Origin of the sequence: Mesorhizobium sp. M0701, from assembly GCF_040320365.1 — a bacterium.
In the GTDB taxonomy this organism is placed as follows: Bacteria; Pseudomonadota; Alphaproteobacteria; order Rhizobiales; family Rhizobiaceae; genus Mesorhizobium.
Window position 1 is genome coordinate 1 of sequence record NZ_JAMYPO010000004.1, and the last position, 57,309, is coordinate 57,309.

Consider the following 57,309-nt stretch of genomic DNA (forward strand, 5'->3'; position numbering starts at 1 on the left):
AGCCGGGCAACCCGCAACAGAACGGCCGCCACGAGCGCATGCATCTGACCTTAAAGAAAGAGACGACCAGGCCGCCCGGCATGAACATCCTCCAGCAGCAGGCGAGGTTCGACGCTTTCATCAGCGAATTCAATGAGGAAAGGCCACACGAGGCGCTCGCCATGCGCACCCCGGCCGAGCTCTACACGCCGTCCTCAAGAGCCTATGACGGCCTGCCGGAACTGGAATACCCCTTCCACGACCGCGACATCCTGGTTACCGCTTGCGGCCGCATCTGCATGCACAGGAAGAAGATCAACGTCTCGACCGTGCTCGCCGGTCAGAGGCTGGGAATCAAGGAGATCGACGACGGCATTTGGCTCGTCAGCTTCATGCATTACGATCTCGGGTATATCGACTTGGAACAGAGGACCTTGCAGACCATCGACAACCCGTTCGGCACGAGGTTGTCACCCATGTCTTAAGTACAATCTGTTACCCATGTCTCCGGGTTGGACACGGAGAGAACTGGTGGAGCCAATCGGAATCGAACCGACGACCTCTTGAATGCCATTCAAGCGCTCTCCCAACTGAGCTATGGCCCCACTCCGGCAGTTCACCGGCGCCGTTTCCGGCGAAGAGATCCGGCGCGGGTTCTAGACCGCGCCGTTAGTGAAGGCGGCTTCTAACCCCGCCTTCAGTCAATATCAAGCCTTCAAGAACCGCTTTTTCTAGGCAGCGCCGCGAAAGCCGGCGAATGCGGTTCGCTCAGACTTCGTCGTCGTCTTCGCCGACGCCGATCATGTCGGCAACGTCGTCGTCTTCTTCCTCCTCGTCGGCGAGGAACGTGTCATCCTCGTCATCGCCAAGGTCAACGTCGTCTTCGTCATCGCCGAGATCGGGAAGCTCGTCGGCCTTCGCGTCCTCGTCCGCCTCTTCGAGCGAGACGACCTCGACGCCCTCTTCCTCCTCGGCGTCCACTTCCTTCTCGGCAACTTCCTCTTCCTCCTCGAGGGCGGCGATCTTGCCTTCTTCGAAATAGGAGCGCGGATAGCTCTTGCCCGTGTAAGGCGAGACGATCGGGTCCTTGTTCAAGTCATAGAATTTTCGACCCGTCTCCGGGTCGATGCGTTTGGTGCCAAGTTCGGGTTTTGCCACAGCAAGCCTCGTCGATGAAAGTTTGGTCCCCTTAACCAGAGTTTACGGCGCTGTCAAAGCGAAAAGCCGGCGTCCCAAAAAGCTTGAATTCGAAGGCCTTCATACCAAGGGGATGACCATTTCGGTACGCCATGATAGGAGACCCCGCAAACCAGCAGAAAATGGCCGGCCGCCGGCGTTTCCAGGAAAGAACCATGTCGCACACTGCCGCCCCGAAGCAGGCCACCGCCCGCAAATCATCTGGCCTTTCAGGCGCGGCACGGGTGCCGGGCGACAAGTCGATCTCGCACCGCTCGTTCATGTTCGGTGGCCTGGCCTCCGGCGAAACCCGTATCACCGGGCTGCTGGAAGGCGAGGACGTGATGCGTACGGGCGCTGCCATGAAGGCCATGGGAGCCCATATCGAGAAGCATGGCGCTGAGTGGGTGATCCGCGGTACCGGCAACGGCGCGCTGCTGCAGCCGGAAGGCCCGCTCGATTTCGGCAATGCCGGCACGGGCTCACGCCTCACCATGGGCCTGGTCGGCACCTATGACATGGAAACCACCTTCATCGGCGACGCCTCGCTGTCGGGCCGGCCGATGGGCCGGGTGCTCGAACCGCTCCGCCAGATGGGCGTGCAGGTGCTGAAGGCGACGCCCGGCGACCGCATGCCGATCACGCTGCACGGGCCCAAGCACGCCGCGCCGATCACCTACCGCGTGCCGATGGCATCGGCGCAGGTCAAGTCGGCGGTGCTGCTGGCCGGGCTGAACACGCCGGGCATCACCACCGTAATCGAGCCGGTTATGACGCGCGACCATACCGAAAAAATGCTCAAGGGGTTCGGCGCCAATTTGTCGGTCGAGACCGACGAGCGCGGCGTGCGCCACATTTTCATCGAAGGCCAGGGCAAGCTCATGGGGCAGACGATCGCGGTGCCTGGCGACCCCTCCTCGGCCGGCTTTCCGCTGGTGGCGGCGCTGATCGTGCCGGGTTCGGACATTACCATCGAAAACGTGCTGATGAACCCGACCCGCATTGGACTTCTGTTGACGCTGCAGGAAATGGGCGCCTGGATCGACATAATCGATCCGCGCAACGAAGGTGGCGAGGACGTCGCCGACCTGCGCGTACGCTATTCCGAGCTGAAAGGCGTCACCGTACCGCCGGAACGGGCGCCGACGATGATCGACGAGTATCCGGTGCTTGCCGTGGCGGCCAGCTTTGCCGAGGGCGAAACGCTGATGCTTGGCCTGGAAGAGCTGCGCGTGAAGGAATCCGACCGGCTGTCGGCAGTGGCCGAAGGGCTGAAGCTCAACGGCGTCGATTGCAGCGAAGGCGGGGCCTCGCTTGTCGTGCGCGGAAAACCCGGCGGCAAGGGCCTCGGCCAACACCCCAACGGACAGGGCACCATCGTCCAGACCCATCTCGACCACCGCATCGCCATGAGTTTTCTGGTTATGGGGCTGGCAACGGAAAAGCCGGTGACCATCGACGACCAGGCGATGATCGCGACGAGTTTTCCGGAGTTCATGGGCCTGATGAAGGGGCTCGGCGCGAAGATCGAGTAGCTTGATGGCAATCAATAGCCTTGGGGGTTGGGGCCAAACTGGAACGTCGGCGGGACAGCGCCCCCCTCTGTCCTGCCGGACATCTCCCCCACAAGGAGAGAGATTGGCAGCTTCGGCGCTCCGCTTAATCCTGCGACGTAGACAATTGGCGAAAGCCGCGATGGCCGCCGATCTCCCCCCAAGTGGGGGAGATGTCCGGCAGGACAGAGGGGGGCGCGAAGGATCGCCACGCCTATCTGGATCATTGCGCTTTTCGATTCCGGTGGGCGGCCAATGACCTCAACTTTCACCATCGCCATCGACGGACCTGCCGGCGCCGGCAAAGGCACCCTCGCTCGGCGACTCGCCGATCACTACCGGCTGAACCTGCTCGACACCGGCCTTACCTATCGCGCGGTGGCGCATGCGCTGCTCCGGCTCGGCCTGCCGCTCGACAATGTTTCGGCCGCTGAAACCGCGGCCCGGCAGGTCGATCTGGCAAAGCTCGACCGGACGGTGCTGGCGGCACACGCCGTCGGAGAGGCTGCCTCGAAAGTGGCTGTCATCCCGTCGGTACGGCGCATCCTGGTCGACAAGCAGCGTGCATTCGCAAGAACACCGCCTGGCGCGGTGCTCGACGGCCGCGACATCGGCACTGTCGTCTGTCCCAATGCCGACGTGAAGCTCTATGTCACGGCCAGTGCCGAAGTGCGGGCAAAGCGGCGGCTGGATGAAATCGAGAGCATCGGCGGCACCGCTAATTTCGATGAAATCCTTGCCGATATCGTGCGCCGCGACGAGCGCGACATGGGCCGCATGGACTCGCCCTTGAAGCCGGCCGCCGATGCGCACTTGCTCGACACGTCGGAAATGGCTATAGAAGCCGCGTTTCTGGCAGCTCAGGCGATCATCGACGATGTCCTGGCCAAGAGAAACGAAGCCTGAGCCGGGTTTTCCTGCCGCCGCCGATTGCCGGCGACAAAAAGACTTCCCATATCGGGTATGAACCAGCCTGCCAGCATTCTTCATGCGCCGGAATTGCCGCTCAAGGGCGGCCAAGGGCTTTTTGCCCGGAACGCTGGCAGGCCAACGCAACGCTAACCCACGGCGCCCGCCCCGCGACAGATTGCGGGGCATTCCAGGAGAAACTATGTCAGTTGCAAATCCCACTCGCGATGATTTCGCGAGCCTGCTCGAAGAATCATTTTCCGCCGGCCATTCCGGCGAAGGCCAGGTCGTCAAGGGCATCATCACCGCCATTGAGAAGGACATGGCCATCATCGACGTCGGCCTCAAGGTCGAAGGCCGCGTGCCGCTGAAGGAATTCGGCGTCAAGGGCAAGGACACGACGCTCAAGGTCGGCGACACGGTCGAGGTCTATGTCGAGCGTATCGAGAACGCGCTTGGCGAAGCCATGCTGTCGCGCGAAAAGGCCCGCCGCGAAGAGAGCTGGGTCCGTCTCGAAGAGAAGTTCACCAAGGGCGAACGCGTCGAAGGCGTCATCTTCAACCAGGTCAAGGGCGGCTTCACCGTCGACCTCGACGGTGCCGTGGCCTTCCTGCCGCGCAGCCAGGTCGACATCCGCCCGATCCGCGACGTCTCGCCGCTGATGCACAACCCGCAGCCCTTCGAGATCCTCAAGATGGATCGCCGCCGCGGCAACATCGTGGTGTCGCGCCGCACCGTGCTCGAGGAAAGCCGCGCCGAACAGCGTTCGGAAATCGTGCAGAACCTCGAAGAAGGCCAGGTGGTCGAAGGCGTCGTCAAGAACATCACCGACTATGGTGCGTTCGTCGACCTCGGCGGCATCGACGGCCTTCTGCACGTCACCGACATGGCATGGCGCCGCGTCAACCATCCGACCGAAATCCTCAATATTGGCCAGACGGTCAAGGTGCAGATCATCCGCATCAACCAGGAAACCCACCGCATCTCGCTCGGCATGAAGCAGCTCGAGAGCGATCCGTGGTCCGAGATCGGCACCAAGTTCCCGATCGGCAAGAAGATCAAGGGTACCGTCACCAACATCACCGACTACGGCGCGTTCGTCGAGCTGGAGCCGGGCATCGAAGGCCTCATCCACGTTTCGGAAATGTCGTGGACCAAGAAGAACGTGCATCCCGGCAAGATCCTGTCGACGACGCAGGAAGTCGACGTGGTGGTGCTCGAAGTCGATCCGGCCAAGCGCCGCATCTCGCTCGGCCTCAAGCAGACGCTGGAGAACCCGTGGGAGGCCTTCGCGCGCAGCCACCCGGTCGGCAGCCAGGTTGAGGGCGAGGTCAAGAACAAGACCGAGTTCGGCCTGTTCATCGGCCTCGAAGGCGACGTCGACGGCATGGTCCACCTTTCCGACCTCGACTGGACCCGTCCGGGCGAGCAGGTGATCGAAGAGTACAATCGCGGCGACATGGTCAAGGCGCAGGTGCTCGACGTCGACATAGACAAGGAGCGCATCTCGCTCGGCATCAAGCAGCTGGCCAAGGACACGGTTGGCGAAGCAGCGACGTCAGGCGAACTGCGCAAGAACGCAGTCGTCACCTGCGAGGTTATCGGCGTGAAGGATGGCGGTCTGGAAGTGCGGCTGGTCGACAGCGGCATCGAGACCTTCATCAAGCGCTCCGATCTCAGCCGTGACCGCGACGAGCAGCGCCCCGAGCGCTTCACCGTCGGCCAGAAAGTCGACGCCCGCGTCATCGCCTTCGACAAGAAGACCCGCAAGCTGCAGGTCTCGATCAAGGCCCTGGAAATCGCCGAAGAGAAGGAAGCGGTCGCCCAATACGGTTCGACCGACTCCGGCGCTTCGCTGGGCGATATTTTGGGTGCCGCGCTGAAGAAGCAGGGCAGCTAAGCCAACACCGCGCCTCGCGCGGGTTATAAACGAAACAAAAGCCCCGCCGGAACGGTCCGGCGGGGCTTTTGCTTGTGACCTTTTGCTTGCGACGGACCGCAGGCTCAGGCCCGGCCGTAGAGTGGCACCAGCGTGCCGCTGATCGCCATGTTGGCCGGCGAGGCGAGATAAGCAATGGCCTCGGCGGCCGCTTCAAGGCTGACCCATCTGCTGAAATCTGCGTTCGGCATGTCAGCCCGGTTGGCCGGCGTGTCGAGCGTCGAGGGCGCCACGGCGTTGACCAGGATGCCGTTGCCCTTCAGCTCTTCGGCTATCGCCACGGTCATCGCGGCGACTGCCGCCTTGGCGGCGGCGTAGGCCACCTTGCCGGAGCCGCGCCGCGGATCGAGCCCGGCTCGCGCGGTGACATTGACGATGCGGCCCGGCACGGAAGATTCCAGCATCGAGCGTATCGCCGCGCGGCAGCACAGGAAGGTGGTGCGGGCATTGGTATCCATCATCTCGGCGAAGGAGGCGGGCTCGATCTTCTCGACCGGCGCGGCGGTGAAGCCGCCGGCCAGATGCACCGATGCCCATAAATTCGGAACGCTGGCATAGAAGGCGTCGACCTTGGCAGGGTCGGCAAGGTCGACATTGTGCGCCAGCCTGACGCGGTCATGCGCCGGAAAGGGAAAATGCGCAGGCGCGGCAGCGTGGGCATTGGGCACATGGCAGATCGCGCCCTGCTCCAGCAGTTTTCCTACGACCGCGCCGCCAAGGGCACCGGTGCCGCCGGTCACCACGATATGTCTGCCGTCCAGTGTTTCCGTCATATTCGACCGCTCCGTCATTGCGCGCCGCCGATGCGGAAGGTCGCGCCTTTCGCGCGATCACTCAACCGAAATCTCGATGACGTAAGGTCGTCCAGTCGCCCGCGCGCGCCCGAGCGCGTCCGCCAAGCCGCCAGTGCCAGAAATCCGCTCGGCGGCAATGCCGTAGGCTTCGGCCAATTTGCAGAAATCCGGCGGTGCCGGGGAGACGCCGACCGGCTCGACGCCGACGTCGAGCATCGAGGTTTCGATCTCGCGGTAGCCACGATTGTTCCAGACGGCGAAGATCACCGGCGCCGCCGCGTCGAGCGCGGCGCCCAGTTCCGGCAGGGTGAACTGGAAGCCGCCGTCGCCGGTGAGGCAAACGACCGGCGCCTCAGGCCTGGCAAGGACGGCACCGATCGCCGCCGGCGGGCCATAGCCGAGCGCGCCGAAGCCGGTGGCCGCGTTGAACCAGCCGCCCGGCCGGTCGTGATCGTAATAGAGGTTGGCGGCGTAGACCGGCTGGGTCGAATCGCCGACGATGATCGCGCCAGGCAGCGCATCGCGGATCGTCTCGACGGCTCGCAATTGCGCCTGCATGGCCGGGCCGATCTCGGCAAAGGCCGCCTGCCGCGTCGCGGCGGCGCGGGCTGAACCATCATCCAATGGCGTCTCGTGCGTGCCGATTTCGGCAAGCAGCGCCTTGAGCGCCGCTCCGCAATCGGCCTGGATCGAAATCCGCGCAGGCCGGCGGGCAAGCTGGTCGGCGCCGATGTCGATGCGGATCAGGTTGGCGGGCAGGACAAAACCGCCGTCGCCATAGCCATCATAGTCGGTCGGACCGAATTCGGTGCCGGCGGCAATGACCAGGTCGGCATCGGCGATCAGCGCACGCACCGCCTTCAGGCTGGGGCTGGCCGGCACGCCAAGTGGATGACGATAGAGCAGGCCGCGCGCATTGGCGGTCTGGACGACCGGCGCTCCCAGCCTCTCGGCCAGGTGCTGCAACGGCGCTTCGGCCGCTTTAGCGCCGCCGCCGGCCAGGATAAGCGGCCGGCGGGCAGACGCGCATAGCCTTGCCGCCTCGGCAATCGCCGCCACATCCGGCTCGGGCGGCGCTGAACTCCGCAGCAGCGGCACGATGCCGTTGGCAGGCAGGCTCATGACATCGGTCGGGATCTCGATGTGCACCGGACCCGGACGCGAGGATGAGAACAGCGCAAAGGCGCGGGCGAGCACGCCGGGCAGTTCGCCGGCCTCGGTGACACGGTGCGAAAACAGCGCCACCTTCTCCATCATGCCGCGCTGGTCCGGCAGTTCATGCAGATGGCCAAGGCCTTTGCCCAGCGTCGGTGTGGCGTTGACGCCCGAGATTACCAGCATCGGCACCGAATCGGCGCGCGCCTGGCCCATGGCGGTGATGGTGTTGGTCAGCCCCGGCCCGGTGATGACGAAGGCGATACCCGGCCTGCCGCTGGCGCGCGCATAGCCGTCAGCCATGAAGCCGGCGCCCTGCTCGTGGCGCGGCGTGATGTGACGGATCTTCGACCGCGCCAGCCCGCGGTAGAGCTCGACCGTGTGCACGCCGGGGATGCCGAAGACGATGTCGACGCCGTGCGCTTCGAGCAAGGTGATGAGCGCTTCGCCAATGGTCGTCATTGTCTTAGCACCGGGCGTGTGAGGCAGGTCGGGCCGCCCTCGCAGGCAATGCACAGCGCATCGGCCTCGAATGTCGAGACCGTACAGCCAGCGGCCTGCATGGCAGCCGCCGTCTTCGGAAAACCGGCAACGGCGATAACCTGGCGCGGCGCGGTCGGCAGGACATTGAGGCTGAGCCCATTCGAGGCGAAGAATTCGTCGGCATCGCCGTCGACCAGCCGAATGCCACGTTCGCGCAGCATCTGATGGAAGGCGACCGGCAGGAGGGGCGCATAGACCAGCGCCAGATCGTCGGCGAGCGGGCTGATCACCGACATCAGGTGCAGGCAGGCCTCCTCGCCCTGCCAGAGCGGCAGGTCGAAGCCATAGACCTGGATGCCCTTGGGCGAAAGCAGGTTGGAGAGCTGCTGGATGCCGTGCTGATTGGTGCGCACGCCGCGGCCGATGGCCAGCGTGTTTGCATCCACCCACACGCAGTCGCCGCCCTCGACCTGGCCGGGAGCCTCGATTCGGCCGAGGACGGGGATGCCCATGCGCCCATAGGCTGCCTCGTGGAGGCTGGGCTCGGGCCGGCGCAGCGCCTTGCCCATGGCAAGGATGACCGCGCCATGGTCGGTCATCAGCGAGGGATCGTGGGTAAAAACCGAATCGGCAAGCCCGTCGTCGGCGTCACTCAGCCATTCGATCTCAGCGCCTGAGGCCGAAATCAGCCTGGCCAGCGCATCATGCTGGACCGCCGCTTTTTGCGGATTGAAGCCGGGGCCATAGTGCCACTCCAGCGCTTCGGCCCGACGCATGGCGCCGGCAGCGGAGCGCATCAGCACGCGCTGCAGCGTCCCGGCCATCGACTGCGACCCGTATGCTTTGCCCACTAAATTCTCCTGAAACGCGCCCCTCCTGCCAATAGCCACTCGGCAGGCGGTGATCAATGGTCCAAAAAACTGCGGTTGACGGAGACAAGCGGAACGGTCCATCTTGAGAATCGGAACGCTGTCCAGTGACGGGTAATGGGTAAAAAATTCCAGCAAGCACTGCCTCGGCTGCTCCGCGGGGCGCCGCGACGATGACAGCGCCGGCCACCGCCCTGAAGCATACGGCGCAGAACGGCGCCGCCGAAGCCATCCACGTCGAGAACCTGCACAAGAATTTCGGCAAGCTGCATGTATTGAAGGGCGTTTCGCTGTCGGCTCGCGACGGCGAGGTGATCGCCATCATCGGCGGCAGCGGCTCGGGCAAATCGACGCTGCTGCGCTGCATCAACTGCCTGGAGAACCCGACCAGCGGCATCATCCGGGTCAATGGCGAAGAGATAAAGCTGAAGGCCGACAGCTACGGCCACACCGTGCCCGCCGACCGCAAGCAGATCGAACGCATCCGCTCCAAGCTCGGCATGGTCTTCCAGAATTTCAATCTGTGGAGCCACATGACGTTGATCGAGAACGTCATCGAGGTTCCCGTGCATGTGCTCGGCGTGAAGCGCGATGTGGCGATCGGCGAGGCGGAAAAATTGCTCGCCCGCGTCGGCCTGGCCGAAAAACGCGACGTCTATCCCGCTTATCTGTCGGGCGGCCAACAGCAGCGCGCCGCGATCGCCAGGGCGCTGGCCATCAATCCGCGCGTCATGCTGTTCGATGAGCCGACCTCGGCGCTCGACCCGGAGCTGGTCGGCGAGGTGCTGAAGGTGATCGGCGACCTGGCGCGGGAAGGCCGCACTATGGTGCTGGTCACCCATGAGATGAAGTTTGCCCGCGAGGTCGCGACGCATGTCGTTTACCTCCATAACGGGCTGGTCGAGGAAGAAGGGTCGCCGGAACAGATCTTCGGCGCACCAAAATCCGAAAGGCTGAAGCAGTTCATCCGCAACATCAGTTAAACCGTGGGCGGACGAAAACCGGGAACAACAACAAACTGGGAGTCATGACGATGAAGATTATTCTCAAGACCTTTGCGGCAGCGCTGCTGCTTGGCGTTGCCGCCGTGGGCGTGGCCAAGGCCGATCCGGTCAAGATCGGTGTCGCTGCCGAGCCCTATCCGCCGTTCACCTCGCCGGATGCTTCCGGCAAATGGGTCGGTTGGGAAATCGAATTCATCGACGCTGTCTGCACCGAAGAGAAGCTCGACTGCGTCATCACGCCGGTCGCCTGGGACGGCATCATCCCGGCGTTGACGACCAAGAAGATCGACGTCATCGCCAGCTCGATGTCGATCACCGACGAACGCAAGAAGACGATCGACTTCTCCGACAAATATTACAACACCCCGACTGCGATCATCGGGCCGAAGGACCAGAAGTTCGGCTCGACACCGGAGGACCTCAAGGGCAAGATCATCGGCGTCCAGGTCTCGACCGTACACGCCGACTACGCCAAGAAGCACTTCGCCGACGCGGCGGAAATCAAGGAATACCAGACCCAGGACGAGGCCAACCAGGATCTTGCCGCCGGCCGGGTCGACGCGGTGCAGGCCGATTCCATCGCCCTCGACGCCTTCCTGAAATCGGACCAGGGCAAGCAATGCTGCGATCTGAAAGGCATGGTCGCGCCGGATCTGGCCATTCTCGGGCCCGGCGTCGGCGCCGGCGTCCGCAAGGAAGACACCGCGTTGAAGGAAAAGATCAACGCCGGTATCAAGGCCATCCGCGCCAACGGCAAATATGACGAGATTTCGAAGAAGTACTTCGACTTTGATATTTACGGCTCCGACACGCAGTCGAACTGACGGCCTCATCCATGAGCGATTAACCACGCGGCCCCGATAGAGCCGCGTGGTTGGTCGAAATCCATCGACGCGAGCTTCCGCGGGCGGAAATCGCCGGCGGTTTTAGCGCCAGCAATTCGAGGGCGACGCTGATCGACGCATTTGTTCCGGCTTGGGCCGCCTCTGCCATCGCGCTTCTCTCGCCCGTGCCGCCGGGCTGGGGTGGAACGCTCATCGTCGGGCTGCTCCATACGATCGAGATTGCGGTCGGCGCCACCTGTCTCGGCCTTTTGATCGGTATCGGCGGCGCCTCCGGCAAGCTGTATGGTGGTCCGGTGGTGCGCGATCTCCTGGCAGTCTATACGACCGTCGTGCGCGCCGTGCCGGAGCTGGTGCTGATCCTTCTGCTCTATTACGCCGGCACCGACCTGATCAATCAGATGCTGACGGCAATGGGCTATCAGCGCATGGACATTAGCGGGCTGGCGGCCGGCATTGCCGTGCTCGGCTTCGTCCAGGGCGCCTATTCGACCGAGGTGATCCGCGGGGCGATCCTCGCCATTCCGCAGGGCCAGATCGAAGCCGCGCGCGCCTATGGCATGTCTCCCGGCCTGCTGCTGCGGCGCATCACGCTGCCGGCGATGCTGCCGTTCGCCATACCCGGCCTTGCCAATCTTTGGCTGATCGCCACCAAGGACACCGCCCTGCTGGCGGTCGTCGGCTTTTTCGAGCTGACATTGGCGACACGGCAGGCGGCCGGCGTCACCAAAGCCTATCTGACATTCTTTGTCGCCGCCGGCGCGATCTACCTTCTGTTGACGCTGGTTTCCAACCTGATCATCGGCCGCATCGAGAGCTGGGCCCGCCGCGGCATGCCCTCGCTCAAGGAGGCCCGTTGATGGCTGGCCCGGTGATGACTGGCGAAGCGGCCGTCGAGATAGCCGCACGCGCTTCGCTGTGGCTGAAGCCGCATCGTATCGTGCTGATCCTGATCGCGCTGGGACTGGTTTTGGCGGCGGCTGTCTTCATGCGCTGGGACTGGCTGCCTAAATATTACGGGATGGGGTTGCTCGGCATCTGGCGCGCGCTGTGGATTCTTGCCGTCACCTGCATACTGGGTTTCCTGCTCGCCGTGCCGCTCGGCCTGGCGCAGGCTGCCGGCCCCGTCTGGTTCGCGGCACCCGCCAAGGTCTTCTGCACCGTCATCAGGGGAACACCGCTGCTGCTGCAGCTCTGGCTGCTCTATTACGGGCTGGGCTCGCTGTTTCCACAATATCCGTGGATTCGCGAGTCCTGGATGTGGCCGTATCTCAGGCAGGCATGGCCCTATGGCGTTCTCGGGCTGACGCTGTCCTTCGCCGGCTATGAGGGCGAGGTGATGCGAGGCGCTTTTGCCGGCGTGCCGAAAGGCCAATTGGAAGCAGCCCGCGCTTTCGGCATGAGCCGTTGGAAGACATTCCAGCGAATCTGGCTGCCGCAGGCCTTCTATCGCGCGCTGCCGACACTGACGGGCGAAACCGTGCTGCAGCTGAAATCGACGCCGCTGGTGGCGACCATCAGCGTGATCGATATATTCGCCGTCTCTTCAAAGGTGCGTCAGGATACCTACCTCACCTATGAACCCTTGCTGCTCCTGGCGTTGATCTATATGGCGATCACCGGCATCCTCGTCTTCGCTCTGGGCAAGATCGAGGCGCGGATTCCGAACAAGATTGGTTAGGTGAATGGTGAATGGTGAATAGTCAGTAGTGAGTAGCCCGTAGTGTTACCGGCTAAATCCCACTCACCATTCACCATTCACCCATTCCCTCAGATATCCATGGCAATCACAATGCAACTCAGTCTCGACCAGGCGACAGGGCTGTGCCGGATGGCCGCACTTGGCGCCGGCGCAAACGAAGAGGCAGCGCAGTCGCTGGCTGCCTCGATCGTCGCGGCCGAGGCGGAAGGACTGTCGACCGTCGGGCTGTCGCATTTCATCGATTATCTCGAAGCGCTGGAAGCCGGCCGTATCGACGGCAATGCCGATCCGGTGATCACCAGGCCGGCGCTCGCAGTCTATCTCTCCGATGCCCGCGGCGGACTGGCGCATACCGGTTTCGACCGCACGATCGATGACCTCGCCAAGGCGGCGCGACTGTTCGGCGTCGCCATCTTTTCACAGAAGAATGCCTATACATGCGGCGCGCTCGGCTATTTCACCGGACGGCTGGCCGCGCAGGGATTGGTATCGTTCGCCGCCACCAACGGCCCGGCCGTGCTTGCCGGCTCGGGCTCGGTCAAGCCGGTCTACTGCACCAACCCGATGTCCTTTGCGGCACCCGCCGCGGACGGGGCGGCGCTGGTCATCGACCAGTCGTCGAGCGCCACCGCCTTCGTCAACATCCGCAAGGCGGCCGAGGACGGCAAGAAGATACCCGAAGGCTGGGCACTGGATGCCAGCGGCAATCCGACCACGGACCCGGCAGCTGCCATGAAGGGCGCCATGCTTGCCTTCGGCGGCCAGCGCGGCGCCAACATCGCGTTGATGGTCGAGGTGCTGGCTGCGGGCCTGTCGGGCGCCAACTGGTCGCTCGATGCGCCATGGTTCAGCGGCGGGCCGGACAGTCCGGGGACCGGCCTGTTCGTGCTTGCCGTCGAGCCCAAGCTGCTCGATCCGGACTTCGAAAAGCGGATGAAGGATCAGCTCGACCGGCTGCGGCGGCGCTATGGCGTGCATGTGCCGGGGCGTGCCCGGGCCGAGGCCGCGGAGAAGGCGGCGGCGCGCGGCATAAGCGCGCCGAAAGCCGTGGTGCAACGCATTTCCGAATTCGCCGCGCGCTATTCGTCCTGAAGAAATTCGTTTGTCCGATGAGCGGCTGACGAGGCCGGCCGATCCGGCAGCGCGAGCCTACTTCCCGCAATAATGATCGTTGATGACGTTCGCCGCATTCGCGTCCGGCCCTACCCTGTTGTAGGAGCAGGGTTCGGCGGCCGTCGTGAACAGGTGGTTGTCATAGTAGCGCGGGCCACCGAACAGAATGTCGATGATGTTGCCGTTGGCCGGAACGTAGCGTTCGGGTTGAGCTTGGTGGTGATGCCGGTTTGCCGCGAATGCCGAGGCACCGACGCTGCAGCCTGTTGCGAACGCCAGAGCGAAGATCGCAACGCGTTTTGTCGTCATCGGCAATATCCTCCATTCGGAATCAAACCATACATCCTAAAATCGCCGGCCGGAACAACGGTTCCTGTCCCGAATGGAGTTACCTAAAGCCGGGCGTCGGCGGGTTTTCTGCCGTTTCCAACTGATACCGGAAATCATGCTTCAACAATGCCGGGCGACCCATGGTCGCCCTTTGCCTTTGGTGCGAAACCGACTATGAAACGGCTTCAAACCAAACCATCTGGATAGCACGCCGGAGCCAGCCATGACCGAAATCCTTCAGACCCCAAAGCTCGTCGTCGTTTTCGGCGGCTCCGGCTTTGTCGGTCGTCATGTCGTGCGGGCGCTGGCCAAGCGCGGCTACCGCATCCGGGTCGCCTGCCGTCGGCCCGATCTCGCCGGCCATTTGCAACCGCTTGGCAATGTCGGGCAGATTCAGCCGGTGCAGGCCAATGTCCGGGTGCGCTGGTCGGTCGACCGCGCCGTGCAAGGCGCCGACCATGTCGTCAATCTGGTGGCGATCGCGCATGAGGCCGGCCGGCAGAAATTTACTGCCGTCCACGAGTTCGGCGCGCGCGCTATTGCCGAAGCGGCGCGCGCCGTCGGCGCCGGCCTCACCCACATTTCGGCTCTGGGAGCGGACCTCCACGCGCAATCGGACTACGCGCGTACCAAGGCGCTCGGCGAAAAGGCCGTTCTTGAGACGGTCCAAGACGCCGTGATCTTGCGGCCATCGATCAATTTCGGGCCGGAGGACGGTTTCTTCAACCGCTTTGCCAACATGGCCCGCTTTTCCCCAGTGCTGCCGCTGATCGGCGGGGGGCAGACGAAATTCCAGCCGGTCTATGTCGGCGACGTCGCCGAAGCGGTGGCGCACTCGGTCGACGGCAAGGTCCAGGGCGGCCGGATCTATGAACTCGGCGGGCCGCAGGTGCTTACCTTCAAGGAATGCATGCAAGAGCTGCTTGTCATCATCGAACGCAAGCGGTTTTTGCTGCCCGTGCCATGGTGGCTGGCGAACCTCCAGGCATCAATTCTCGGGCTGCTGCCCAATCCGTTGTTGACCAAGGACCAGGTCCTGCTGTTGCGCCAGCACAATGTGGTGTCGGAAGCCGCCGTCAAGGACAACAGGACGCTCGCCGGCCTCGGGATCCAGCCACGGTCGATCGGAACCATTCTGCCCAGCTATCTCTGGCGCTACCGCGCCGCCGGCCAGTTCCAACGCAAGTCCGCCGCATAACACGAACGGACGTGCGGTTGCCTACGAGCCGCGCCGGGTGACCTGCATCGGCAGGCCGCCTTGCGGCTGCGTCGTCAGCTTCTGCACCGGCCAGGGGCGGGTTTCCGCGGTGGCGTCGAAACGGTAGCGCGACAGCATGATCGCCAACGCGATGATCGCCTCCTGCATGGCGAAGCTGGCGCCGATGCAGACGCGGGGGCCGGCGCCGAACGGCAAATACTGGAAACGATCGATCTTTTCGCGGTTTCCCGGATGGAAGCGTTCCGGCATGAAAGCGTCGGGCCGGTCCCACAATTTCCGATGGCGGTGGACGACCCACGGCATCACCAGCACCGCGGCACGTCGCGGTATGTAGAGGCCGTTCCAGGTTTCGGGCTCGATCGGTTCGCGGTTGATCGACGGCGCCGGCGGATAGAGCCTGAGCGCCTCGTCGAAGGCGGCGCGGGTGAGCGGCATGGCGTCGAGCCATTTCGTCGGGTCGGGCTCACGCGCCAGCACGGCATCGATCTCGCGCTCGATCTTTTCGCGCTCCCACGGCGCTTCGGCAAGGCAGTAGAGCGTCCAGCCGAGCGCCCTGGCCGTAGTCTCGTGGCCGGCACCGATAAAGGTGATGATGTTGTCCTCGACCTCGGCCCGGGTCAGCCCGCCCGGTCCCTCCGCTTTCAACAGCAGCGTGAGAAAATCCTGCGGCACCGTGTCCGGATCACGCTTCAACCGCGCCTCGCGCATTTGCACCGTGTCGGTGACGATCTTGCGGAAGTAGGCCATGGTCTTGCGGCCGCGGATGCGGGTCAGACGCGGCAGCCAATCGGGTGCCCGCAAAAGGTCGAGTGGATCGACCCGACCCATGGTCTCGAACAGGCGGTCGATCTCCTTGGCAAAGCTGCCCGGCTCGCCTGAAATCTCACCGGAAAACAGCGTCTCGGCCAGGATGTCAAAGGTAAGCAGCGTCATGTCGTGAGCGATGTCGAACGTACCGCCGCCCTCGTAGCGCGTGACGAACTCCCGCGTGCGCCTCAGCATCGGCTCGGCAAAACCGAAGATATGGCGCGGCGTGAACACCGGCGCCATCGCCTTGCGTGAACGCCTCCACACCTCGCCCTCGGCGGTCAGCAAGCCGTCGCGCAGGATCGGCCGCAGGATCAGCTGGCGAACCGTCGCCATCTTGTAGTTCTTGGCGTTATCGACAAGCACGTGGCGAATGAGACCGGGGTCGTTGGCGATGACCAGCGGCCCGCCGATGCCGGTCACCGAAATCCAGGGCTCGTTGTAGGTCGGCTCGCCCCACAGTTCGAGCGGATTGCGGTAGACGATGCGGATCATCTCCAGCGTCGAGGGCGGCGCGGTGCGCGGCTTCGGCGCCGGCGGGACGAAGGGGACGGGCTGACTGTCCATGACTTGCTCCGCTGACACCTCAATGTAGTGGCGGGCAAGGCAGGCGTCCATGTGAGTGGACGACAAGGTGATGCATCCGCTCTCTGGAATGTGACCGGGGCACCGGAAAGTGCCTGCTTGCTGTGTCGGGCTGCGTGTCTTAGGTGGCAGCACCACAGATGCCACTAACCGGCGGGAGCCTGCCTTGAAGCACCAGTTGAACGTCATCATCGGCAGCACGCGGCCGGGCCGCGCCGGGCCGGTTTTCGCAAATTGGCTGGAGAGCTTTGCGCGCGAGCACGGGAAATTCGAGCCGGTGCTCACCGACATCGCCGCCTTCAACTTGCCGGTGCTGGACGAGCCGCATCATCCGAGACTCGCCAAATACGAAAACAGCCACACGAAAGCGTGGTCGAAGGCAATCGACGCCGCCGACGCATTCGTCTTCGTAGCGCCGGAATACAATTATTTCGCAGCCCCCGCGATCGTCAACGCGGTCGACTACCTGCTCAGGGAATGGCGATACAAGCCGGCCGCCATCCTCAGCTACGGCGGTGTCTCCGGTGGCCTGCGAGCGGCGCAGGCGATCAAACCGCTGCTGACCTCCGTCGGCGTCATGCCGATTCCGGAAGGCGTGGCGCTGCCGATGTACCAGAAGCTGCTCGACGAGACCGGCGCCTTCTTCCCCAGCGAGCAGGTGCTCGGCGGGGCCAGGACCATGCTGGACGAGCTGTTCCGCTGGAGCGAAGCGCTGAAGCCGATGCGGGTCGGCTGACAACGCGAACGGCCCAGCTTGCCGATGCCGTAACTTGCTCATGCCATAAAGAGATGGAATGCTCCGGCAAATGACCGAGCCGGGGCGGTTCGATTTGCGTCTTCTGTTTGCCTTGCTGCTGATCCTCTCGACCGGTTCCGCTGCTGCGGCGGAGCGGCGCGTTGCGCTGGTCATCGCCGAGAACGACTATCGGCTGATCCGGCCGCTCGCCAATCCCGTCAATGACGGCGAGGTCATGGAAACGGTGCTGAGGAAGCTCGATTTCGAGGTCTTCCTCGAAACCAACCGCGACCTGCGGCGCATGCGCCGGGCGCTCGACGATTTCCGCGAGGATGCCAAAGGCGCCGACGTGGCGCTGGTGTTCTTCTCCGGCCACGGCGTCGAGATCGCCGGCGAGAACCGGCTCCTGCCGGTCGATGCAGACGCGTCGTCGCTCGCTACGCTGGAAAGGACCAGCCTGCCGCTGGAGGAGATCCGCGCGACCGTCGCCGCCACCAGCAAGGTCGGACTGATCGTGCTCGATGCCTGCCGCAGCGATCCGTTTGCGGCTACGGGCGGCGAAGGCCGCGGCGCAACGGCGCTGGTAAAAGAGGTCAGCGACAAGGTCCGGCCGGGTCTTGGCCGCATCGGGCGGGCAGAAAACATCCTGTTTGCCTTCTCGGCGGCGCCCGGCGAGACCGCCGCGGATGGGACGGACCAGAATTCGCCGTTTACCGCGGCGCTGACGAAATACCTCGGCACCGAAGGTCTCGAGATCCGCTCCGTGCTGACGCTCGTGCAGCAGGAGGTCTACGACCTCTCGCGCGGCAAGCAATTGCCCTATGTCGAGAGCGGCCTGCCGCAGCTGTTCTTTGCCGCCTCGGCCAAGGAGAAATTGCCGGAACGCGAACGCCTGTTGCTGGCCATGGCCGAGGTGACGCCCGCGATGCGCGGCGAAGTGGAGAAGATCGCCAGCGACGCCGACATGCCGCTGGCACCGCTCTATGGCGCGTTGATCAGTTCCGATGCCGGCCACCTCTCCGCGGACAGTCTGAACGCCAGGCTGCGTGAGGCAGCCGACGCCTTCGTCAAGGTGCGGAGCGAAATGCAGACGCTTGGCTCCGACGATCTGCGGGTGGCAGCGTTGCGCCGGCAGGCCGAAGAGCAGCTTTCGCTGGGAGCGTTCGATGCCGCGCGTAAAAAGCTCGCCGAGGCAGCCGAGATCGACAATGTCTCGCGCAACGCGCTGAAGGCCAATTTCGTCAGCCGCACGCTCTCCGAGGCCGCAACGCGCTATCTGTCCGGCGGGGCCGCGCGCGCCGACCTCGACTACGCCACAGCCATCAGGGACTATGAATCCGTGCTCGCGCTTTATGGCGAAGCCGGACAGGTTGTGCTGTCGCTCGACGACGCCGACCGCTTGATCCGCACGCTGGACGAGCTCGGCAAGCTCTATACCACGGTCGGCAATATCGATGCGGCTGGCCGTGCCTTCGAGGCGCTGCAAGCCGATCTCGAGCGGCGGTCGCATCATGAAACCGATCCCAACGTGAAGCGCGACTTCGCCGTCAGCCACGTCAAGCTGGGCAACATGCGGATGGCGCAAGGCAATCTGCCGTCAGCGCTGCAGAATTATGAGACCGCCAAGACCATTCTGCAGGGCCTGACCGAGGCAGAACCGGACGATCTGGAGTGGTTCGGCGACCTCGCCATGGCCGACGACAAGATCGGCAACGTATTGGCGACGCAAGGCGATCTGGCCGGCGCCGCAGAGGTCTACCAGGAAAGCCTGTCCATCAAGAAGCAGCTCGCCGCCGGAGAGCCCGACCGTGCCGAACTGCAGCGCGACCTGACCATCACCTACGATGAGATCGGTCACCTTGCCCATATCGCAGGCCAACTGGAAAACGCACAGGCGGCCTATGAAGAGAGCCTGAAGGTGCGGCTGGCGCTGGCGGCGGACAAACCGGGAGACGCCGACCGGCAGCGTGACGTCTCGGTCAGCCACGATACGATAGGCGACCTGCTGCGCGAACGCGGCGACGCCGCCGGGGCGCTGGCGGCCTACAAGGAAGGTCTGGCGATCGTCAAACAACTGGCGAAACGCGATCCGGACGACACCGAGTTGAAGCGCGACCTGTCGGTCGGCAACGCCAAGATCGGCAATGCGCTGAGCGACCAGCAGAATTGGCCGGCGGCACTTTCGGCTTATCGTGAGGCACTTTCCCAGGCCAGCGCGCTCGCCGCCGGCGACCCGAACAACACCGAATGGCAGCGCGACCTGTCCGTGTGCATCGAGAAAGTCGCCGGCGTCCTGGCGATACAGGGCGACCACAAAGGCGCGCTGAAAGCCTATCTGGACAGCTACGCGATTGCGCAGAGGCTGGCCAAGCTCGATCCCGCCAATTCCGACTGGCAGCGGGACTTATCGATAACGCTGTCCGAAGTCGCCACGCTGCGCCTCAGGCAGCGCGACGTCAGGGGCGCCCGGCAAGCCCTTCAGGACAGCCTGGCCATTCGCGAGAAACTTGCCCGGTCCGATCCGGACAACGCCACCTGGCAGCGCGACCTGGTGGTCGCCTATATCGACTACGCCCAAGTCGCAAAGGACCCGAAGGCTGTGCTTTCCAAGGCGCTCGACATGACGCTCGAGCTCGACCGGAGCGGGCGGTTGGCACCGCGCCACAAGTTCATGATCAAGTTTTTACGTGAGCGGCTGGCCAGGATCGAAGCCAGGCGCCGGTAGCCGGCTCACGCGATGGTCATTCCGTTCCGAAATGCCTGCAAACCTTGGAAAAACCGCCTTTTGCGCCTATATCTACGACATTAGAAATGCGCGATTCGAAGCCGATTTTTCGCGCTCTGCACACGGCATCAATCAGACAGGTTTTCATGAGCGACCAGACCGACATCGCCAACGGCGTTGAAGCCGAATACGGCGCCGATTCCATCAAGGTTTTGAAGGGCTTGGATGCCGTTCGCAAGCGGCCGGGCATGTATATCGGCGATACCGACGACGGCTCGGGCCTGCACCACATGGTCTATGAAGTCGTCGACAACGCCATCGACGAAGCACTGGCCGGCCATGCCGACCTGGTGACGGTGACGCTCAATCCGGACGGATCGGTGACGGTCATCGACAATGGCCGCGGCATCCCGACCGATATCCACACCGGCGAAGGCATTTCGGCGGCCGAAGTGATCATGACGCAGCTGCATGCCGGCGGCAAGTTCGACCAGAACTCCTACAAGGTGTCAGGCGGCCTGCACGGCGTCGGCGTGTCGGTCGTCAACGCCCTGTCGGCCTGGCTGAAACTGAAGATCCGCCGCAACGGCCAGATCTACGAGATGAGCTTCACGCATGGCAATGCCGACGCGCCGCTGCGCATCACCGGCAGTTATGAACAAGACAAGGTCCCCGGCACCTATGAAGGGCGCAGCGGCAGCGAAATCACGTTTTTGCCGTCGTCCGAGACTTTCACCATGGTCGAATTCGACTATGGTACGCTGGAGCATCGGCTGCGCGAGCTCGCCTTCCTGAACTCCGGCGTGCGCATCGTTTTGACCGATGCCCGCCATGCCGACATCGTGCGCCATGAACTGCACTACGATGGCGGGCTGGAAGAGTTCGTCCGATATCTCGACCGGACGAAGAAGCCGTTGCTCGACAAGCCGATTTCGATCCGCGCCGAGCGCGACGGCATCACGGTCGAAGTCGCCATGTGGTGGAACGACAGCTACCACGAGAACGTGCTGGCCTTCACCAACAACATCCCGCAACGCGACGGCGGCACGCATCTGGCAGGCTTCCGCGGCGCGCTGACGCGCCAGATAACCGGCTATGGCGACTCCTCGGGCCTGACCAAGAAGGAAAAAGTGGCGCTAATCGGCGATGATTGCCGCGAAGGGCTGACCGCGGTGCTGTCGGTCAAGGTTCCCGACCCGAAATTCTCCTCGCAGACCAAGGACAAGCTGGTGTCGTCCGAGGTCCGCCCGGTGGTCGAAGGGCTTGTCAACGAAGCGCTCGGCACCTGGCTCGAGGAGCACCCGACCGAGGGCAAGGCGGTCATCGAGAAGGTCATCCAGGCCGCTGCCGCGCGCGAAGCCGCGCGCAAGGCACGCGACATCACCCGCAAGAGTTCGCTCGGCGTTACCTCGCTGCCCGGCAAGCTGGCCGATTGCCAGGAGCGCGATCCGGCGAAATCCGAGATCTTTATCGTCGAGGGCGACAGCGCCGGCGGCTCGGCCAAGGGCGGCCGTTCGCGCCAGAACCAGGCCATTCTTCCGCTGCGCGGCAAGATCCTCAATGTCGAGCGCGCCCGCTTCGACCGCATGCTCGGCTCCGACATGATCGGCACGCTGATCACCGCGCTCGGCACCTCGATCGGCAAGGACGAGTTCAACGCCGACAAGCTGCGCTACCACAAGATCATCCTGATGACCGACGCCGATGTCGACGGCGCCCACATCCGCACCTTGCTGCTGACCTTCTTCTTCCGCCAGATGCCGGAACTGATCGAACGCGGTCATCTCTACATCGCGCAGCCGCCGCTCTACAAGGTGACGCGCGGGAAGAGCTCGCAATACATCAAGGACGAAGCCGCCTTCGAGGAATTCCTGATCGGCTCCGGGCTGGAAGAAGCGTCGCTTGCGCTCAGCACAGGCGAGGTGCGGGCCGGGCAGGACCTGCGCAGTGCCATCGACGACGCCTTGGCTGTCCGCCAGCTCATCAACGGATTGCACACGCGCTATAACAGAGGCGTGGTCGAGCAGGCAGCGATTGCCGGCGCGCTCAACCCGGAGATATTCACCGACCTCCGCCGCGCCAACGAGACGGCCGAGCGTGTTGCCCGTCGTCTCGACATTATCGCCGAGGACACCGAGCGCGGCTGGATCGGCCGCATGTCGACCTCGAACGAGGGCATTGGCGGCTATGTCTTCGAGCGAACGGTGCGCAGCGTCAAGGAGTTCGCGCATCTCGACCTGGCGCTGATCAATTCCGCCGACGCACGCCAGCTCGACCGCTATGCGCCGCGCCTGGCGGAAATCTACGGCGAGCCGCCGGTGCTGCGCCGCAAGGATGTCTCGGAAACCATTTCGGGGCCGCTGGCACTGCTCAATGCCGTGTTTGCCACCGGCCGCAAGGGCCTGACCATGCAGCGCTACAAGGGCCTTGGCGAAATGAACGCCGAGCAGCTCTGGGAAACGACGCTCGACCCGAATGTGCGCTCGCTGTTACAGGTCAAGGTCAATGACGCGACTGATGCGGACAGCTTGTTTTCACGGCTGATGGGCGACGAGGTCGAGCCAAGGCGCGAATTCATCCAGGAAAACGCGCTGTCGGTTGCCAATCTGGACATCTGAGCCGCCATCCAGATACCCAGCCAGCAGGCATGAAGTGTATTGGTGCGCCTTGGCGCACCAATACGACTGCTGCAACGCAACAAAGATCACCAGGACCGCCGGAACGGAAAGGCTTTCAAGGCATTGTAGTTGATCACAATCGCCGCAGGAGGCATCCATGGGACGTGGCATTTTGCTCTGGCTTCTCGGAGTCCCAATTCCGATCATTATTCTGATCATGCTGTTCGCACGGTAGGGAGGCTTCGATGCAGTCCACCGTAACAGCTGTCGACGTTTCCGCCCCGACGGAATCCGCTTCCACTGCTGTCAGTTGGGGGCCAATCGTCGCCGGCGCCTTTGCTGCGTCAACGCTTACCTTCATCTTGATGCTGCTCGGCTCCGGGCTTGGGCTGAGCATGGTGTCGCCATGGTCCGGCTCGGGTGCGTCAGTCACGACTTTCGCCGTTTCCACCGCCGTCTGGCTGATCGTCGTGCAGTGGCTGTCGTCGGCCCTGGGCGGCTACCTCGCCGGACGCCTGCGCACCAAATGGGTCGGCATCCACACCGATGAAGTCTTCTTCCGCGATACCGCTCACGGCTTCCTGGCCTGGGCGCTGGCGACGCTGCTCGTCGCCGGCGTGCTCGGCACGGCGCTTTCGGCCGCGATAGGTACCGGTGTCCAGGCTGCTTCGACTGTGGCATCGGGCGCGGCAATTGGCGCTTCGGCAGGTGCTGCTGCAAACGCGGGTAGCGCCTCGACAGACAACGCCACATCGTATTTCGTCGATACGCTGTTCCGCCCGGCCGATCCGGCAAGGCTCGCTGCCGCCAATCCGGAGAGCGACGCTGCGGCAACGGCGCAGGCATCGCGCATTCTAATCGCGAGTGCCGCAGCAGGCGAAATATCGGCCGACGACAAGACCTATCTGTCGCGGCTGGTGGCCGCCCGCACAGGCCTGTCCGAAGCGGATGCCACCGCTCGCGTCGATGCGGTAATCGCCAGAGCGCAGGACGCCAAGGTCAAGGCCCAGCAGGCGGCCGACACCGCCAGAAAGGCAGGCGCCACCTTCTCGCTGATTGGCGCGCTGTCGCTGGTCGTCGGGGCCTTCATTGCCAGCGCGGCTGCAGCACTTGGCGGCAGGCAGCGCGACGACGAGGAAGCGATTTTCCTGACCAATCGTTGATCGGTGACTAAGCGAACTCGGTCCGCTTCGGGAAGATTGCGTCCGAAGGGGACCTTGCTTTGAACTGCCGCCGCGGCATTGTCGTGCGCTGCTCGCCGCCTACAGCTCAGCTTCCAGTTTGCGGCCGAGATCGACCGCATCGCGCAGCACGGCAAGGTGCGAGCGCGGTTGTACGCCGGCCGGCGCGTTGACCTCGACGCCGCTCGCCGTCAGCGACCAGTAGAGCCTGTGCGTGAAGACGCGGCCGCCCGAGCCGCGCAGCTCGACCTGGATGTTTTCCACGCCGGGACCAAAATTTTCCGTCATCCGCCCTGAAATCGGGTCGCCGGTCAGCCAGCCATTGCCCCTGTCGAAAATATTGGTCCAGCGCGTCGCGGCAAACACCGCGCCATGATGCACCGCCCGCTGCGGCTTGCCGGAATGGCTGCGCCCTTCCTGGTAGAGCATGGTCCCGCCCGCCGCCCTGTCGGCGATCGGCGGGCATGCCGAAAACAGGCGCTCGGCGATGCCGCGCCTGAATTCGGCGAGGTTGTAGGTCACCAGAAACTCGCTGTGGGTCAGCGGACTGCCGAGCGTGACGAAATCGCTGATCTTCCACGGCAGCGGATGATCGGCGTCGCCGACGCGAAGCTGCCGGTAGAGCTCCCATTGGCTGCGCCGGAATGCGGGGAGGTCATCGAGGCTGTCGGGCCAAGCGGAGGCATCGGCGGCCAGCGTCGCCTTGTCGACGACGTGGATCGCCTTCAGCCTCGCTTTGTCGCGAATGGCTTCCAACTTTCTAGGCCTGAAATCGGCCCACAATATCTGCAACAGATCATAGGCGATGATCGACCCGAGGCTGTGCGAGACCAGCACGATGCGGTCATAGGCATCGTCCATCATGAGACGCTTCAGCAGCTTGAGGCCACGCTCGCGGACCAGCGCCCGCTTCTCGACCGTTGCCGCTTCGGCCCGCACATAGGCGGCAACGTCGCCGAAATAAGGCAAGCCAAACTGGTCCACCGACCAGATGACGAACGACGCCAGAACCGTGACAAGCACACCGGTCGTCCAGGAGATGTAGCCTTGCCAGGTCGACGTTGCGAGCGCCAGCGCCGCGCCAAGGACGACGATGGTGGCCAAAAGCGTGACGACATAGAGTTTGAGCACATCGCGCGGAATATCGGCCGGCTTGCGCCAGAGCAGGGTCGTCACCCAGGCAGCAAGGCGGCTTCGGGTCGTGCCCTGGGTGATGTCGGCCCAGTAAAGCTCATAGAAATCGGTGCGGCGGCCATCGACATCATAGGGCGTGGTGATCCGGCGGAGTTCGTGCGAATTGGTCCGGCTGTCGGGCGTGATCCAGCTCTGGTTGATCTTCGCACCCATCGGGTCGGGCGGATCGGGGACATGGGCATAGAACGGTGCACGGGCAGGATCGTGGCTCCATACGGCCTGGACAAACTCCCTTAACGTATCCATGGGCCGCTGCTCGCCCATGCCGTGCACGACCACTACCGCCTGGCTGCGCTTGCGTGGCGCCTTCTCTGCTGCGGTCAGATCGGCGGCCGGCGATGCAGCAGAACCAGGGTCGGGCACCAGCACCTCCACGATGACGCCGTTAGCAAGACGACGGGTCGGCATCGTAGCTTCAGAACCGGTAACAGCCAAGAAAAAGCCCGGCGCGGAGCCGGGCTGTATTCGACGATCGGCAGTGAGTTGGCAGCGACGCCGTTTCAGTGATCCATCGCTTTGACGATCTCCTCGGTCATCTTCTTGGCGTCGCCGAGCAGCATCATGGTGCCGTCCTTGTAGAACAGCGTGTTGTCGATGCCGGCATAGCCGGAGCCGAGCGAGCGCTTGACGAACAAGCAAGTGCGCGCCTTGTCGACGTCGAGGATTGGCATGCCGTAGATAGGTGAGGACTTGTCGTCACGAGCCGAGGGATTGGTGACGTCATTGGCCCCGATGACATAGGCGACGTCGGCCTGCGCGAACTCAGAGTTGATGTCCTCCAGCTCGAACACTTCGTCATAAGGCACATTGGCTTCGGCCAAGAGCACGTTCATGTGGCCGGGCATGCGGCCGGCAACCGGGTGGATGGCGTATTTGACGTCGACGCCGTTGGCCTTGAGCTTGTCGGCCATCTCGCGCAGCGCGTGCTGCGCCTGGGCGACGGCCATGCCGTAGCCCGGCACGATGATGACCTTTTGCGCATTCATCATCAGATAGGCGGCATCCTCGGCCGAGCCCTGCTTGACCGTGCGCTCGATGCCGTCATTGGCAATGGCTGATGTCTCGCCGCCGAAGCCGCCGAGGATGACCGAGATGAAGCTCCGGTTCATGCCTTTGCACATGATGTAAGACAGGATGGCGCCCGACGAGCCGACCAGCGCGCCGGTGATGATCAGCGCCAGATTGCCGAGCGTGAAGCCCAGAGCGGCCGCGGCCCAGCCCGAATAGGAATTCAGCATCGACACGACCACCGGCATATCGGCGCCACCAATCGGGATGATGAGAAGCACACCCAGCACCAGCGAGGCGGCAACGATCAGCCAGAACACCACCTTGGACTCGGCGGTGACGAGCAGCACGATCAGCACGATCAGCGCAATGCCCAGGGCCGCGTTGATGAAGTGGCGGCCACCGATCATGATCGGCTTGCCCGACATGCGGCCGTCGAGCTTCAAAAAGGCGATGACCGAGCCGGTGAAGGTGATGGCACCTATGGCAACGCCGAGGCTCATCTCGATCAGTGCCTGGGCATGAATATCGGCGACGGTGCCGATGCCGAAGCTTTCCGGTGCATAGATGGCGGCGGCCGCCACCATGACCGCGGCAAGACCGACCAGCGAGTGGAAGGCGGCGACCAGCTGCGGCATCGAGGTCATGGCAATGCGCCGTGCCGTGACCGCACCGGCCGAGCCGCCTATCAGCAGCCCGAGCACTATGAGGCCGAAGCGCCCGGCCGAAGGGGTCGCCAGCGACAGCGTCGTGGCGATGGCGATGCCCATGCCGATCATGCCGTACATGTTGCCCTGGCGACTGGTGGTCGGATGCGACAGGCCGCGCAATGCCAGGATGAACAGGATGCCGGAGACCAGATAGAGAAAGGAGGCGAAGTTGGCGTTCATAGCGGCCTACTTTTCCTTCTTCTTGTACATGGCCAGCATGCGCTGGGTGACGAGGAAGCCGCCGAAGATGTTGACCGATACCAGCATCAGCGCAACGAAGCCGAAGCCGGTGGCAAGCCCTGAGGCCGAGATGCCGACGGCCAGCAGCGCGCCGACGACGATGACCGAGGAAATGGCGTTGGTAACCGCCATCAGCGGCGTGTGCAGTGCCGGCGTGACGGACCACACGACGTAGTAGCCGACGAAGATCGCCAGGACAAAGATGGCGAAGCGAAAGACGAAGGGATCGATGGCACCGCCGGACAGCGCGTGAGCGGCGTCACCCGCCGCCTCGGTGCCGGGCGCGGCCGCCAGGTTCTGCACCGCGAGCCGCACGGCAGCTGTCGCCTGGTCGAGCTGGTCGAGGGCTTTCTGCAGAGTCTGATCCATCACGCGATCCCTCCGGTGGTCTTGGGCTTCCTCGAAGCGGCCGTTTTCTTCGCAGCCGGCTTCGCCGAAGCCTCGGCAACCATCGTCCTGGCCGGAATGGCCGGTGGCTCGACATATTGGCCCTTTGGCGGCTCCTGCTCAGCCTTTGCGAAAGCCGGATGCACGATCTTGCCAGCATCGGTCAGCATCGTCGCCTTGACCAGTTCGTCGTCGTGGTTGATGGCAAGCGTCTTCGCCGCCTTGTCGACCAGCGTCTCGAGGAAGGCATAGAGGTTCCTGGCATAGAGAAGCGAGGCCGAGGCGGCGACGCGACCGGGAACGTTGAGATGGCCGACGATCTTTACCCCGTTGGCCGTGGTCACCACCTTGCCGGCTTCGGCGCCCTCGACATTGCCGCCGCGCTCGACCGCGAGGTCGACGATCACAGAGCCGCGTTTCATCGAGGCGACCATTGCTGCCGAGACCAGCTTCGGCGCCGGACGGCCGGGGATCAGCGCGGTGGTGATGACGATGTCCTGCTTGGCGATGTGCTCGGCGGTCAGCGCCGCCTGCTTGGCCTGGTATTCCTTCGACATTTCCTTGGCGTAGCCGCCGGCCGTCTCGGCCGCCTTGAACTCCTCGTCCTCGACGGCCAGGAATTTTGCGCCGAGCGAGGCGACCTGCTCCTTGGCGGCCGGGCGCACGTCGGTGGCGGTGACCACGGCGCCGAGGCGGCGCGCGGTGGCGATGGCCTGCAGACCGGCGACGCCGACGCCCATGACGAACGCCTTCGCTGCCGGTACGGTGCCGGCCGCCGTCATCATCATCGGTAACGCTCGGTCATATTCGGCAGCCGCGTCGATCACCGCCTGATAGCCGGCGAGGTTGGCCTGGCTGGATAGAACGTCCATCGACTGGGCGCGGGTGATGCGCGGCATGAACTCCATGGAGAAGGCAGTAACACCGGCCTTGGCAAGGGCAGCGACGGCAGCGTCGTTGCCGTAGGGATCCATGATCGCGATGACAGCGGCGCCGGACTTGTAGCCCTTCAGCTCGGCGTCCATGGGCCGGCGCACCTTCAGCACGACATCGGCCCTGGCTGCATCGCCGGCCTTGCCGATCGCGGCGCCCACCCGGGCGAACTCCTCGTCGGGAATGCGCGACGCAGTGCCGGCGCCGGTTTCGACAATCACGTCGAAACCCAGTGCCGCCAGCCGCTTCACCGTGTCGGGGGAGGCCCCGACGCGCGGCTCGTTTGCGTCGAGCTCACGAGGGATGAAAACCGTCTGTCCCACCGCATGATCCTTTCGGCCGGAACCCTGTTACCGCAAGACACCGACCGACCCCGGCGGCGCCTTCGACAAAGGTTGGAGGAGTTATCGGAGAAAAAAGGCGCCGATGGCCAGGATCAGCACGAACAGGATAGTCCCCGAGAAGAAGCCGCCCACAAAGAAGCCGAACGCCATGGCAAGAAGCACGGCGGCGCAAAATAGCGACCCATATTTGGCCAGCATCACAAAGCCGGCATAGGTGCGGTCGTGCTCGGCATAGTCCATCTTCGCGCCTAGTTCGACAGGACCGGTCGGCGTGTGTTCAGCCATTGGAATACCCCTTCGAAGACATCTTTCAGGCACATAGCGAAAAGCCGCGTTAAGGGCAATGGCGCTATTGCCGCATCGCCGCAGCCAACAATCTCAAGCAAAACTTGAAATCGCTGCGCGAAGCGCGGCGATACCAATCACAATGGATGGCAGGTCCGCTATTGCCGATGTCGTTAGCCGGCGAGATGCGGGAACAGACCGAGCAGGCCGACAACGATCAGATAAAGGGCGACGATATAATTGAGCAGCCGCGGCATCACCAGGATCAGCACGCCTGCAATCAGCGAGATAAGCGGGGTAAGGGCGAGCGTGGAAATGGTCATATCGGTTCCTTTGATCGGATCGCTATCGAAGCGATGCTTGGCGGATGCCGGCCGTGCCGACCTACTACCAGCACCCTTGCCCAGAACGCCGAAGCGACCGGAAGGCTCCATGGGCTCGTTCAGGCGGCTTCGCGAAAATACTTGGCGGTGGGCAGGATGGTCAGCGGGGCGAGTTCGCCGGCACCGGGCGTATCGAACAACATGCGCTGCTCCATTGGCGTCGAACGGAAGAACGGAAAGCGAGCGTAGGTTTCATTCTTGATCGCCAGGACATCGGCTTGATAAAGCAGCGCGAAACAGTTGATCACGCCGGCATAGGGCCGCGCATCGCCAATCGGTCGCGCCCGATAGATGCGCTTGTAGAAAGCCGCATGGTCCTCGCGGATCATGGATATGCAATAAGGCGCGCCGAAATGGAAGCAAGCCATGCCCGCAAGGCGCAGCGTCACATACGGGATCTGCGGGTAAAGCCGTGACCATTCGGCGTCCACGGCAAAACGGCTCGGGTCGATAAAGACTTCGCCGGCCGCCAGACGCGGCATCAACAAGTCCTTGTAGACGCTGAGCGCTGGTGATGTGGCGTTATCAGCAGACACGTTATGCAGGCGCATTGTGCTGACCAGCCGCCCCTCGATGTAGATTCCGAACGTATGGCAATTGGGCAGTTCGTCAAACTCGTCATGGACCTGACGGGACGCATTCTCGGGCACCAGATCGTTCATCCGATAGGAATTGTAGCGCAGCCTGTAAATGCTTTCGAAGTCCTCGCCGCTTTCACAGCGTCGGTACTCCGTCCGGTCAAGCAGCGCATAAACATGTTGCGCGAAGCTGGACATGGTCTCGGACGCATCTTTCCCACCAGCGCCCGCCGCATGGCCGAGCGAACTCAACTGGGCACACATGAACTCTATTCCCCGCGATTACCGCCACCAGCCGACACTACGGACGGGTCATGAGATGTAAAGATGAAAATAAGTAGGATCTCGTTTACCGCTCGTTAAGGTTAATAATTAATAAAATTATACTAAAATACGCGGTTTTTCAGCGCGAAGTCAGCGCCGCGGCGCCTTCCTTGCCGTCTGGATGTCCTTGGCGAAGGGCCAGACGGTGCTCGACATCGTCTCGATGCCGGACGCGCTGAGTGCCGACCCGAACAGAAAGCCCTGGACCAGGTCCGGCTTGACCTGCAATGCCAGGATCTTGAGCTGTTCGAAGGTCTCGACACCTTCGACGGTAACCGAAAGTCCCAGCGGCCGTGACAGGTTGACGATGCCCTTGAGCAATTCGAGCGACCGGCTGTTCTGAGTGACATCCATCAGGAACGAGCGGTCGATCTTGATTTTGTCGAGCGGCAGTTTGTGGAGATAGCTGAGGCTCGAATACCCGGTACCGAAATCGTCGAGCGCAATGCGCACGCCGAGCCGCTTCAACTCCTCGATATATTGGCGTGTCAGCGACTTGTCGTCGAGCAGCGCCGTCTCGGTGACTTCGATCTCCAGACGTCCGGCGGAGAGACCGGATTCAGCCAGCGCGTCGCGAACCTTCTGGATGACATCACGGTTGCGGAAATCCTTGGCCGAGAGATTGACCGACACGCTGGTCTGGGCCGGCCATTTGGCGCATTCCGTGCAGGCCGCATGCAGGACGAAGGTGCTGATGTCGGAAATAATCCCCATTTCCTCCGCCAGCGGAATAAAGATACCGGGGGAAATCGGCCCGAGATCGGGATGATCCCAGCGGCACAGCGCTTCGCAACTGGCGATACGCATCGTGCTCATCGCCACGATCGGCTGATAGACCACCCGCAATTCGTTGTTTTCCACGGCGCTGCGCAGGTCCGCCTTCATCAGCTGACGGCTGCGGAAGGCAGCATCCATGGAGGCCTCGAACAGCCGCCAACCGTTCTTGCCAAGCTCCTTGGCCTTGTAGAGTGCAAGGTCGGCTTTGACGATCATGGCGTCAACGTCGGTATCCTTGACCCGCGACAGCACCGCGCCGCCGCTGGCCTGGATGCGTAATCCGTGGCCGGCGACATCGACCTCGCCCTGTAGATTGACAAAGATCTCATCAACCTGGCCGGTCAAGTGGCTTTCATCCTCGATGCGCTCGAAGAAGATCATGAACTCGTCGCCGCCGAAGCGGCTGACGGTGATGCCTGGCCCAGCGACTGCCGCCAGCCGCTCGGCAACGGCGTAGATCAATCCGTCGCCGACCGGATGGCCGAGCGTGTCGTTGACGCTCTTGAAATCGTCGAGATCGAGCACCACCAGCCCGCAGAGACGCTCGGGATCCCCTGAGGCCATGGCTTCCACCACCAACTCGTGGAAGTAGGCGCGGTTGGGCAGGCCGGTGAGACTGTCGTAGCGCGCCATGAAGCGGATCTTGTCTTCCGCCTCGACCCGGGCGGTCACATCCTCGAAAGTGACGACGCCCAGTTCCTGGCTGCCTTCGCGCGCCGAAAATTCATAGTGCTGGCCGTTGGTGAGCGAGACCAGGACCTTGCGGTCGCGGCCCTCGCGCAACGCACGCGTCAGCTGGGCTTCGATGTAACGGCAATCTTTCGGCGCCAGCATGCCGCCTGCAGCGCCGCGCATCAGCAGACCATGGATCGAGCGGCCTAGCAGCGCATCGGCCGATTTGAGCGACATCAGGTGCGCGGCTTCGGCATTGGCCACCGCCACCCGGCCGTCGGGACCAAGCATGACAAGGCCATGCGACATGGTGTTGAGCGCGCGGTTGAAACGCTGCGCGATGCGGTTCGCCTTCTTTTCCTCCGACAGGGCGGTAAACAGGACTTCGCGGACGATGTCGGCGAACCGCTTGATCGCAAACAGAAAAGGGGCCGACATCAGACCGAGGATGATGTGGTAGATATCGCCGCGCAGGATAAAGCCAAGCGATATGGGCCATGTAGTGGTTATGATAAAAATCATGACCATGCGCGGCGACCCATAATTGCGGCCGGCAATCGACGTGACCGATGCCAGAGTGACGCAGACAGAGGCTATTTCGGCATAGTTGTCGTGGCTGTCATTTGCCAGATAGATACTGACGAAACAGAACGCGCCAAGCATGAAACCATGCATCGAACCAAAAATTATGTAATCGTTTTCGCGATCATGGGCTTCTTCCCACGTCGTCGGGGAAGGAAGTCGCCCGTATTTTCGGATGTTGCGAAGGCGCAGGGTACCGACAATGATGAGCCCAGCGGCAACTAGAAGATACGCCAAGTCCATGGTCTTCCAATAGACCAGAATGACGAGGAGTGTCTGCGCAACAAGGCCGATCGACAGCGTGAACCCGTCGCGAAACAGCGTTTCCACGAACGGAATGTAAACGTCGACCGGAATCTCGTTTTTTCGTCTCAGATTCACGCCTGGATCCCAACCCTGGGGAACCCAGCAGTGTCACATTGGCCTTAAGAAAGGTTTAGAGCAGCGGTTCGGGCTCTATTGGCATTCATCGGTGACGCAGCGGAAGCAGGGAAACTACAGTTCAGGTAAACAAGGCGTATCACAGCGCTGAATTATTCGGCGGCTTGAAGTTGCGGCCGCAGCGGCGCCGTTGAGAGGCGGTCGAGCAGTCGCTGGCGTTCGCCGGCGGCTTTTTCGGCACTGGCCTGCTTGACGTAGCCAAAGCCGCGGATGAGCGCCGGTACCGAAACAAGCGCGGCAGCAACCTCGATCTTGCCCGGCGCCAGCGCGCCGGCGACAAGTTCCAGGTCGGCTTCATAGAGGGCAAGAAGCTGCCGCTCCATACGCCTCTCGGCGCTGTAGCCGAACAGGTCGAAAGCGGTGCCGCGCAGGCCCTTCATCGCCGCCAGCAGGCGGAACCCGTTCATCATCCACGGGCCAAAGCTCGATTTCTTCGGCTTCCCGTCACTGCCGCGCCTGCCCATGATCGGCGGTGCGAGATGGAATTCAAGCTTGCCGTAGCTCTGGAACTGCTTTGCGAGCTCTGCGGCAAAGGAGCCGTCCGTATAAAGCCGCGCCACCTCGTATTCGTCCTTGATCGCCATCAGCTTGAACAGGTTCTTTGCGGCAGCCTCGGTCACCACGGTCGACCCGGGCACAGCATTGGTTTCGGCCTTGCGCAGCGCCGCCAGTCTGTCGGCATAGCGCTTGCCATAGGCGGCGTTCTGGTAGGCGGTCAGGAAGGCGACGCGGCGAGCAATGATATCGTCCAGCGTCTCGGCAATGGCGGCATGCTGCGTGGCCTTGCCCGGCTGGGCGAGAAGGCTGCGGACGAAATCCGGCTGGTGGGCGGCGCGGCGGCCCCAGCGAAATGCCGCGACATTCATCGCTACCGCCTCGCCGTTGAGCTCGATCGCCTTCTCGACCGCCTCCGCCGACAGCGGCAAGCCGCCATGCTGGAAGGCGAATCCGAGCATGAACATGTTGGCACCAAGCGAGCTGCCGAACAGCGCAGTGGCGGTGCGGGTAGCGTCGAAGAAATGCGTCCTGTCGTCGCCCGCGGCCGTTCTTATCGCTTTCTTCAGCCGCTCGACGGGCAGCGAGAAATCGGCCGAACGGGCGAACTCGCCCGGCATGATCTCGGCAGTGTTGGCGAGGAAGATGGTATGGCCTTCGCGCACCGCGGCCAACACCTTCTTGGCACCCGAAACGACGAGATCGCAGCCGAGCACGAGATCGGCCTTGCCGGCCGATACCCGAATGGCGTGGATGTCGTCCGGCGTGCGGGCGATGCGGACATGGGTGAACACCGAGCCGCCCTTCTGGGCGAGGCCGGCCATGTCGATCATGCCGCAGCCCTTGCCTTCCAGGTGCGCGGCCATGCCGAGCACCGCGCCTATTGTGACGACGCCGGTGCCGCCGACACCGTCGATGATCGCCGCCCAGCCTTGTTCACCGAGCGTAAATTGCGCCGGCGCCGGCACCCCCGCGAGCGGGTCGGCCGCGCCGGCTATGCCTTCGGCTTTCCTGATTTTGGCGCCATGAACGGTGACGAAGGAGGGGCAGAAGCCGTTGGCGCAAGAGAAGTCCTTGTTGCAACTCGACTGGTCGATCTTGCGCTTGCGGCCGAATTCGGTCTCGACCGGCTGGATCGAGACGCAATTCGACTGCACGCCGCAATCGCCGCAGCCTTCGCAGACCAGTTCGTTGATGAAGATACGCTTGTCCGGATCGGGGAACGTGCCGCGCTTGCGGCGGCGACGCTTCTCGGCGGCGCAGGTCTGGTCGTAGAGCAGCACCGAGACGCCTTTGACCGAACGCAACTCGCGCTGGACGAGATCGAGGTCGTCGCGGTGATGGATGGTGGCGCCGGCGGGAAATTCCACCTTGCCGGTATATTTGTCCGGCTCGTCAGTGACGATGGCGATGCGCTCCACGCCCTCGGCGCGCACCTGTCTTGCGATCATGTCCACCGTCAGGCCGCCCTCGTGCGGCTGCCCGCCGGTCATCGCGACGGCGTCATTGTAGAGGATCTTGTAGGTGATGTTGGCGTCGGTCGACAGCGCGAAGCGGATCGCCAGCACACCCGAGTGGTTGTAAGTGCCATCGCCCAGATTCTGGAAGATGTGCTCGCGCTTCGAGAACGGCGCCTGGCCGACCCACTGCGCGCCCTCGCCGCCCATGGCGGTGAAGCCGACGGTGTTGCGGTCCATCCACAGCGCCATGAAATGACAGCCGATTCCGGCGGCGGCGAGCGAGCCGTCCGGCACCTTGGTCGAGGAATTGTGTGGGCAGCCGGAGCAGAAGAAGGGCGTGCGCGAGGCGATGTCTGACGTGTCGGCCAGCATCGCCTGGAACTGGCGCAACTTCGCCACCCGCGCGGCGATTTCTTCCGACGGGCCGATCGTTCGCAAAATCCTCTCGCCGAGCGCGATGGCAATATCGTTGGGGTCGAGCGCGCCCTTGGCCGGGAACAGCCAGTCGCCGCGCTCGTCCTTCTTGCCGACGATGACCGGCTGCGTCGCGGTGCCGTAAAGGTTCTCGCGCAGTTGCACCTCGATCAGCGAGCGTTTCTCCTCGACGACGACGATGGTATCGAGGCCGCGAGCAAAGTCAGCGATGTGTTGCAGGTCGAGCGGCCACGGGCAACCGACCTTGAACAGCCTGATACCGATACGACTGGCGGCCGCTTCGTCGACGCCGATATCCTCCAGCGCCTGGCGAACATCGAGATAACTCTTGCCGATGGTGACGATGCCAAGCCTGGCGCTGGTGCCGCCCGAATAGACGATCCGATTCAGCCCATTGGCGTGGATGAACGCTGAAGCGGCGGCGCGCTTGTATTCATGCAACCGCTCCTCCTGGCCGAGCATGTCGATCTCGTTACGGATGTTGAGGCCGCCGGGCGGCATGTCGAAGTCCGGGATGACGATATCTAGCCGGTCGAGCGCGGCACCGACAGAGGCTGTCGATTCGATGTTGTCCTTGACGCATTTGATCGCCGCCCAGGTGCCGGCAAAACGCGACATGGCAAAGCCGTAGAGGCCGTAGTCGATGATCTCCTGGACGCCGGCCGGATTAAGGATCGGCACCATGGTGTCGACGAACAGGAACTCGGTGGCATGCGCGTTGGTCGAGGATTCGGCCATGTGGTCGTCACCCATCAGAGCCAGCACGCCGCCATGTTTTGACGACCCGGCGAGATTGGCGTGGCGGAACACGTCGCCGGAGCGGTCGACGCCCGGACCCTTGCCATACCAGACCGAAAAAACGCCGTCATGGGTACCCTCGCCCAGCAATTCGGCCTGCTGCGAGCCCCAGCAGGCGGTGGCGGCAAGCTCCTCGTTGAGACCGGGCTGGAAGACGATGTCCGACTGCGCGAGCTGGTTCCTGGCCTTCCACAGCTGCATGTCGAGGCCGCCGAGCGGCGAGCCGCGATAGCCGGAGACGAAACCGGCGGTGTTCAGGCCAGCCCGGCGGTCGCGCTCGCGCTGCATCAGAAGCATGCGGATGACTGCCTGGGCACCCGACAGGAAGATCCGCTCCTTTGCCAGGTCGAACTTGTCGTCGAGCGCGACATTGTGCAGCGTCATCAGGCATTTCCTGTGCGGAGGCCGCGCCTGGAGGTGCGCGGCCAACGTCGGAGTCGAGTGCCCACAGTCTTTCTTCCCTTGCCGGGGAGGTCAAACAAAATCGAAGGTGCCAGGCGGTCCGCAACAAACGATCCGTGCGCGGCCGTGTGGCGCCACGAAACGCCTGTCGGGGAGGATGGCCGAGCATGAAAAATTCCGGCGGCGCTCAGTGCCGCTGGTGATGCATCATGCAGCCTTTGGGCAACTGGGCTTCGGTTCACCGGGCAGCTTGCCGTCGACATGGCCGGCCAAGTCCTTGTTGAGCTCGTAGACTGGCCCGACCACCAGAGGCCGGTCGGGCAGGACCGACTGGTCGAGCGAGGACGTCAGAGTGGTCGCGAAACTCTGCAGCAACTTGCCGCTGGAATCCTCGATGCGGATCGACACCGCATAGGGCTTGTCCTTGACAACGCAGGTAAGCGGCGGGCTGGTAAGCGTCACATGCGGCAGCTTCGGCCATATTTTCTGGGTGACGATGATCGGATCACCACCGGCCGGGTTCTGGAAGGAGACCACAGCGACCTGCCCCTCACCCACCGGCCGCAGCGGATTGAGGGTGATGACATAGGTGGCGATACCCAGCCGGTAGTTGAACTCGAACAGCTTCCCGGAAATGGCGAACAGCTGGTCCTTGCCGGAATCACGGCAGGCGCCGAGCGCGGCCGCCGCGAACAACGCCGCGACGACAATCATCGCGCGCGAACATTTCTTAGACATTGGTGACCTCCCTGGCCGCGGTCCGGCGGCGATAGTATCGGTTTGCCTTCTGGCGGTTGCCGCACACCGCCATGTCGCACCAGAGGCGGCTGGAATTGCGGCTTCGGTCGACAAACAGCCAGCTGCAGTTCGGACATATCCTCAGCCTGGCGATGGTGTCACTGCGCAGCAGCGACAGCGCCGAGACCGCAAGCGCCGCCTCGAAGGCGATAGGCGTTGCCGGGTCGCCGAACGGTTTCTCGGGCATGCCGATTTCGGTGTGGCCATGGGCGAGGCCATCGGCGCAGGCTTCCAGGAATTCAGGCATGTCGGCGGTGTCGATCGCACCGTTCGATACCGCGCCGCGAAACAGCCGATCGGTCGTCTCGCGAATCGACAGCACCAGCGGTGCGATCTTTTCAGGCGCCGGCGCTACGAGCCGCCTGCCGCCGAGCTCGGCGGCGCGAAAGCCACTCGCGGCTTCGGCAAAGCGGGCGATCTCGGCCGGATCGTCGAAACGGTCGAAAGTTTCCTCCGGATCGTTCCGCAAAACGACGGTGTTCGCCGTGTCGAGCGCCAGCATGCCACCGGTGAAGCGGTGCGGAGTCCAGGATACTGTCATATGGAGAATCTAACCGATAAATCGCGTTTGACAAGTTAGATTCCGGGTGCAACGCTCGTCAGTGAGGCGATCGCCGTACTGAGAATGTCGTTCGTCCCAAACCCCCGCACCGATTGCGGGGCATGCATCGAGGGTCTTGCATGCTCTATTTCTTCCAGCAGGTTCTGAACGGGCTGCATTCGGGCGCGCTCTACGCATTGCTTGCCTTCGGCTACGTGCTGACCAACGGCATCCTGCACCGCACCAATCTTGCCTATGGCGCGCTGTTCGCCTTTTGCGGGCATACGATGATCCTCACTGCGGCGTTCGGCTATCAGGCGCTGTGGTTGACGCTGTTTGCATCGGTCGCGCTCGGCGTAGCTGCGGCATTCCTTTATGCGGCGCTGCTCAGCCATGTCCTGTCGCGAAGTATCTTCGAACCGCTGGCCGACCGCTCGCCCAACGCCATCGTGGTGACGACGCTCGGCATATTGCTGGTCTTGTCGGAAGCCAGCCGCATCGCCGCCGATACCCATGACCTATGGTTGCCGCCAATGCTGGCCCAGACCATCGTCTTCGCGCAGAATGCCAGCTTCAAGGCGACGTTGACGCTGATCCAATTGCTCGATTGCGCCGCCGTACTGGCGGCCATAGCGCTGGCTGCCTGGGGCTTCGCATATTCGAACTTCGGCCGGAGCTGGCGCGCCGTATCCGACGATCCCAAGGCGGCTGCGATGTGCGGCGTCGATGTTCGTGCGGTGTTTCGGCACGCGGTGCTTTTCGGCGGCCTTTGCGCGGCACTGGCCGGCGTGCTCGCCGCCTTCTACTACGGTAACATCAGCTTCGGCACAGGGTTGGTCTACGGGTTGAAGATCCTGTTCGTGACCGCAGTGGGCGGCTATCTCTCGCCTTTCCGGGCGGCACTGGGTGCCGCCGCTTTCGGCATGGCCGAATCGCTATGGGCCGGCTATTTCCCGCTCGAATGGCGGGACGGCTGGATGTACCTGTTCCTCGTCGCCATGCTTGTGCTGATCGGCGCCGGCCGCGACCAACAGAAGATCGCCTGAGCCGCACCCGACTTTGCTTGGATGAAAGCGCCGCATGTCCTTGGACATGCAAAGGACGCGGCAGCATTTTGCCGCCCGTCATCTCACAACTGTGTTTATGCGGGGTGTCCCGTGTTGACCCGCCGGACCACGCACTGCATACCGTTGGTCCACAGCGACGCGACGGACAGGGAACCGCCGCGCTCTGACACAAGGGAGGAATGCATGGCAGGGCTTCTCGCTCTTTCCAGAACCATTGACCGTTTGAACGAATTCATCGGCAAATGGGTTTCGTGGCTGATCCTGCTGGCGATCCTGGTAAGCGCCGCAAACGCCGTCATCCGCAAGGTGTTCGACATGTCCTCGAACGCCTGGCTGGAATTGCAATGGTATCTGTTCGGCGCCGCCTTCATGCTGGCCGCCGCCTACACGCTGAAGCAGAACGACCATATCCGCATCGATATCGTCTACGGCATGTTCTCGCGCCGCGTGCAGCACTGGATCGACCTTTTCGGTCACGTCTTCTTCCTGATGCCGTTCGTGACGTTGATGGTGGTCTATTTCGTTCCCTATGTGTCGCTGTCGTATCGCAGCGGCGAGATGTCGAACAATTCCGGCGGGCTGATCATCTGGCCGGCGAAGGCGATCCTGCTGGTCGGCTTTTTTCTGCTCGCACTGCAGGGCATTTCCGAAATCATCAAGAAAATCGCCATCATGCGCGGTCAGATGGACGATCCCACTCCGTTCATATCGGCGCATGAGCAGGCCGAACTCGAAGCCAAGGCGCTCGCCGAAGAGGTGCGCTCGTGATCGAGTTCATCGCCCAGAACATGGCGCCGATCATGTTCGCCTCGCTGGTCGTCTTCCTGCTGATCGGCTACCCCGTCGCCTTCTCGCTCGCCGCCAACGGCCTGATGTTCTTCTTCATCGGCGTGCTTCTGTCGCCCTATTCGGGCGGCTCGATCAATCTCGCCTGGCCGTTGCTGCACGCGTTGCCGGATAATTTCTATGGCAGCCGGGTGATGTCGAACGATACGCTGCTGGCGATCCCGTTCTTCACCTTCATGGGCATCGTGCTCGAACGATCCGGCATGGCCGAAGACCTGCTCGACACGATCGGCCAGTTGTTCGGACCGGTCCGTGGTGGCCTCGCCTATGCCGTGATTTTCGTCGGCGCGCTGCTCGCCGCGACGACCGGCGTGGTGGCGGCCTCCGTCATTGCCATGGGTCTGATTTCGCTGCCGATCATGCTGCGCTACGGCTACGACCGGCGACTGGCATCCGGCGTTATTGCCGCGTCCGGGACGCTCGCCCAGATCATCCCGCCGTCACTGGTGCTGATCGTCCTGGCCGACCAGCTCGGCCGCTCGGTCGGCGATATGTACAAGGGGGCGCTGATCCCCGGGCTCATTTTGACCGGCATCTACATGCTCTACATCCTGCTCATGTCGATCTTTCGGCCGAAGTCGATGCCGGCACTGCCGCTTGAGGCCCGCACGCTCGGCCACGGTGTGCTGTCGCTGCTGGCGGCGCTGCTGGCGGCGGTGGTTGTTTCCTATGCGGCGTATCGCTACCTCGCACCGAACCATGGCGGCAACGCCGATATCCTCGGCGCCACTACTGGCGTCATCTTCATCTATGTCGTGGCGATCGTCGACCAGCGCCTGAAGATCAACCTGATGTCCAGACTGGCACAGCAGGTGATCATCGTGCTGATCCCGCCGCTGGCGCTGATCTTCCTGGTGCTGGGCACCATCTTCCTTGGCATCGCCACGCCGACGGAAGGCGGCGCCATGGGCGCCGTCGGCGCGCTTGCAATGGCGGCGGTGAAGGGGCGGCTGTCGCTCGACGTGGTCAAGCAGGCGCTGGCCTCGACGACCAGGCTGTCGTCCTTCGTTCTGTTCATCCTGATCGGCGCGCGGGTGTTCTCGCTGACCTTCTACGGCGTCAATGGCCACATCTGGGTCGAGCACCTGTTGACGTCGCTGCCGGGCGGTGAAGTCGGTTTCCTGATTGGCGTCAACATCCTCGTCTTCGTGCTCGCCTTCTTCCTCGACTTTTTCGAGCTTGCCTTCATCATCGTGCCGCTTTTGGCGCCAGCGGCTGACAAACTCGGCATCGACCTGATCTGGTTTGGCGTGCTTTTGGGCGTCAACATGCAGACCTCCTTCATGCATCCGCCCTTCGGTTTCGCGCTGTTTTATCTGCGCTCGGTCGCCGCGCGCGTGCCCTATCTCGACCGACTCACCGGCAAGCAGATCGCGCCCGTCACCACAGGGCAGATCTATTGGGGCGCAGTGCCCTTCGTCTGCATCCAGGTGATCATGATCGGCCTGACCATCGCCTTCCCGCAGATGGTGATGCACTACAAAGGCACTGTCGTCGATCCTGGCACCATCAACTACCAGGTGCCGGAAACGCCTGGCATCGGCTTGTCGCCGCTTGGCACGCCGCCGGCCAACGGCGGCACTGCCCCGGCCTCACCTTCCACACCGGATTTGTCGCAGCCGCCGAGCTTCGACGAAAAGCCGCCCGCGAAACCGGCGGCGCCGGCAATCGATCTGTCGCAACCACCGAGTTTCAACTGAGGAGGGCCCGGCAGCCATGAAGGCGGTTCGGTTGGAGCGAGTGGGCAGCCTCGCCGTGTGCGAGGTCGAGAAACCGACCGCCGGGCCGAACGATCTGCTGGTGCGCATCGAGGCGTGCGGCGTCTGCGGCACCGACAGGCATCTTTTCCATGGTGAATTCCCGTGCACGCCGCCGGTGACGCTCGGGCATGAATTCTCCGGCATCGTCGAGGCGGTCGGACCTGCCGTATCCGGCTTTTCCGTCGGCGACCGCGTCACCGGCGATCCCAACATTGCCTGTGGCCGATGCGAGCATTGTCAGGCCGGCCGGGTCAATCTCTGCGGCAATCTACGCGCCATCGGTATCCATCGCGATGGCGGCTTTGCCGAATATCTTGTCCTGCCACAGAAACAGGCCTTCGTCTTGCCAGGCGATCTGAAGCCTACGCATGGTGCTTTCTGCGAGCCGCTCGGCTGCTGCCTGCATGGCGTGGACCTTGCCGCGATCAAACCAGGCTCGTCGGTCGCGGTGCTCGGCGGCGGCGTGATCGGCCTGCTCACCGTTCAACTGGCAAAGCTCGCCGGTGCGACGACCATTATCTTGTCGACCCGTCAGGCCTCGCGGCGGGCTCTTGCCGAGCAATTTGGCGCAACGGCGACGCTCGATCCCAGCGCCTTCGATGTCATCGATGCGATCGTCGGCCGGTCGGGTTTGATGCCGGGCGGCGTCGACGTGGTGTTCGAATGCGCCGGCGTGAAAGACACTGTTGAGCAGGCGATGCGGCTGGCCAAAGCGGGCGGCACCGTCGTCGTCGTCGGCGTGATGCCGCAAGGCATGAAAGTGGCGTTCGAACCGTTCGATCTGCTGTTCCGTGAGTTGAAGGTCCTGGGTTCCTTCCTCAACCCCTTTACCCATCGCCGGGCCGCCAATCTTATCGCCTCGGGGACGATCGAAGTAGATCGGCTGATATCACGACAAGTCAGCCTCGACGAGGCGGTGGCGATCATTGCCAACCCGCCGGCGCCAGGCGAGGTCAAGGTCGTGGTGGTGCCCGGCTGATCGCAAATGAATGCGCTACGGCGCCAGTGTTCCGAAAGGAACACTGGCGCCGCGAAGCAACAGGATCAGAGCTTGGCATTGCGCTGCTGGACCATCATGAAGGTGTCATAGTTGTACTCGGCCACCTGCGCCCAGAGATAATGCTCCTTGCGGAACGCCTTGATCGAATCCCAGATCTTCTTGAACGGCGCATTCGAGGCTTCCATCTCGGCATAGACTTCGTTGGCCTTTTCGAAACAGGCGGCCATGATCTCCTGGCTGAACGGGCTCAACTTGGCACCGCCGGCAACCAGCCGCTTAACCGCCGCCGGATTGAGATAGTCGTATTTCTGCAGCATGTTGGCGTCGGCCGCTTGAGCGGCAGTATGCACCAGCGACTTGTAAGCCGGCGAAAGTTCGTCGTATTTCGCCTTGTTGAACATCAGATGGACGGTCGGTCCACCTTCCCACCAGCCGGGATAGTAGTAATAGGGCGCAACCTTGTAGAAGCCGAGCTTCTCGTCGTCATAGGGGCCGACCCATTCGGCGGCATCGATCGTGCCTTTTTCCAGCGCCGGATAAATGTCGCCACCGGCGATCTGCTGAGGAACCACGCCGAGCCTTTGCACCACTTTGCCGGCAAAACCACCGATACGCATCTTGAGGCCGGAAAGGTCGGCGACCGTTTTGATCTCCTTGCGGAACCAGCCGCCCATCTGCACGCCGGTATTGCCGCCCGGCAGCCCAAACAGACCCTGCGTCGCCAGGAACTCGTTGAACAGATCGATGCCGCCGCCATGATAGTGCCAGGCGTTTATGCCGCGCGCGTTGAGCGAAAACGGAACCGCCGCTCCCAGCGCCCAAGTCGGGTCCTTGCCCCAGTAATAGTATGCCACCGTGTGGCAGGCCTCGACCGTGCCGGCAGTGGTGGCATCGGCGGCCTGCAGGCCGGGAACGAGTTCGCCGGCGGCGAAGACCTGGACCTGGAAGTTGCCGTCGGTCGCCTCCGACAGCATCTTGGAAAACACTTCGGCACCGCCATAGATCGTATCGAGCGACTTCGGGAAGGACGACGCCAGCCGCCAGGTCACTTTCGGATTGGACTGGGCGATGGCCGGCGCGGCAAGTGTCGCGGCAGCGGCCGCAGCGCCAACGCCGGCGGTGCCGGCCTTGCGGATGAACGAACGACGATCCATGAAGTTCCTCCCTTTTGGATCCACTGACCGACATTCGGGACACTTCGGCGCCCGGATCGGCTTCGAGCCGACAATACACAGGCAAGGAGTCGAGTCCAGCACGGCAGCCCGGTTTGAGCGACGCATTTCGGGGAAATTCACGGCGTTGGGGCAGATCTTGCAACTATAGTCTAAGGTCGATTAACTGGCCTACGCGACACGCCGAAACTTGCCATGGAAATGCGCCTTCGGATCGCCTATTTTGCAGGCAGATAATTCGTTGCACCCGATGGGATCCGGACCAAATGCACCAGCCGCTCGTGGCCGTATCGGCCGACGTCCGCCAGTTCGACAACTACACCTGGCATGCCACGCCACAGCAATATCTCGAAGCGGCGCTTTCGGGTGCAGGCGTGTTCCCGCTGCTGGTACCGTCCTTCGGCGACCGGCTCGACTTCGACGAACTGCTTTCCGCCGTCGACGGCGTCATGGTCACCGGTTCCAAATCGAACGTTCATCCCTCGCTCTATGGCGGTGACGCCAGCGAAGCCAATGGTCCTTACGACTCCGCCCGCGACGCGACGACGTTGCCGCTGATCCGCCGGGCGGTGGAGCGCGGGGTGCCATTGCTCGCCATCTGCCGCGGCATCCAGGAGATGAATGTGGCGCTGGGTGGCACGCTGGCCACCGAAATCCAGGAACGCGCCGGTTCGCTCGATCATCGTGCGCCGGCAAGCGACAATCAGGACGAACGCTTCGCCATCCGCCAGAGCGTGGCGATAAAACCCGGCAGCTGCCTGGCCGGGGTCTTCGGCGCCGGCGACATCATGGTCAATTCGGTGCATCGCCAGGCCATCGACCGGCTTGGCCCAAAGCTGCAGGTCGAAGCGGTCGCCGCCGACGGCACTGTCGAGGCGGTTTCGGTGCGCGATGCACGGGCTTTCGCCGTCGGCGTCCAGTGGCATCCCGAATACTGGGTCAAATCGGACAGTATCTCGGTAAAGATATTTCGCGCATTCGGCGATGCGGTGCGCCTGCATCAGGCGGCGAAATCGGGTGCGCGCGCAGCCGCGGAATAGTCCTGCCGCGCTCGCTAGTTGCCGGCCGACGCCAGCGTCAGCAGCGGCAGCGCCGGCGCGTAGGATTCGTAACCATCGCCGTCGGCGACTGAGAACATGACGATCGGATCGGTGCCGTTGGCGCTGAAGGTGACCGTGCCATCATCCTGCTCTCGCCAGAACTTCGCCTGCTCGACGCCGGGCAACACCCGGCGGCAATTTGCTGCGATCGTCAACAGCGACAGGCCTTGCGAAATCTCGGCGCCGCGGCTGACCGCACAAGACCCCTCGTTGCCATGGGCTACCAGCCTGTAGTTGCCGGATGAAAGCGGTGACTCACTGGCCGCACGGCTTTCACCGCTACCGGCGTAAAACAGCTGGGCGCTGCCGAACAGCACAGCGACTGTCATCAATGCAGGAAGCGTCTTCATCCTGGTTCTCCGCGCATTTCAAGCGCGCCGGTTCGAAGAGATCAGGGAGGCGCGCTTCATCTTGCTGTCATGTCCTGTCAGGCGGACATACACTGCGAAGGGACCAGAATGATTCCGAAGGGTTAAGCTGAAGTTAATAGATATGGCAGCCCGCTTACGGCCTTGCCTTGACATTTGCCGTCTCCGGCACCGGCGTCAGCGCCTTGCGCTGCGAAAACCACGAGACCAGATTTTCGACGCACAGGTCCGCCATGGCGCGGCGGGTGTGCTGCGAGGCCGAGCCGACATGTGGCAAAAGCGAGGTGTTGGGCGCGGCAAGCAACGCCGCTGGCACATTCGGCTCGTCGGCAAAGACGTCTAGCCCGGCAGCGGCGATGCTGCCGCTGGCAAGTGCGGCGGCAAGGGCTGGTTCGTCGACCGTGCTGCCCCGGCCGATGTTGACAAAGACGCCGTTCGGCCCAAGAGCCGAGAGGATTTCGGCATTGACGGCCTTTTCCGTCGAAGCCCCGCCGGGCGCCACCGAGATCAGTGTGTCGACCGCCCCGGCGAGACCTTTCAGCGTCGGGTGATAGTCATAGGACAGGCCTTCGACGCGGCGCCGGTTGTGATAGGCAATGGGCAGCCCGAAAGCGTCGAGCCGGCGGGCAATGGCGAGGCCGATGCGGCCCATGCCAAAGATACCGACATGGCGCCCGCGCAAGGTCAGCCGGCTCAGCGGATAGTTGCCGTTGCGCAGCCAGCTTCCGTCGCGTAGCCAGGCCTCGGCGCGCGGCAGTTCGCGGATGGTATTGATCAACAGGCCGAGCGCCGTATCGGCGACCTCTTCGGTCAGCACATCCGGTGTGTTGGTGACCATGATGCCGCGCTGTGCGGCGTGGCGGACATCGACCGAATCATAGCCGACGCCGAAATTGGCGATGATCTCGAGCTTTGGCAGCGCGTCCATCAACGCGGAGCTTATGCCGCCAAAGGCGGCGATGCCGCGCACCGTATGACGCATCTCGTCGGTGACCAGCGACGGATCGGCGCGTTCGATCCGGACGCGGCTGAACACCCCGTCGATGCGGCCGACCGCATGATCGTTGAACTGGCCCGGCACCAGAATGGCGACAGCTTGCTGTTTGGTTTTTGTCATGCACGTTCCACCGGTTTGCCGGTCGACTGGCGCACATGCAGTTCCGGCTTGATCAGTTCCTGCGACGGCCGCACCGTCTGTCCGTTGAGTTTGTCGAGCAGCGCGCTGGCGGCGCGGCGGCCAACCTCGCGCTGGCCGTTCCACACGGTAGTCAGCGCCGGCGTCGCGATCGCCGCCTCCTCGAGGTCGTCATAGCCGGTAACGGAGATGTCGATGCCCGGCACCAGCCCGGCGCGCGCGATGCCGTTCATCAGGCCGATGGCGACGAGGTCGTTCCAGCAGCAGGCCGCGGTCGGCCTGTCCTTCAGCGCTAGGAACTGCCCGGCGGCCTCGAAGCCGGCCTGTTTGGTGCGCGGGCCGGCGATACGCCAGGACGGCCTGACCTCAAGCCCCGCCGCCTCCATGGCATTGACATATCCCTGATAGCGGTCGCGGCCGGTCGACGTCTGATCGGTACCGCCGATCATTGCGATGCGCTTGTGGCCAAGCGAGATCAGATGATTGGTAGCAAGCCCGGTACCGTAGGCATCGTCGCCGCGAAACACCGGCACGTCGGCACCTTCGACGGTGCGTGCAATCAGCACTGCCGGGAGACCGTTCTCCTCGGCCATGATTATGTCTTCGGGCGGCGTGCCGATGGCCGGCGACATGATGACGCCGTCGGCGCCGAGTTGCAGAAGCGTGTCGATGAAGGTGCGTTGTTTCTCGAGTTGGTCGTAGTGGTTCGACAGGATGAAGGTTTGCCGGCTGCGGTCGAGTTCGCTCTCGATCGAACGCAATATCTCGGCAAAGAACGGGTTCATGATATCGTGGACGACGACGCCGACAATGCCCGAGCGCGAGGTGCGCAGGCTGGCGGCGCGGCGGTTGTAGATATAGCCGATGGCGCGGGCATGTTCCTTGATGCGATCGCGGGTGCCGCCGGCGACCAGCGGGCTGTCGCGCAAGGCCAGCGAGACCGTGGCCGTGGACACGCCGAGCGCATCCGCGATGGTGGAAAGCTTGATCTTCTGTGCCAGCGCCCTGCGCTCCCGAAGCAATTTAAACTGTTTAAAGGCCGGCTCTTATGCCATCGATCCCGAGCAAATCAAAGTTTTTTTGCCAGCGCTTCCGCCTCCGCGTCCAGCGTCGCGCGGTTGCGCACACGAAGCCGGTGCTCGCGGTGGACGATGTAGAGGCCGCTGGCGACGATGACTGTCGCACCGGCCAGCGTCCAGCGGTCGGGAAACTGGTTGAAGACGATCAGGCCGGAGATGATCATCCAGATCATCTGCGAATAGGGATAGGGGGCCAGGGCCGTGGTGGTGGCAAGGCGATAGGCCTGCACAAGAAGCCAATGGCCGATGGCGCCGAAGACGCCCAGCATCAGCAATATGAACCAGTGCCAGCCATCCTGCGGCAGCGAAAGCGAAAACGGCAGTGTCGGCAGCAGCAGAACGGCCGGCGCCAGCGCCGAAAACAGGATGAGGCTTTCCGAGGTTTCCGTGGCCGACATGCGGCGCGTCATGATGACGTAGAAACTGTTCGATAGCATCGAGCCGAGCGCAAAGAGATGGCCGACGCCAAAAACGCCGACGCCCGGCCGGGTGATGATGAGGACGCCGACAAAGCCGCTCATGATCGCCAGCCAGCGCCGCCAGCCGGCCCATTCCCCTAGCAACGGACCGGCAAGCGCGGTGATCACCATCGGGCCGAAGAAGTAGATCGAGGTGGTTTCTGCCAGCTGCAGCGTCCGCAGCGCGAGAATGTTGCATATCGTCGATCCGAACAGGAGCAGACCGCGCGTGAGATGCGCCGGCAGGTTGGCGGGACGAAAGCGCAGCGGCTCACGCCATCCGCGCAGAAAGACGCCGACGATCAGCACATGGACCGCGAAGCGGGTCCAGGCGACGATCAGCGCCGAGACGCCGGCCAGCACAAGGTACTTGCTGCTGGTGTCGAGGAAGGTGAAAAACACATAGACGGAAAGCATGCACAGGATCGCCGCCGGCGATGTCGCGCTTTCGTCTTGTCTTGGGGGAGCATTCAATTTCAGGCCGGACGGGAAGCAAGGCAGTCCCTCACCAATGCGGCAATTGTCGCCTGCGGGCAAGCCAAAACAGGCTGGCACAACGACAGCCGCCGGCAGGCTCAGTTTGTTTCCCAGTGGCCGACCTAGTGGCCGACGACTCAGGCGTGCATGCGGGCGCCCTTGGTGATCTTGTCGACGAGCTTCTTTTCGGCGCGAAGCGCGATGCCGACCACCTTGGCATCCTCCGGCGCAAATTCGGCAAAGACGGCGCGGTTGGCCAGATCATACCCGGTCGAAAACATTTCCTCGACATAGAGCGAAACCGTCACACCACGCTCCAGCGCCCGCCGCTGGATCGCGCCGAGCGTCTGGCCGTCCACCGAAAGCACGATGACCGGCTGGATCGACAGCGGGTTGTAGATATTGCCGGCGCGATCACGGTAGGGGTCGCCGATAATGTCGGGAAATTGCGCGACGATGCCGCTGGTCAGAAAGGCGGTGACATTGAGCTTTTGCCAGACGGGAAGATCATCCTTGAGCACGATTGCAAATTTCGTATCGAACATGCGACAGTTTCCAATCCGAAAAGGGGGCCAATCCGAGGCTGCGAGTGAAGCGATGGCGCACGATCTGGACCGGGAAGCCTTTCAGGGTCTTGGACGTTTGTGCGTGGATGCAGCCGAGAACTGCATCGTACCGGCACCCGGTGCTGCCGGGATGGAACGCATCGAGGCCCGGTTCCACGGCAATGCCTTCGATCTCCATCGCCACGACACCTATGCGATCGGGGTGACGCTTTATGGCGTGCAGCGCTTCCGCTATCGCGGCCAAACGCATCAGAGCCTGCCTGGCCAGATCATTATCCTTCATCCCGACGAACTGCACGATGGCGGTGCCGGCACCGAAGACGGCTTGCGATACAGAATGCTCTATTTGGAGCCGTCCCTGATGCTCGATTGTCTCGGCGGCGGATCACTGCCATTCGTCGGGAATGCCGTGGTGACAGACCGCGATCTCCGGGCGACGCTGCTTTCCGCGCTCGGGCCGTTGAATCAGGAACTGGACGAGCTGTTTGTCGTCGATTTCATGACGCAGCTTATGCAAAGCTTGGCCCGGCACGCCGGTCAGCCGACGAAACCGGTAGCGAAAACTGCGTGGCGCGCCGCCAGCCTGGCGCGCGACTATCTGGAGGAAAATGTCGCGCGGATTGTACGTTCGGATGAATTGGAGGCGATAACCGGATTGGACCGTTATGCCCTGTCGCGGCATTTCCGCGCCACCTTCTCCACCAGCCCGCACCGGTTCCTGTTGATGCGCCGGCTTCAACGAGCCCGTCGGATGATCGAAGCCGACGAGCCACTGGCGCAAATCGCCATCGCAGCCGGCTTCAGTGACCAAAGCCATTTCAATCGGCATTTCAAAAAGGCGTTCGGCGTCACACCGGGACGCTGGTCGGCACTGACGCGACGGCCGCCAGCGGCGAACGCGTGACCTTATTCAAGGATCTTGTCCTCGATATCCAGTTCGTCATCGGGGAGCACCATTTCGCCGTTCGAAAGGTTCGCCTCGACACGGGCAAGCAGCTTGAACAGCGCTTTCTGATCCTTCTTGTCGAGACCCTTCAATGCCTGCTTTTCGGTCTTCTTCACCGATTTCTCGATGGCGTGGATGATTTCGCGGCCGGTGTCGGTGAGGAAAATATGCGCCTGGCGGGCATCGGCGGACGAGGCCCGCTTCTCCAGAAAGCCCTGCGCCTGCAGCCGGTTGATGGTCTTGGTGATGGTCGGCGGACGCACGCCGAGGCGGCCGGCAAGGTTGCCGGGCGTCTGCCCGTCCTCGCGGTCGAGCGCCAGCATGATCTGGTCCTGGCCGGCATAGAAACCATGCGCCAGAAGCCGGGCGGCGAGCGCCGTGCGCGCCAGCCGCGCCGCCGAATGCAGCCGGCTCATTGTTGCAGTCTTGTCCGCCTTGGCCATGCTCATCCCTCCTCGGCCGAACCGGAGCGGACAGCATAGAAGCAGGCCGCCGATTGGCAATGACGATCGAAAACATTCCGGCTCGGAAAATAGCTTTGCCGGCAAGCTTCGCGGTGTTCGCCGTGGCTAATGCCAGATGTTTATTTCAGTTAGATGACAAACGACTTTCCGCAATGGCTGGATGGGGACGTGACGAGGCGTTCTCAACCGGCTTTCACCGCGACCACCATCAACGCCTGATAGGCGTCCGCCATTTCCCGCAGCGCTGCCTGCGACAGCGACCCGGCCTGCCGAGCAATGCCGTCCCGCGCGTTCGATGTATCGCGTTTGCCGGGGCGATCTTTATAGGGCGCGACGGTGGCGAATATCTGCTCGCTGAGGCTGTCGGGGAAGAACATCTGGCCGGTCATCATCGAGCGGTCGTCAGGGAAGATCTTGAAATGGATGTGGGTGGTGCGGCCGCGATACCAGCCGGGATAGATGGTGGCGAAAGAAGCGATGCCGCTTTCATCGGTTCTCTGCCAGCCGCGGAGAAAGCTCTGGCCGGACGTGTCGATATCCTGCCCGTCGCCCTGTCCGGGATAGCCGGAATAGGTGCCCTGGGCATCGCAATGCCAGATATCGACGCGTGCGCCGGGAAGCGGCCGGCAGGCGGCGTCGACGATTTGCAGCCGCACATTGAGGCCGATGCCCTTCTTGCCCTCGGTGATATCGGCGCGTTCGAGCTTCGGGTCGAAATAGAACGGCCCTTCGGTGACCTCGGGCGTGATGGCGCAGACGCCGGCACCGGCTTCGAACAAAGCAAGCCCGGCATAGGGCGAAACCTGCCCGGCCCTTGCACCGGCGGGCAGGAATATGCCGCCAGCGGTAACCGCAACGAGACCGAGCGCCTGCCGACGGCTTAGTGGCAAGGACTTGTCGGACATCTGGCGCCTCTTCAACGCGAACAGCTCCGTAAATGACCCCGCCTATCTAGGGCCCGCTGTCAGGCGGCGCCAATGAAAGTTCGGTAATGTGAGGAAAGTTCGGCAATACCAGCCCCTCTTTGGCCCACCGGTTTGCCTCGTGCAAAAGCCGAGCACACATCCTATATGGAGCCGACAATCCCTATTCGAGGCACAATATGAGCGACGCACAGACGCAGATCCCCGTAACCGTCCTCACCGGCTATCTCGGCGCCGGCAAGACGACACTGCTCAACCGCATCCTTTCGGAAAACCATGGCAAGCGCTACGCCGTCATCGTCAATGAATTCGGCGAGATCGGCATCGACAACGAGCTGATCGTGGAATCCGATGAGGAGATCTACGAGATGAACAATGGCTGCGTCTGCTGCACGGTACGCGGCGACCTGATCCGCGTCGTCGAGGGCCTGATGCGCAGGCCTGGCCGCTTCGACGCCATCCTCGTCGAGACCACAGGCCTCGCCGATCCCGTGCCGGTGGCGCAGACCTTCTTCATGGACGACGACGTGCGTTCCAAGACCAGGCTCGATGCGGTGGTGGCGCTGGTCGACGCCAAGCACCTGCCGCTGCGTCTGAAGGATTCCCGAGAGGCCGAGGACCAGATCGCCTTTGCCGATGTCGTCGTACTCAACAAGACCGATCTGGTCACCCCCGAAGAGCTGAGCAAGGTGGAGGCGACGATCCGCGCCATCAACCCGGCGGCACGAATCCATCGCACCACACGCGCCAGCGTGGCGCTGTCCGAGGTGCTCGATCGCGGTGCGTTCGACCTGTCCCGGGCGCTGGAGAACGATCCGCATTTCCTCGAGGCGCATGACGATCACGACCATCATGATCATGATCATGACCACCATCACCATGATCACGACGGCCATGATCACCACGATCATGACGGGCATCATCATGCGCACCCTTCCGACATCCATGACGTGACTGTGCAGTCGGTGTCGCTGCGCGGCGGCGAGATGGACCCGAAAAAGTTCTTCCCGTGGATCGAGAAGGTGACCCAGATGGAAGGCCCGAACATCCTGCGGCTGAAAGGGATCCTTGCGCTGAAAGGCGATGACGAGCGCTATGTCATCCAGGGTGTGCACATGATCATCGAGGGCGACCACCAGCGCGCCTGGAAGGACGACGAGAAGCACGAGAGCCGGCTGGTGTTCATCGGCCGCGAACTCGACGCCGAGCGACTGAAGACAAGCTTCGAGGCCTGCCAGGCCGCTTGATTTCCGGACTTTATAGCGCTAGCGCTGCCCCTTCTCTCCTTCTCCCCTTGTGGGAGAAGGTGGCCGAGCGAAAGCTCGGTCGGATGAGGGGTGTTCCAGCTTGGCAAGGACGGCACTCCGTCCAGCACCCCTCATCCGTCTTGGCGCTGCGCGCCAATCCACCTTCTCCCACAAGGGGAGAAGGCGGAGCCTCGCCGACAGCCCGGCGGGGTTAGATGACAAGCAGAAATCTCGAACGGAATGATCTCTCATGCCGACAGTCGCCCCGCTCGATCTCGAAGGCCACTGCCTCGCCGCCGTGTTTCTCGGCGACGTGCCGCATTTTGCGCTGGCCGACGGCACAATCCATCGGCTCGACCACGGCCACAAGACGGTGGAGGCCAATGACGGAATGCTCGCCGCCTTCCATGATGCGGCAACCGACCGACTGATCACCGGCGGTGAGGACGGCAGGATCTTTGCCGTGACCCCAGGCGGCAATACAACGGAATTGGCGACCGCAGGCAAGAAATGGATAACCAGCGTCGCCGCCGGGCCGCAAGGCGCTGTTGCCTATGCTTCGGGCAAGATTGCCTATGTGCGCTTTGCCGACGGCAAAACCAGGGAATTCTCGCATCCGCGCTCAGTCGAGGGGCTTGCCTTCTCGCCCAAGGGCATGCGCTTCGGCGTTGCCCGCTACAATGGCGCGACGCTGCACTTCCCGGCTGCCGACGGCAAGCCGGTCGAGCTCGAATGGGCCGGCGCCCACACCGGCATCACCTTCTCGCCGGACGGCGGCTTCGTCGTCACCACCATGCAGGAAAACGCGCTGCATGGCTGGAAGCTCGCCGACGGCAAGCACATGCGCATGTCCGGCTACCCCGGCAAGGTGAAAAGCCTGTCGTGGAGCGCCAAGGGCAAATGGCTGGCGAGTTCCGGCGCGCCGGCGGCGATCGTCTGGCCGTTTTCCGGCAAAGACGGGCCGATGGGCAAGGCGCCGCTGGAACTCGGCACGCGCGGCAATGCGATGGTCACCTCCGTCGCCTGTCACCCGAGCCAGGACGTCGTTGCTATCGGCTATGATGACGGGATGGTGATGGCGGTGCGCTTCGCCGACGCCAAGGAAGTGCTGTTGCGCCGGCCGGGCAAGGGCGCCGTCACTTCGATGATGTGGGACAAGGAAGAGCGCCGCGTCGCCTTTGGCAGCGCTGCGGGCGACTGCGGCGTCATCGATATTTCGGCGTAGCCTGTTACTTACTCGGCTCCGCAAGATACTTTGCCGGTCAATTCAGCCTGCTTGCCGTCCTTTTCGGCATCGGCCGTTACACCATGGATTGAGAGCAAATAGCGACCGTCATAGACGCCTTCCTCGCTGGCCTTGGTCAGGATCGCCAGTTCGACATAGCCGTGGGCGTTTTCGACCTGCCGTTCGTGGTAGACGAGCAGCCGCAATTCCTTGTTGTCGAGCCAATATTGCGTGAGGTTCTGATCCTCGAACACCGTCTTGCGCAGACTGTCGCCAGCCGGCCTGCCCAGAATCTCGAGCTCGCCGCTAAAATTGAAGGTCGGCCCGCCCATGCCTCTGGTGACCCCGGCACCGACCTGAAATTTGACGGCTGCATCCTCGGCGGAACACCAGATGCCGCCGGACGCCAGAGCCGCACCAACCGACGACAGCAGCGTTGCTGCGCAGACGGTCGCCCGCACCATCTTATCCCCTCCAGCCGAAATACCATTGGCGCCCGAAGGCGGCTCGCGGTCAAGCGCCTGTTTTCATTCAAACGACCGCTGACCCAACACAGGGCAGCCGCCCGGCCAATTGCGGTGGCGGATGCCGATTGTCTAAAGTGCGACTGAGAGGGCCGCCATGAACGTCATGAACCATTCAAAGACTTCCATCGGCGGCATCGGCCCGGCCCGGATCGCCGAGTTGCGCGCGACCGAAGCAGAAGTCTTCCGCCGGGCGCGGCCAAAATCGATGGCGAAAATCGGCAATGGCCTGCCCGGCTTCTTCGGCGGCGTGCCGATGCATTGGATGAACGACTGGCCGACGCCGTTCCCGATCCTCGTCGATAGGGCCAGGGGCGCCATCATCAGAGATATCGACGGCAACCGGCTCGACGATTTCTGCCTTGGCGACACCGGTTCGATGTTCGGCCATTCGCCGCCGCCGGTCGCACGCGCCATCCGCAGGCAGGCCGGACGCGGCCTGACCTACATGCTGCCTGCCGAGAACGCGCTCGCCATCGGGCCGTTGCTGCAGCAGCGCTTCGGTTTGCTGTCGTGGCAGATCGCGACGACGGCGACCGATGCCAACCGCTTCGCGCTGCGGGTTGCCCGCGCCGTTACCGGCCGGGAGAAGATACTGGTCTTCAACGGCTGCTATCATGGCTCGGTCGACGAGACGATGGTGCGGCTGGTCGCCGGGAAAGCGGTGAATCGACCGGGACTGGCCGGCGAGTTCCGCGACCTGACGCGGGCGACTGATGTCGTCGAGTTCAACGATCTGCCGGCGCTCGACGCGGCACTCCGGGGCAACGATGTCGCCTGCGTCATCGCCGAGCCGGTGCTGACCAATTCCTGCATGGTGCTGCCCGAAGCCGGCTTTCATGATGGTTTGCGGCGTCTCACCCGTGCGACCGGCACGCTGCTTCTAATCGACGAGACGCATACAATCTCGACCGGTCCCGGCGGCTATTCAAGCAAATACGGGCTGGAGCCGGACCTGTTCGTGCTGGGCAAGCCGATTGCCGGCGGCGTACCGGCGAGCGTCTGGGGCATGAGCGAAGACGTTGCGGCCCGCTATGCCGCTTATATCAGCCGGAAAGAGCCCGGCTACTCCGGCATGGGGACAACGCTGTCGGCCAATCCGCTGCAATTCGCAGCGATGCGCGCCACGCTCGAATACGTCATGACCGACGAGAACTACAGCCATATGGACCATCTGGCGCGGCGGCTCGACGCCGGGCTGACCGCCGTCATCGATCGCTATCGTCTGCCCTGGCATGTTGCTCGCGTCGGTGCCCGTGTCGAGTTCATCTGCGCGCCGGGCCCGCTGAGGAACGGCGGCGAAGCGGAAGCTGCGCACGTGCCGGAGCTCGAGGCGGCAATCCATGTCGCGCTGGTCAATCGCGGCGTGCTGATCGCACCCTTCCACAACATGATGCTGATCTCTCCTGCGACCAGCGCCGCCCAGGTGAACCGGCTGATCACTGCCTTCGGCGCGGTTGCGGCAAAGCTTACGGCGTGAGACAAGCTTGCGGCATGAAACAAGCGCCCAAGCAAAGTTTGAACCTGGTCACGGCATCCCCTTCGGGCTCGACGCCCGCCGAGGCGCAGGCCTTTCTCGACGCTCATCCCGAGATCGAAGCGTTCGACATCGTGCTGACCGACGCCAATGGCGTCGGGCGCGGCAAGATCGTGCGCCGGCATGAGTTGATGAGCATCTTCGAGGGGGGCCGGCACATGCCGATCTCGATCCTCGGCCTCGACATCACCGGCGAGGATGTTCACGAGACCGGGCTGATCTGGACGACGGGCGACGGCGACCTGCGGGCGTGGCCGATCCCCGGCACACTGGTGCCGCTGTTCGGCACCCAGCCGCCGCGCGGCCAGGTGCTGATGGCGATGTACCATCTCGATGGCCAGCCGATGTCGTCCGACCCGCGGCTGGCACTCGCCCGCCAGGTAGACATCCTCGCGGCCAAGGGCCTGCATCCGGCCGGCGCCTTCGAGCTCGAATTCTTCCTGCTCGCCAACGAGCGCGACGCCGAAGGCAAGGTGCAGCCGGCGCACGCGGTGCTTGACGGACGCCGCTCGGCCAAGACGGAGGTCTATTCCGTCGACCATCTGCACGGCATGGAGCCGCTGTTTTCCGACATCTACGCCGCAGCCAAGGTGCAAGGCATCCCGGCCGAGACGGTCATCTCGGAATATGCGCCCGGCCAGTACGAGCTGACGCTCAACTACCGCAAGGATGTGATGCGGGCGGCCGACGATCTCGTGATGCTCAAGCGACTGGTGCGGGCGCAGGCGCGCCGTCATGGTGTCACCGCTTGCTTCATGGCCAAGCCGATCGAGAAATATGCCGGCTCGGGCATGCATTTTCATGTCTCGCTGCTGGACGATGCCGGCAAGAATGTCTTTGCCGAAACCGGCGGCGAAAGCTGGTCGCTGCCGCTGCTGCGCGGCCTCGGCGGACTGATCCAGACGATGGCGGAATCGATGCTGGTCTTCGCGCCGCATGCCAATTCATGGCGGCGCTTCGTCTCGCAATCCTATGCGCCGGTGGCGCCGACCTGGGGCGTCAACAACCGTTCGGTGGCACTGCGTGTGCCGGCCGGCGATGCCAAGAACCGCCGCATCGAGCACCGGCCATCGGGCGTCGACGCGAATCCTTACCTAGTGGCGGCAACGGTGCTGGCCGGTGTCGTCAAGGGCCTCGACGAAGGCCTCGACCCCGGTCCCGAAACCACCGGCAATGGCTACGAATCGGCCGTCACGCGCACGACGATGCCGGTCGACTGGCGCGCCGCGATCGAGGCGGCAAGGGCGTCGAGTTTCCTCAAGGGCGCATTGGGCGAAGACCTGCACCGGACGTTCGTGGCGATCAAGCAATCGGAATATCTGCGCGTGGCGCGCACGGTCAGCGAACTGGATTATCACCTCTATCTGCACGAGGTGTAGGGCATCGCATCGTCGGCCATCCGCCGGTGAAGGCGCATGCGGAATAATTTCAACGGAACCTTCGGCGGGCTTTGCTCATTGCGTGTCTGATTGCAGCGAGCGAGCAAGGCCGCCTTAGTCATGATCGCCAGGATGCAGACAACCCCGACGCCGCACCATGCCAAAGTGCAGGCAAGACGCTTGCCTGCAAGCAAGTCTCCGGAAACGACAGAAATCGACGCCAGGACGATTCCTGAACTGCGCGAAACGGCCAAGATCTGCCGCCGCTGTCCGCTCTGGCACGACGCCACGCAGACCGTGTTCGGTGAGGGCCCTGATAAAGCCAAGGTGATCTTCGTCGGCGAACAGCCGGGCGACCAGGAGGACCTGGCGGGCAAGCCCTTCGTCGGTCCGGCGGGCAAGGTGTTCGACGCGATCCTGGACGATGCCGGCGTCGATCGGCTGAAAGTCTACGTCACCAACGCGGTCAAGCATTTCAAGTTCGAGCCGCGCGGCAAGCGGCGCATCCACTCCAAGCCGAACGCCGGCGA

The 57,309-nt window shown here is 63.2% G+C and carries 51 protein-coding genes and 1 tRNA gene (1 of these 52 only partly in view); 25 read left to right on the forward strand and 27 right to left on the reverse strand.

What is annotated here, in order from left to right:
• Positions 1-464 (forward strand): integrase core domain-containing protein (locus NKI24_RS05385; protein ID WP_352743806.1); only part of this gene is annotated, 464 nt, incomplete at its 5' end.
• Positions 465-508: 44 nt separating this feature from the next.
• Here the strand turns inward: NKI24_RS05385 and NKI24_RS05390 are convergent.
• Positions 509-584: transfer RNA gene (locus NKI24_RS05390), tRNA-Ala, on the reverse strand.
• A gap of 163 nt (positions 585-747) precedes the next feature.
• Positions 748-1,137, reverse strand: coding sequence for a TIGR02300 family protein (locus NKI24_RS05395; RefSeq protein ID WP_023676282.1), 390 nt, complete (start codon positions 1,135-1,137; stop codon positions 748-750).
• A 194-nt stretch (positions 1,138-1,331) separates the two neighbouring features.
• Between NKI24_RS05395 and aroA the strand changes: the two genes are divergently transcribed.
• The 3 genes from aroA (at position 1,332) to rpsA (ending at position 5,517) form a co-directional block, all read left to right on the forward strand.
• Positions 1,332-2,690, forward strand: coding sequence for a 3-phosphoshikimate 1-carboxyvinyltransferase (gene aroA, locus NKI24_RS05400; protein ID WP_352448427.1), 1,359 nt, complete (start codon positions 1,332-1,334; stop codon positions 2,688-2,690).
• 273 nt (positions 2,691-2,963) lie between these two features.
• Complete coding sequence (gene cmk, locus NKI24_RS05405; protein WP_352448426.1) at positions 2,964-3,614, forward strand: (d)CMP kinase; 651 nt, start codon at positions 2,964-2,966, stop codon at positions 3,612-3,614.
• Between the two features lie 205 nt (positions 3,615-3,819).
• Positions 3,820-5,517 carry a 30S ribosomal protein S1 gene (rpsA, locus tag NKI24_RS05410; RefSeq protein ID WP_023676278.1) on the forward strand — a complete coding sequence of 566 codons (1,698 nt, stop codon included), beginning with the start codon at positions 3,820-3,822 and terminating at the stop codon, positions 5,515-5,517.
• Positions 5,518-5,621: 104 nt separating this feature from the next.
• Here the strand turns inward: rpsA and NKI24_RS05415 are convergent, their stop codons facing one another.
• From NKI24_RS05415 to NKI24_RS05425, 3 genes are read right to left on the reverse strand one after another with little or no spacing between them, the layout of a single operon-like run.
• Positions 5,622-6,329 carry an SDR family NAD(P)-dependent oxidoreductase gene (locus tag NKI24_RS05415; RefSeq protein ID WP_352453685.1) on the reverse strand — a complete coding sequence of 236 codons (708 nt, stop codon included), beginning with the start codon at positions 6,327-6,329 and terminating at the stop codon, positions 5,622-5,624.
• A gap of 57 nt (positions 6,330-6,386) precedes the next feature.
• On the reverse strand, positions 6,387-7,967 hold the full coding sequence (locus tag NKI24_RS05420; RefSeq protein ID WP_352743809.1) for a 5-guanidino-2-oxopentanoate decarboxylase: 1,581 nt from the start codon (positions 7,965-7,967) through the stop codon (positions 6,387-6,389).
• The gene (locus NKI24_RS05425; protein ID WP_352743990.1) at positions 7,964-8,812 is read right to left on the reverse strand and encodes a dimethylarginine dimethylaminohydrolase family protein; all 849 of its coding nucleotides are present in this window, start codon (positions 8,810-8,812) and stop codon (positions 7,964-7,966) included. The genes NKI24_RS05420 and NKI24_RS05425 overlap by 4 nt, the downstream gene beginning before the upstream one ends.
• Before the next feature lie 218 nt (positions 8,813-9,030).
• On the opposite strand from NKI24_RS05425, the gene NKI24_RS05430 reads away from it, so the two are divergent.
• From NKI24_RS05430 to NKI24_RS05450, 5 genes are all read left to right on the forward strand, one after another.
• Positions 9,031-9,840 carry an ABC transporter ATP-binding protein gene (locus NKI24_RS05430; protein ID WP_352743811.1) on the forward strand — a complete coding sequence of 270 codons (810 nt, stop codon included), beginning with the start codon at positions 9,031-9,033 and terminating at the stop codon, positions 9,838-9,840.
• 50 nt (positions 9,841-9,890) lie between these two features.
• The gene (locus tag NKI24_RS05435; protein WP_352743813.1) at positions 9,891-10,685 is read left to right on the forward strand and encodes a transporter substrate-binding domain-containing protein; all 795 of its coding nucleotides are present in this window, start codon (positions 9,891-9,893) and stop codon (positions 10,683-10,685) included.
• 212 nt (positions 10,686-10,897) lie between these two features.
• On the forward strand, positions 10,898-11,563 hold the full coding sequence (locus NKI24_RS05440) for an ABC transporter permease (protein ID WP_352453687.1): 666 nt from the start codon (positions 10,898-10,900) through the stop codon (positions 11,561-11,563).
• 14 nt (positions 11,564-11,577) lie between these two features.
• A complete protein-coding gene (locus NKI24_RS05445) occupies positions 11,578-12,384 on the forward strand; it encodes an ABC transporter permease (RefSeq protein WP_352453686.1) in 807 nt (268 codons plus the stop codon).
• A 111-nt stretch (positions 12,385-12,495) separates the two neighbouring features.
• On the forward strand, positions 12,496-13,497 hold the full coding sequence (locus NKI24_RS05450; RefSeq protein WP_023676270.1) for an Ldh family oxidoreductase: 1,002 nt from the start codon (positions 12,496-12,498) through the stop codon (positions 13,495-13,497).
• A gap of 57 nt (positions 13,498-13,554) precedes the next feature.
• Here NKI24_RS05450 and NKI24_RS05455 read toward each other — a convergent pair whose 3' ends face one another.
• Entirely contained in the window at positions 13,555-13,827 is a 273-nt protein-coding gene (locus NKI24_RS05455) for a hypothetical protein (protein WP_352453682.1), read from the reverse strand.
• Between the two features lie 244 nt (positions 13,828-14,071).
• Here NKI24_RS05455 and NKI24_RS05460 point away from each other — a divergent pair, with 244 nt between their 5' ends.
• Positions 14,072-15,046: a complex I NDUFA9 subunit family protein gene (locus tag NKI24_RS05460; RefSeq protein ID WP_352453681.1), complete on the forward strand. Its 975-nt coding sequence runs from the start codon at positions 14,072-14,074 to the stop codon at positions 15,044-15,046.
• Between the two features lie 21 nt (positions 15,047-15,067).
• Here the strand turns inward: NKI24_RS05460 and NKI24_RS05465 are convergent, their stop codons facing one another.
• Positions 15,068-16,441 carry a cytochrome P450 gene (locus tag NKI24_RS05465; protein ID WP_352453680.1) on the reverse strand — a complete coding sequence of 458 codons (1,374 nt, stop codon included), beginning with the start codon at positions 16,439-16,441 and terminating at the stop codon, positions 15,068-15,070.
• Between the two features lie 184 nt (positions 16,442-16,625).
• Between NKI24_RS05465 and NKI24_RS05470 the strand changes: the two genes are divergently transcribed.
• The 4 genes from NKI24_RS05470 to NKI24_RS05485 all read left to right on the forward strand — a co-directional run bounded on the left by NKI24_RS05470 (position 16,626) and on the right by NKI24_RS05485 (position 23,701).
• Positions 16,626-17,195, forward strand: a complete 570-nt coding sequence (locus NKI24_RS05470; RefSeq protein ID WP_352453679.1) for an NADPH-dependent FMN reductase — start codon at positions 16,626-16,628, stop codon at positions 17,193-17,195.
• A gap of 58 nt (positions 17,196-17,253) precedes the next feature.
• A complete protein-coding gene (locus NKI24_RS05475; protein ID WP_352453678.1) occupies positions 17,254-19,920 on the forward strand; it encodes a caspase family protein in 2,667 nt (888 codons plus the stop codon).
• Positions 19,921-20,066: 146 nt separating this feature from the next.
• Positions 20,067-22,538, forward strand: coding sequence for a DNA topoisomerase (ATP-hydrolyzing) subunit B (gyrB, locus tag NKI24_RS05480; RefSeq protein WP_352453677.1), 2,472 nt, complete (start codon positions 20,067-20,069; stop codon positions 22,536-22,538).
• 245 nt (positions 22,539-22,783) lie between these two features.
• Positions 22,784-23,701 carry a hypothetical protein gene (locus NKI24_RS05485; protein WP_352743817.1) on the forward strand — a complete coding sequence of 306 codons (918 nt, stop codon included), beginning with the start codon at positions 22,784-22,786 and terminating at the stop codon, positions 23,699-23,701.
• 99 nt (positions 23,702-23,800) lie between these two features.
• Here NKI24_RS05485 and NKI24_RS05490 read toward each other — a convergent pair whose 3' ends face one another.
• From NKI24_RS05490 to NKI24_RS05540, 11 genes are all read right to left on the reverse strand, one after another.
• A complete protein-coding gene (locus tag NKI24_RS05490) occupies positions 23,801-25,321 on the reverse strand; it encodes a hypothetical protein (protein ID WP_352743819.1) in 1,521 nt (506 codons plus the stop codon).
• A 92-nt stretch (positions 25,322-25,413) separates the two neighbouring features.
• Positions 25,414-26,811 (reverse strand): NAD(P)(+) transhydrogenase (Re/Si-specific) subunit beta, encoded by a 1,398-nt coding sequence (locus NKI24_RS05495; protein WP_352452205.1) that lies wholly within the window; start codon positions 26,809-26,811, stop codon positions 25,414-25,416.
• 6 nt (positions 26,812-26,817) lie between these two features.
• Positions 26,818-27,240, reverse strand: coding sequence for an NAD(P) transhydrogenase subunit alpha part 2 (locus NKI24_RS05500; RefSeq protein ID WP_036238371.1), 423 nt, complete (start codon positions 27,238-27,240; stop codon positions 26,818-26,820).
• Positions 27,240-28,514 (reverse strand): Re/Si-specific NAD(P)(+) transhydrogenase subunit alpha, encoded by a 1,275-nt coding sequence (locus NKI24_RS05505; RefSeq protein WP_352743822.1) that lies wholly within the window; start codon positions 28,512-28,514, stop codon positions 27,240-27,242. The genes NKI24_RS05500 and NKI24_RS05505 overlap by 1 nt, the downstream gene beginning before the upstream one ends.
• 81 nt (positions 28,515-28,595) lie before the next feature.
• On the reverse strand, positions 28,596-28,820 hold the full coding sequence (locus tag NKI24_RS05510) for an aa3-type cytochrome c oxidase subunit IV (RefSeq protein ID WP_352743824.1): 225 nt from the start codon (positions 28,818-28,820) through the stop codon (positions 28,596-28,598).
• 173 nt (positions 28,821-28,993) lie between these two features.
• The gene (locus tag NKI24_RS05515) at positions 28,994-29,143 is read right to left on the reverse strand and encodes a DUF3096 domain-containing protein (protein ID WP_013528205.1); all 150 of its coding nucleotides are present in this window, start codon (positions 29,141-29,143) and stop codon (positions 28,994-28,996) included.
• A gap of 119 nt (positions 29,144-29,262) precedes the next feature.
• On the reverse strand, positions 29,263-30,045 hold the full coding sequence (locus NKI24_RS05520; protein ID WP_023676258.1) for an N-acyl amino acid synthase FeeM domain-containing protein: 783 nt from the start codon (positions 30,043-30,045) through the stop codon (positions 29,263-29,265).
• Between the two features lie 150 nt (positions 30,046-30,195).
• Positions 30,196-32,517 (reverse strand): putative bifunctional diguanylate cyclase/phosphodiesterase, encoded by a 2,322-nt coding sequence (locus tag NKI24_RS05525; protein ID WP_352452207.1) that lies wholly within the window; start codon positions 32,515-32,517, stop codon positions 30,196-30,198.
• Positions 32,518-32,669: 152 nt separating this feature from the next.
• Positions 32,670-36,149, reverse strand: coding sequence for an indolepyruvate ferredoxin oxidoreductase family protein (locus NKI24_RS05530; protein ID WP_352452208.1), 3,480 nt, complete (start codon positions 36,147-36,149; stop codon positions 32,670-32,672).
• A gap of 225 nt (positions 36,150-36,374) precedes the next feature.
• Positions 36,375-36,905, reverse strand: coding sequence for a hypothetical protein (locus tag NKI24_RS05535; protein ID WP_352743827.1), 531 nt, complete (start codon positions 36,903-36,905; stop codon positions 36,375-36,377).
• Positions 36,898-37,506, reverse strand: a complete 609-nt coding sequence (locus NKI24_RS05540) for a CGNR zinc finger domain-containing protein (RefSeq protein ID WP_352743829.1) — start codon at positions 37,504-37,506, stop codon at positions 36,898-36,900. Before NKI24_RS05540 ends, NKI24_RS05535 begins: the two co-directional genes overlap by 8 nt.
• Before the next feature lie 140 nt (positions 37,507-37,646).
• On the opposite strand from NKI24_RS05540, the gene NKI24_RS05545 reads away from it, so the two are divergent.
• The 4 genes from NKI24_RS05545 (at position 37,647) to NKI24_RS05560 (ending at position 42,158) form a co-directional block, all read left to right on the forward strand.
• The gene (locus NKI24_RS05545; RefSeq protein ID WP_352743831.1) at positions 37,647-38,552 is read left to right on the forward strand and encodes a branched-chain amino acid ABC transporter permease; all 906 of its coding nucleotides are present in this window, start codon (positions 37,647-37,649) and stop codon (positions 38,550-38,552) included.
• A 204-nt stretch (positions 38,553-38,756) separates the two neighbouring features.
• Positions 38,757-39,341: a TRAP transporter small permease subunit gene (locus NKI24_RS05550; RefSeq protein WP_352452211.1), complete on the forward strand. Its 585-nt coding sequence runs from the start codon at positions 38,757-38,759 to the stop codon at positions 39,339-39,341.
• Positions 39,341-41,119: a TRAP transporter large permease gene (locus tag NKI24_RS05555; protein ID WP_352743993.1), complete on the forward strand. Its 1,779-nt coding sequence runs from the start codon at positions 39,341-39,343 to the stop codon at positions 41,117-41,119. Before NKI24_RS05550 ends, NKI24_RS05555 begins: the two co-directional genes overlap by 1 nt.
• 16 nt (positions 41,120-41,135) lie before the next feature.
• Positions 41,136-42,158 (forward strand): zinc-dependent alcohol dehydrogenase family protein, encoded by a 1,023-nt coding sequence (locus NKI24_RS05560; protein ID WP_352452212.1) that lies wholly within the window; start codon positions 41,136-41,138, stop codon positions 42,156-42,158.
• A gap of 65 nt (positions 42,159-42,223) precedes the next feature.
• Here NKI24_RS05560 and NKI24_RS05565 read toward each other — a convergent pair whose 3' ends face one another.
• Positions 42,224-43,333, reverse strand: coding sequence for a TRAP transporter substrate-binding protein (locus NKI24_RS05565; RefSeq protein ID WP_023676249.1), 1,110 nt, complete (start codon positions 43,331-43,333; stop codon positions 42,224-42,226).
• Between the two features lie 284 nt (positions 43,334-43,617).
• Here NKI24_RS05565 and NKI24_RS05570 point away from each other — a divergent pair, with 284 nt between their 5' ends.
• Positions 43,618-44,391: a gamma-glutamyl-gamma-aminobutyrate hydrolase family protein gene (locus NKI24_RS05570; protein WP_352452213.1), complete on the forward strand. Its 774-nt coding sequence runs from the start codon at positions 43,618-43,620 to the stop codon at positions 44,389-44,391.
• Between the two features lie 14 nt (positions 44,392-44,405).
• Here NKI24_RS05570 and NKI24_RS05575 read toward each other — a convergent pair whose 3' ends face one another.
• The 5 genes from NKI24_RS05575 to NKI24_RS05595 form a co-directional block, all read right to left on the reverse strand.
• The gene (locus NKI24_RS05575) at positions 44,406-44,801 is read right to left on the reverse strand and encodes a hypothetical protein (RefSeq protein WP_352452214.1); all 396 of its coding nucleotides are present in this window, start codon (positions 44,799-44,801) and stop codon (positions 44,406-44,408) included.
• Between the two features lie 154 nt (positions 44,802-44,955).
• Positions 44,956-45,936, reverse strand: coding sequence for a 2-hydroxyacid dehydrogenase (locus NKI24_RS05580; RefSeq protein WP_352452215.1), 981 nt, complete (start codon positions 45,934-45,936; stop codon positions 44,956-44,958).
• Positions 45,933-46,955, reverse strand: coding sequence for a LacI family DNA-binding transcriptional regulator (locus NKI24_RS05585; protein WP_023676245.1), 1,023 nt, complete (start codon positions 46,953-46,955; stop codon positions 45,933-45,935). The genes NKI24_RS05580 and NKI24_RS05585 overlap by 4 nt, the downstream gene beginning before the upstream one ends.
• A gap of 68 nt (positions 46,956-47,023) precedes the next feature.
• Positions 47,024-47,908, reverse strand: a complete 885-nt coding sequence (locus tag NKI24_RS05590) for a DMT family transporter (protein ID WP_352743835.1) — start codon at positions 47,906-47,908, stop codon at positions 47,024-47,026.
• Positions 47,909-48,105: 197 nt separating this feature from the next.
• Positions 48,106-48,513, reverse strand: coding sequence for a DUF2000 family protein (locus tag NKI24_RS05595; protein WP_352452217.1), 408 nt, complete (start codon positions 48,511-48,513; stop codon positions 48,106-48,108).
• A 52-nt stretch (positions 48,514-48,565) separates the two neighbouring features.
• Here NKI24_RS05595 and NKI24_RS05600 point away from each other — a divergent pair, with 52 nt between their 5' ends.
• Positions 48,566-49,438 (forward strand): AraC family transcriptional regulator, encoded by an 873-nt coding sequence (locus NKI24_RS05600; protein ID WP_352452254.1) that lies wholly within the window; start codon positions 48,566-48,568, stop codon positions 49,436-49,438.
• A 2-nt stretch (positions 49,439-49,440) separates the two neighbouring features.
• Here NKI24_RS05600 and NKI24_RS05605 read toward each other — a convergent pair whose 3' ends face one another.
• Positions 49,441-49,923, reverse strand: a complete 483-nt coding sequence (locus tag NKI24_RS05605) for a MarR family winged helix-turn-helix transcriptional regulator (protein WP_352454736.1) — start codon at positions 49,921-49,923, stop codon at positions 49,441-49,443.
• Positions 49,924-50,126: 203 nt separating this feature from the next.
• Positions 50,127-50,849 carry an intradiol ring-cleavage dioxygenase gene (locus NKI24_RS05610; RefSeq protein WP_352452219.1) on the reverse strand — a complete coding sequence of 241 codons (723 nt, stop codon included), beginning with the start codon at positions 50,847-50,849 and terminating at the stop codon, positions 50,127-50,129.
• A 197-nt stretch (positions 50,850-51,046) separates the two neighbouring features.
• On the opposite strand from NKI24_RS05610, the gene NKI24_RS05615 reads away from it, so the two are divergent.
• Both NKI24_RS05615 and NKI24_RS05620 read left to right on the forward strand, forming a co-directional pair.
• A complete protein-coding gene (locus tag NKI24_RS05615; protein ID WP_352452220.1) occupies positions 51,047-52,114 on the forward strand; it encodes a CobW family GTP-binding protein in 1,068 nt (355 codons plus the stop codon).
• 250 nt (positions 52,115-52,364) lie between these two features.
• A complete protein-coding gene (locus NKI24_RS05620) occupies positions 52,365-53,339 on the forward strand; it encodes a WD40 repeat domain-containing protein (protein ID WP_352452221.1) in 975 nt (324 codons plus the stop codon).
• A gap of 8 nt (positions 53,340-53,347) precedes the next feature.
• Here the strand turns inward: NKI24_RS05620 and NKI24_RS05625 are convergent, their stop codons facing one another.
• Entirely contained in the window at positions 53,348-53,803 is a 456-nt protein-coding gene (locus NKI24_RS05625; protein WP_352743839.1) for a hypothetical protein, read from the reverse strand.
• A 157-nt stretch (positions 53,804-53,960) separates the two neighbouring features.
• Between NKI24_RS05625 and NKI24_RS05630 the strand changes: the two genes are divergently transcribed.
• From NKI24_RS05630 to NKI24_RS05640, 3 genes are all read left to right on the forward strand, one after another.
• The gene (locus NKI24_RS05630; RefSeq protein WP_352452223.1) at positions 53,961-55,343 is read left to right on the forward strand and encodes an aspartate aminotransferase family protein; all 1,383 of its coding nucleotides are present in this window, start codon (positions 53,961-53,963) and stop codon (positions 55,341-55,343) included.
• Positions 55,344-55,357: 14 nt separating this feature from the next.
• Entirely contained in the window at positions 55,358-56,779 is a 1,422-nt protein-coding gene (locus NKI24_RS05635) for a glutamine synthetase family protein (RefSeq protein WP_352454740.1), read from the forward strand.
• A 132-nt stretch (positions 56,780-56,911) separates the two neighbouring features.
• Positions 56,912-57,309, forward strand: the 5' portion of a protein-coding gene (locus NKI24_RS05640; RefSeq protein WP_023676234.1) for a UdgX family uracil-DNA binding protein. The gene runs 280 nt beyond the window's last position; the window shows 398 of its 678 coding nt (coding positions 1-398); its start codon is at positions 56,912-56,914; its stop codon lies beyond the right edge, outside the window.

Excerpts from the sequence above, each read along its gene's own strand:
- NKI24_RS05425 (WP_352743990.1), bottom strand. The coding sequence starts at position 8,812 with ATGGCCGGGACGCTGCAGCGCGTGCTGATGCGCTCCGCTGCCGGCGCC.
- NKI24_RS05580 (WP_352452215.1), bottom strand. The coding sequence starts at position 45,936 with ATGACAAAAACCAAACAGCAAGCTGTCGCCATTCTGGTGCCGGGCCAG.
- NKI24_RS05490 (WP_352743819.1), bottom strand. The coding sequence starts at position 25,321 with ATGCCGACCCGTCGTCTTGCTAACGGCGTCATCGTGGAGGTGCTGGTG.
- NKI24_RS05430 (WP_352743811.1), top strand. The coding sequence starts at position 9,031 with ATGACAGCGCCGGCCACCGCCCTGAAGCATACGGCGCAGAACGGCGCC.
- NKI24_RS05475 (WP_352453678.1), top strand. The coding sequence starts at position 17,254 with ATGCTCCGGCAAATGACCGAGCCGGGGCGGTTCGATTTGCGTCTTCTG.
- NKI24_RS05605 (WP_352454736.1), bottom strand. The coding sequence starts at position 49,923 with ATGGCCAAGGCGGACAAGACTGCAACAATGAGCCGGCTGCATTCGGCG.
- NKI24_RS05500 (WP_036238371.1), bottom strand. The coding sequence starts at position 27,240 with ATGGATCAGACTCTGCAGAAAGCCCTCGACCAGCTCGACCAGGCGACA.
- NKI24_RS05460 (WP_352453681.1), top strand. The coding sequence starts at position 14,072 with ATGACCGAAATCCTTCAGACCCCAAAGCTCGTCGTCGTTTTCGGCGGC.
- NKI24_RS05635 (WP_352454740.1), top strand. The coding sequence starts at position 55,358 with ATGAAACAAGCGCCCAAGCAAAGTTTGAACCTGGTCACGGCATCCCCT.
- NKI24_RS05600 (WP_352452254.1), top strand. The coding sequence starts at position 48,566 with ATGGCGCACGATCTGGACCGGGAAGCCTTTCAGGGTCTTGGACGTTTG.
- NKI24_RS05420 (WP_352743809.1), bottom strand. The coding sequence starts at position 7,967 with ATGACGACCATTGGCGAAGCGCTCATCACCTTGCTCGAAGCGCACGGC.
- NKI24_RS05545 (WP_352743831.1), top strand. The coding sequence starts at position 37,647 with ATGCTCTATTTCTTCCAGCAGGTTCTGAACGGGCTGCATTCGGGCGCG.
- NKI24_RS05530 (WP_352452208.1), bottom strand. The coding sequence starts at position 36,149 with ATGACGCTGCACAATGTCGCGCTCGACGACAAGTTCGACCTGGCAAAG.
- NKI24_RS05515 (WP_013528205.1), bottom strand. The coding sequence starts at position 29,143 with ATGACCATTTCCACGCTCGCCCTTACCCCGCTTATCTCGCTGATTGCA.
- NKI24_RS05620 (WP_352452221.1), top strand. The coding sequence starts at position 52,365 with ATGCCGACAGTCGCCCCGCTCGATCTCGAAGGCCACTGCCTCGCCGCC.
- NKI24_RS05535 (WP_352743827.1), bottom strand. The coding sequence starts at position 36,905 with ATGTCTAAGAAATGTTCGCGCGCGATGATTGTCGTCGCGGCGTTGTTC.
- NKI24_RS05615 (WP_352452220.1), top strand. The coding sequence starts at position 51,047 with ATGAGCGACGCACAGACGCAGATCCCCGTAACCGTCCTCACCGGCTAT.
- NKI24_RS05510 (WP_352743824.1), bottom strand. The coding sequence starts at position 28,820 with ATGGCTGAACACACGCCGACCGGTCCTGTCGAACTAGGCGCGAAGATG.
- NKI24_RS05575 (WP_352452214.1), bottom strand. The coding sequence starts at position 44,801 with ATGAAGACGCTTCCTGCATTGATGACAGTCGCTGTGCTGTTCGGCAGC.
- NKI24_RS05495 (WP_352452205.1), bottom strand. The coding sequence starts at position 26,811 with ATGAACGCCAACTTCGCCTCCTTTCTCTATCTGGTCTCCGGCATCCTG.
- NKI24_RS05465 (WP_352453680.1), bottom strand. The coding sequence starts at position 16,441 with ATGGACAGTCAGCCCGTCCCCTTCGTCCCGCCGGCGCCGAAGCCGCGC.
- cmk (WP_352448426.1), top strand. The coding sequence starts at position 2,964 with ATGACCTCAACTTTCACCATCGCCATCGACGGACCTGCCGGCGCCGGC.
- NKI24_RS05550 (WP_352452211.1), top strand. The coding sequence starts at position 38,757 with ATGGCAGGGCTTCTCGCTCTTTCCAGAACCATTGACCGTTTGAACGAA.
- aroA (WP_352448427.1), top strand. The coding sequence starts at position 1,332 with ATGTCGCACACTGCCGCCCCGAAGCAGGCCACCGCCCGCAAATCATCT.
- NKI24_RS05590 (WP_352743835.1), bottom strand. The coding sequence starts at position 47,908 with ATGCTTTCCGTCTATGTGTTTTTCACCTTCCTCGACACCAGCAGCAAG.
- NKI24_RS05540 (WP_352743829.1), bottom strand. The coding sequence starts at position 37,506 with ATGACAGTATCCTGGACTCCGCACCGCTTCACCGGTGGCATGCTGGCG.
- NKI24_RS05455 (WP_352453682.1), bottom strand. The coding sequence starts at position 13,827 with ATGACGACAAAACGCGTTGCGATCTTCGCTCTGGCGTTCGCAACAGGC.
- rpsA (WP_023676278.1), top strand. The coding sequence starts at position 3,820 with ATGTCAGTTGCAAATCCCACTCGCGATGATTTCGCGAGCCTGCTCGAA.
- NKI24_RS05570 (WP_352452213.1), top strand. The coding sequence starts at position 43,618 with ATGCACCAGCCGCTCGTGGCCGTATCGGCCGACGTCCGCCAGTTCGAC.
- NKI24_RS05485 (WP_352743817.1), top strand. The coding sequence starts at position 22,784 with ATGCAGTCCACCGTAACAGCTGTCGACGTTTCCGCCCCGACGGAATCC.
- NKI24_RS05595 (WP_352452217.1), bottom strand. The coding sequence starts at position 48,513 with ATGTTCGATACGAAATTTGCAATCGTGCTCAAGGATGATCTTCCCGTC.
- NKI24_RS05450 (WP_023676270.1), top strand. The coding sequence starts at position 12,496 with ATGCAACTCAGTCTCGACCAGGCGACAGGGCTGTGCCGGATGGCCGCA.
- NKI24_RS05445 (WP_352453686.1), top strand. The coding sequence starts at position 11,578 with ATGACTGGCGAAGCGGCCGTCGAGATAGCCGCACGCGCTTCGCTGTGG.
- NKI24_RS05560 (WP_352452212.1), top strand. The coding sequence starts at position 41,136 with ATGAAGGCGGTTCGGTTGGAGCGAGTGGGCAGCCTCGCCGTGTGCGAG.
- NKI24_RS05520 (WP_023676258.1), bottom strand. The coding sequence starts at position 30,045 with ATGTGTGCCCAGTTGAGTTCGCTCGGCCATGCGGCGGGCGCTGGTGGG.
- NKI24_RS05625 (WP_352743839.1), bottom strand. The coding sequence starts at position 53,803 with ATGGTGCGGGCGACCGTCTGCGCAGCAACGCTGCTGTCGTCGGTTGGT.
- gyrB (WP_352453677.1), top strand. The coding sequence starts at position 20,067 with ATGAGCGACCAGACCGACATCGCCAACGGCGTTGAAGCCGAATACGGC.
- NKI24_RS05630 (WP_352452223.1), top strand. The coding sequence starts at position 53,961 with ATGAACGTCATGAACCATTCAAAGACTTCCATCGGCGGCATCGGCCCG.
- NKI24_RS05565 (WP_023676249.1), bottom strand. The coding sequence starts at position 43,333 with ATGGATCGTCGTTCGTTCATCCGCAAGGCCGGCACCGCCGGCGTTGGC.
- NKI24_RS05435 (WP_352743813.1), top strand. The coding sequence starts at position 9,891 with ATGAAGATTATTCTCAAGACCTTTGCGGCAGCGCTGCTGCTTGGCGTT.
- NKI24_RS05415 (WP_352453685.1), bottom strand. The coding sequence starts at position 6,329 with ATGACGGAAACACTGGACGGCAGACATATCGTGGTGACCGGCGGCACC.
- NKI24_RS05610 (WP_352452219.1), bottom strand. The coding sequence starts at position 50,849 with ATGTCCGACAAGTCCTTGCCACTAAGCCGTCGGCAGGCGCTCGGTCTC.